Below are 44573 nucleotides of genomic sequence, written 5' to 3' on the forward strand. Positions count from 1 at the left end.
GCCGCCAGTCATGGGTGGAGAACAAAACCAAAGACCATCTGAGCGAAACCGTCACCGAACAATCCGATAATGCCTTTTCCGGCAAAATTGGACTTGGATATCTGTTCGATAATGGCCTGACACCCTATGTCAGCTATTCCGAATCCTTCGTACCGGTCCTTGGTAAAGGCCGCAGTCAGCAATCATTCAAACCCTCGGAAGGCAAGCAGTATGAAGCAGGCGTGAAATATGAACCGGACTTTTTCCCGGGATCGGTGACAGCATCAATCTTCGAAATCACCAAGACCAATGTTCTCACACCGGACGGTGCGATCTATCAGGTGCAGACGGGAGAAGTGCGCCATCGCGGATTCGAGGTGGAGGCCACAGCGGATCTGTTCCATGGCATCAGTCTGACCGGCAGCTATACTTATGTTAATGCCGAGATAACGTCGAGCAATATTGGAGGTGAGGTTGGCAAACGGCCAGCGATCGTACCGGAACATCAAGCAGCTCTCTGGGCCAAGTACAGCTTTGAATCCGGCATGTTCGAGGGGCTGAATATCGGCTCCGGTGTGCGCTATGTCGGCAGCTCCTACGGCGACAATGCCAACCGTATCAAGGTTGCGGACTACACTCTTGTCGATGCGGCGATCAGCTATGAAAAAAACGGCTGGAAGGGGTCGCTCAAAGCCAGCAACATATTTGACAAGGACTATTATTCGACCTGCAGCAACGACGGCGGCGGCAGCCCGATGTGCATCTATGGAGAGGGCCGCGTTATCAAGGCAACGCTCTCAGCAAAGTTTTGAATAGCTGCTCGCTGACCCGATCATTTTTTTGCAAGCTGAGCCCATGACTGTCATCCGAAGACGTGATTTTTTAGCTGGATCAGCATCGCTTGTTTCCTGGTTTATGCCAGGACAGGGCAGGGCATCTGCTCCAAGGGTCGTATCGCTGGACTATGGTCTGGCACAGACCCTCATCGAGCTTGGCGTTCCTCCGGTCGGCCTGATCGATACGCCAGGATGGGCGGATTGGACCGTAGAACCGCCACTGCCGGCAAGCACCGCAAACATCGGATCAGCCCATGAAGTTAGTATGGAGCTGTTGCAACTGCTGAAACCGGATTTGATCGTCTCAACCCCTTATCTCGCGTGGGTCAGGCCCCAACTGGAACAAATCGCCCCGGTCAAATCATTTCCGATCCATGCGCTCGGTTCTTCTCCCTATCCGCACATTGTCGATGCAACACTGGAACTGGGCCGCATACTTGACCGCCAAGGGCAAGCCGAAGCGCTGATAGAGCGTACGGAGAACCAACTGCGCACCGCGAAAGCTGCAACACGGCATTTGGGCAGACTGGCGATCGTCACTTTCATAGATGCACGGAATGTCCGCATTTATGGGCCGGGCGGTATTTTTCAGGATGTGTTCGACCGCCTTGATTTGCGAAACGGCTGGACAGAACGGACCAACGAATGGGGCTTTAACGACGTCGGGATGGCCGATCTTGCCAGTATCGGCGACAGCCGGCTTTTTTACATGGATCCGGTTCCTCCGGATGTGCTCGCAACCCTGGACGGCAGTCCGCTCTGGCAGAGCATGCCTTTTGTGAAAAAACAGCGTACTCAACGCATGGCGAGCGTCCTTATGTTCGGCACGCTGCCCGCAATCACACGTTTTGCCAGACTCCTCACCGAAACCCGCACATGACAAAACAGTTCTCCAATTCTTGGTTCTGGCTCGGTGCATTGTGGTGTGTTGCACTTGGCGCAACCGTGTTCAATCTCGGGCCGCTGATCAGGGATATCGGCTTCAATGCCGTGTTCTCGTCCCCCTTGCCGGGTGACAATCAGGCAGTGCTCATATATTACGGCCTGCTCCCACGGTTGGCCATATCGGGAATCTGCGGCTTTGCATTGGGATTGTCGGGTATGCTGTTTCAGCATGTTCTTCGCAACCCGCTCGCGTCTCCCTCAACCCTGGGTGTGGAGGCAGGTGCGCAGCTTGCGCTCGGTATTGTGATGCTATGGTTCCCGGCAATTCTCGGCTGGAGCCGTGACACGGCAGCAGCGTTCGGCGGGTTTTCTGTCACGGCCATCGTCTTTGCGGTCGCCTGGCGATTCAAATTCCAGCCCGTTGTGGTGATCCTGATCGGATTGGTTCTGGGTTTGTATTGCACGGCTATCGTAACCCTGTTCACGCTAACCAAAAATCATTACCTCTCAGGCCTATTCATCTGGGGTGGAGGGGCATTAAATCAGAATGACTGGCGCCCAGTTGCAGGACTTCTCCCCAAAGTACTCGGCTGCTCCATGTTGGCATTGCTCCTCATACGTCAGTTAAATGTACTGACATTGGGTGACGCAGCGCAAAATCTTGGCATTAAGCTGCAGTCAGTCCGTGCCGTGGCATTGTTCGCCGCGATTCTCCTGACTACCTTCACTGTCAGCGCGGTTGGCATCATCGGGTTCCTCGGCCTTGCGGCCCCCGCAGTCGCACGCGCTATGGGTGCCCGGCGGATCAAGACCCAGCTCGTTTTGGCGCCCCTTGTTGGAGCGGCATTGCTGGTTGTCATCGACCAATTGCTGCAAATTTATGCCGCAAAATCGGGCAATTCTCTGCCGACCGGTGCGATTACGGCTCTGATTGGCGTGCCGGTGTTGCTGATTGCAATGATGAGACGCGGTAGCACCTTGCAGGCTCCCGTTGAAGACCCGGCAATTATTGTTGCAGGTCGGCGACCCGTACGGCTGATCGCATCGCTCGCAATTCTACTAGTGACGATCGCGTTAGTCGCAGTTTTCGTCGGGCGGGATGTGGATGGATCCTGGGCAACTCAAACTGGTGCGACACTCAATTCGCTGCTGCCGTGGCGCTTGCCGCGGCTTGTAGCGGCAAGTTCCGCGGGTATCATGCTGGCACTGGCGGGAAGCTTGCTGCAGCGTCTGACGGGCAACTCCATGGCAAGCCCGGAGGTTTTGGGGGTGAGCGCCGGTACGGCCTTTGGATTGCTTTGTGTGTTGTTCGCAGTCGCTGAACCGTCCTTTGGCGACAGGCTGGTCGGCGGTTTTTCCGGTGCGGTGGCGGTGCTCGTCCTCCTCTTTATCATCGGACGCAAGGCGCAGTCCGGCAATCAGTTTCTTATTCTTGGCGTGTCTCTGGGTGCGTTTCTGACGGCATTGATTTCCGCGGTACTTGCATCCGGCGATCCGCGAGCACTGTCGCTCATCAGCTGGATGGCAGGCTCAACATATGGAATTGACAGTTCTGCAGCCTCGATAGCATTGGGTTTCTCTGCCGTCGGCGTCATTGTATCCGCATTGATCGTTCGTCCGCTACAGCAGCTGTCGCTCGGTGATGTATCAGCCCGCTCACGTGGCGTTGACATTGCCAGGTTCCGGCCGGCAATCCTTGGTTTTTCTGCTTTGCTGACAGCCGTCGCCACTTTAATAGTAGGGCCTTTAAGCTTTGTGGGTTTGATGGCACCGCATCTTGCGCAGCGTTTCGGGCTCGCCCGCGGATGGCACCATTTGATCGGCTCGGCGCTCTTCGGGGCGTTGTTGATGGCGACTGCCGACTTTATCGGGCGGACAATCTATTTCCCGTGGCAATTGCCGACGGGCCTTGTCGCGACTTTACTCGGCGGTCCGGTTTTTGCGGTACTGCTTGTTCATGGACGGCGTCACGCCGTCCGCCATTGAGATTTGCTGGCAGGTTCGGTGTGCATCCTTGATCATGAAATTGACCAGCGTCCTCGATACGCCCAGTTCCTCGGCAATGTCCTTTTGCGAAACACCATCAATACGATGGCGTACAAAGGCGTCCCGCGTACGTTTTGGCAAATTTTCCAGTGCGTAGAGCACTTCATCCAGAGCCTCTGCGGACAGCATGCAATCAAGCGCGCTGACGCCTCGTGCGGGAACAGAATCTATTCCTCCTGCCGGTATCGTATGGAGCTTTTCATGAGATTGTTTACGGGCAGCATCAAGGGCGAGATTGTAGACCATACGGCAGGCATATCCGACCGGACAATGAATACAGCTGGATTGCACACTGCATGCCTTGACGACGGCATCGTGAAATATATCTTCTGACTGTGCATGGGAGCGCAGGACTCTCTCTGCAATTTTTACAAGTTTCGGCTTGGACTGAATGAGCGTTCTGACAAGAACGTTGCCATCGTGGGGGTTTTGTCCTGTTTCCATTTTAAGTATACTGTTGCCTTCTTCTCCAGGGTGGGAACAAAGTTAGCGACTCTCGCTTAATTTAATTCAAGATTGCAAGTAATTCCAATCATACCCTATCTACCGATATTTATATTTTAACATGATAAAACGAGTCAAGTTATTAGAAATGATTCATCACTGGCTGATCCGAGAAGCGGATTGGCAATGCAGGTTGCAGCGACAAGCATTAGAAGTTCGCTCGATAAATTTCCGGAGTTGTCTTCGTCTATATACCTGAAGAGCCCGCCGCCCAATTCCAGCCGGTGTCTGTCAGTTCAGCGTCATGAGGGGAAAGATGAAATGATATATGAAGTTCAACTTGCCGGGGACAAGACCCGTCTATGCAGAGAAATCATGAACGAGCTGCCAGAATGGTTCGAAGCCGCGGAAGGGATAATTGCCTGTTCGGAGGCGGTCAAAGTCATGCCTATGTTCGCAGCATCCGTTAATGGGCAAATGGCAGCTTTCGTTGCACTTAAGAGCCATCCTCCTGTAGCCATGGAGATTTTTGTAATTGCTGTGCGCAGGAAGTTTCATGGCCAGGGAACGGGGCGCGCATTGTTGCAAGCTGCTGAAGCCTATGCTTTGCGCAAGAAATGCCGCCTTCTTACTGTTAAAACACTTGCCGCGCGAGATCGGGACGAACCTCACTTCGACGGGACTCGTGCATTTTATCGGAGCAATGATTTCTTGCCCGCCGAGACATTCCAGACGCTATGGGCCGAAGGCCATCCCTGCCTCTTTCTGGTCAAGCCCTTGTAAGAAGTGTTCACATTTCAGACTGCTTGCTTGTCTCCGATAATCGATCTCGGTTTTTTCGCGATCCGAGGTCAACTGCAAAGCGAAATCCTCAGAGGTCACGATGACTAGGCGATGCGTAATCGCGATGATCGTCTCAGAACCGGCGATCTTGCGCAAATCGGAAACGATCTGTTGTTCCGTCAACTCATCCAGCCGGTCGCCCGGATTAACGCGTTTTTCGAGCACGATACAGCCCGCACCGATGACAACATCCCCGCAGACCGTCGCGTCCTGCGCGACCCAGGCATCCGGATCGATCGAGGGTGATTGTTCTTCGTATGAAATAATCAAGGTTTATTCTCTCCTGCCTCGATTTCGGTTGCTCGACGGCCAATCGGACAAATATTGGCACCACAAAGATCATGTTCGCAAAGCCGACACGTCGTTCTTGCGAAGGCGCGCGATGTCGTTGCAGCGGCCAGCACTACATCAAGCAGGGACACGAAGAGCTGCTGCTCGTCCGGTTGCAACGCACCCAGCAATCCATCGAGAACGGCAAGTCGGCGCGCCTGCAATGCTTTCGCCGCGAGGTGGCCGGCTTCCATCAATCAACCGCACTGCGGTCGGCTGGCTGACGCCAACGACTATGGCGAGTTCGCTTGTCGTCAGTCCCGGCTTGAAATGGAGCATCGACAGGACGGCCGCGGCACCGGGTGAAAAATCACCTAATGCCCCCTCGATCTGGTCGCGTATCAGAGTGCCGAATGCACCAATAGCCTGCGGTCTAACTCCCGCCGTCGCTGCTCGTGGCGTGCCGGAATGCGCACGTGAACTGCTGACGCTATCCTCTTTGTAGCCGGTGTTTAGCCACCACGTTTTGTTGGACTTCCTGATCTGTCATGAAAGGCATGAATGGATAGACGGAGTTTCTCCATGGAGCCTCGCATGGAGTTTCTCAAATCTGGTTAGAGTAGGCGCGAGGATCATCGCCACTGGCGATTGGGCAAGCCTTAAGGAATGACCACCACTGGTAAGTCTCGCGGAGCAACGATGGATAAGCTTTCCTCCAAAAAAATCTAATGAGCAGACCGGCGCTGCAAGTTCGTTGACGTTCAAGAGCATTGGGCTGGTCCTCCCACACGATTGTCCGGTCCATTCAAACTTCGTCTGACCCCATCAACCCACGGCCTATGTTACCACGTCGATGTGTGATGGCGGATCGCGCGAGCTACCTGATATCGCTCGCGCAAATACATATATGGACCGGCGAATGGACCTTTCGAAGATAGAAACATTGATAGCTTTTGTCGGAAGGTCCAATATCACCGAGCTGACCGTCAGAGAGAAGGGCACTACCGTCCGGATATTCCGCGATAGACGCCAGGAAGCTCCTCTGCTCGCGTGCGAGAATGTAAGCCTGCCCGGTGAGTCGCTTCATCTAGCTGATCTATCTGACTCGGGCTTTATTGTGGCCGCTCCAATCTTCGGCCTGTTGCATGTGGCCCCGGCTCCTGGTGATCCGCCGTTTGTTGCTGTCGGTGATGACGTCGTCGAGGGCCAGACGCTCTTTATCATCGAGGCGATGAAGGCATTCAACAGGATTGCTGCACCGCGCTCCGGAAGGATCACGCGCCTAACGCACGTCAATAGCGCTGAAGTCGAGTCTGGTGACATGTTGGCGGAGATCTCGTGATGCAGTTATCACAACGTTTCGACAAGGTTCTGATCGCCAATCGCGGCGAAGTCGCATCGCGCGTCATCCGCGCCTGCCGCGGGATGGGGCTCAGGACGGTCGTCATTTGTTCCGAGGCCGATCGTGATTCCGCTTATGCCGGACATGCGGACCAGTCGCTCTGCATCGGTCCGGCTGCAGCATCGAAAAGCTATCTGAATCAGAACGCAATCCTGCTCGCAGCCCGTCTGTCTGGAGCTGGTGCAGTTCACCCCGGCTACGGGTTTCTGTCAGAGAACGCGCGGTTTTCGGCTGCGGTTGAAGAGGCGGGTCTGACGTTCATCGGCCCAGACGCCAGTGCCATCGCGACGATGGGTGACAAGATCGCGGCCAAGAGCGCCATGATTGCCGCTGGCGTTCCTTGTGTACCGGGGCCAGACGGGGAGCTGCCGGCAGATCCGGAGGCTATCCGGACGACTGCGGCGGAGATCGGTTATCCTGTTATCGTCAAGGCTGCCGGCGGTGGCGGCGGGCGTGGCATGCGCGTCGTGCTGGATGAGGCCGAACTGCTGGAAGCGGTGGCGCTGACGCGCGAAGAAGCGCGCAAAGCTTTCGGAACGCCGGCCCTGTACATGGAGAAATTCCTCCAGCACCCGCGTCATATCGAAATTCAGGTTTTGTGCGACAGCCAGGGTCATGGCGTTTGGCTCGGCCATCGTGATTGCTCCATGCAGCGACGCCACCAGAAAGTCATCGAGGAAGCACCGGCGCCCCGCATTTCCGATGCATTGATTGCCCCTGTCGGAGCCGCCTGTGTCGAGGCTTGCCTGCGGACCGGTTATCGCGGCGTCGGCACGTTCGAGTTCCTTTATGAAGAAGGTGCCTTCTATTTCATCGAGATGAACACCCGCCTTCAGGTCGAACACCCGGTGACCGAGGAAACCAGTGGCGTCGATATCGTCCAGCAGCAGCTGCGTGTTGCGCAAGGCGAGCCGTTGACGATGAGCCAGCCTGATGTGACCTGCAAGGGTCATGCTATCGAATGCCGCATCAATGCCGAGGACCCGGTGACATTCATGCCGTCTGCCGGCGTCATCACGGCGCTTGAATTGCCGCAAGGCGAGGGCGTTCGTGTCGATACTCATGTAGAGGCCGGCTACAAGGTTTCTCCTTATTACGACTCGCTGATTGCCAAGCTGATTGTACATGGCTGCGACCGAGCCGACGCCATGCAGCGGACACGGTGGGCCCTGGCGTCCTTCAAGCTGGAAGGCATCGCCAGCAATCTTCCGCTGCTTCGCGACCTGTTCGAGGACGCGGAATTCGAGCGTGGCGAAACCGACATTCACTATCTGGAAAAATGGCTGAAAATGCGGGGGAGTGCATGAGCAAGCTGGATTTGAGCGATCCCGCCATCATTGAACGGCTGACTGCGGCCCTTGAAGCCGCCGGTGTCGAGGGTATTGAAATGACCCGTCCGGATCAGAGCCTGCTGATCCGTTTGTCGGGTTCGGCCATTATCTCGGGGCATCAGGTTCAATTCCGCAGAACAGAAGTTGCAGATGCCCCGGTGACCGTCAAGGCGCCGATGGCCGGTAAATTCTGGCCGTCGGATTTCTCCCGCACAGGTACGCCCGGTGCACCGGTTGCGAGGAACGAGATCGGTTTCCTGCAGGTTGGCCCGATCCTGTTGCCCGTAACGGCAGGCCCATCGAAGCGCCTGCGCCATCATCTCGTTCAACCGGGAACGATCGTCGGTTTCGGCGATCCGATAGCAGAAGTCGAGGCGCAGGAATGAGTGCTTCGCTTGTCAAAATCACCCCGCCTGCGGAAACGCCAGCGCTGGATCGCAACGGCGCGCGCGTTTCACCGATCGGCTCCCGCGCCTTCCTTCTCGAAGCGACGGGCGAATTCGATCTGGCTGCGCAACGCCGCATCTGGGCCTTGTCGAAGGCGGTCGAACTGTGGAGCGAGACTGCCGAAATCGTGCCGGGCATGACCAATCTTCTCGTCGTGCTTGTGGCAACGCCGGGGGATCCCGAGGCGCTGGCCGTTCGTCTGCTCGAGGCCTGGGAGCATGCGGAAAGCATCGATCTTGCCGGCAGGACGATCGAGATCGCTGTTACCTATGGCGGTGAACACGCCACCGACCTTGCGGCACTCTGCGATCGTTCCGGCTTGCCGGATCGTGAGGTCGTGCGTATCCATTACGAGGGCAGCTATCGGGTTTTCGCACTAGGCAGCGCACCAGGCTTTGCTTACCTGCATGGGCTTGATCCGCGCATCTACATGCCGCGCAAGACTGTGCCTTCGCTCAACATGGCACGGGGCTGTGTGACCATTGGCGGCATGCAGACCGGCGTCGCCGTACTGACTGGCCCCAACGGCTGGAATTCGATCGGCTTTGCCGAATTGCAGATGTTCGACCCCATGTCGGCCACACCGGCGGTCATGGCACCGGGCGATACGGTGCGCTTCGTGCCTGCGAGCATAGAACTATGATAGAGATTGTTCAAACAGGACCGTTCAACACGGTACAGGACCTTGGTCGTCAAGGCTTCCGCAATGTCGGTGTGACGACCAGCGGCGCGATGGATCCGCTGGCGATGAAAGTGGGCAACAGCCTGCTCGGCAACGATACCGGTTGTGCCGTCATCGAGGTGCAGACCTACCCGTTCAAACTGCGTTTTTCGGAAAGAACGGCTTTTGTGGTGACCGGTGCGGATTGTGCAGCCGCGCTGGACGGGCGCACACTTCGACCGTGGTGTGCCCTTTCCGTCGAGGCGGGGCAGGTTCTGGAACTGGGCCAACCCCGGTTTGGAACACGCGCCTATATCTGCTTTGCCGGCGGAATCGATGTCGCTGTGGTGATGGGCTCGCGAAGCACATCGCTCAGAGGTGCATTTGGAGGCAATGACGGACGTTCGTTGGCTGCCGGCGACAGGTTGGATTTTGGTGAGGCTGACGCAACGCCGGAGCTGCCGGGTTCTGGTCTTGCCGTTGTCGATCCGGTCCATGCTTTGTCACATGTTTTTCCAGAGCATGAAGACGGAGTGCTGCAGGTGCGGGCCATTGCCGCCGGCGAGCACGAACTATTCGGAGGCGATGCCGAACGGTTCTGGTCGCAGATCTGGAAAATTTCCCCGCAAAGTGACCGCACCGGTTATCGCCTGAGCGGCGAACCGATCCGGTTGACGAAACCGGTGGAAATGCGCTCGCATGGCATTGTGTCCGGAGTGGTGCAGGTGCCGCCGGGCGGCGAGCCGATTATCCAGATGGCCGATGCCAATACCGCCGGCGGATATCCGAAAATCGCCGGTGTCATCGAAGCCGATCTGTGGCGGCTCGGCCAGGCCCGCATCGGCAGCAGGCTGCGCTTCGTCCGCGCGACGCACCAACAGGCCGCTGACATCGAGAAGGCCGTAGCCAGCTTTATCGATGATGTTGGCAGGACGGCACAGATGGTCCGGGACGCGCTTGGCGTTATAGGCTGAGACGAAGGAGGAATGAATGAAGATCGATCTGAATTCCGACATGGGCGAGGGTTTCGGGCCCTACAGCTTGTGCGACGATGAAGCGATGATGAAGGTGGTCTCCTCGGCCAATATCGCCTGCGGTTTCCATGGCGGCGATCCCGAGACGATGGCGCGTATGGTGCGGCTGGCCAAGGCAAACGGCGTCGGTATCGGTGCCCATCCCGGCCTGCCGGATCGCGCCGGTTTCGGCCGCCGCGAAATTCCCTATTCCGCCGACGAATTGCGTCAGCAGATGCTCTACCAACTTGGCGCTTTGAAGGCTATTTCGGCCAGCGAAGGCCAGCGCGTCGCTCATTTCAGTTTTCATGCGGCTATGGGCAACATGGTCAACCGCGACCCGAAGCTGGCAGATATGATGATGAATGCGATCTGCACTGTCGATCCACAGCTTATCATCTTCGCCACGCCGGGCAGCGAGATCGAAGCCGCCGCCAAGCGCGTCTCGCTTAAGACATTACTTTTGTTTCTCGCCGACCGGACTTATGATGCACAAGGCCGTCTGGTCGCCCGGGGACATCCGGGTGCGCTGGTGAAGGACGAGGACGCCGTGCGCGCCCGCGTTCGGCAGTTCCTGGTCGACCGAACCGTCGAGGCCATCGACGGGACGACCATAGCCATGCCGGCCAGGTCGATCCTCGTTCACAGTGATACGCCAGGTTCTCTTGAGCTGGCGCGGATCGTCCGCAGCGAGATCGAAGCCGCCGGTGGCGCGCTTGCGCCTGCATCGGATGTCGTCGGCTAACGCCGTCGGCTGGTTTCTTTTTCACCAAGATTGCAAACTGGAAGATCAGACCATGCCTGCCATTACCGATCGTTTGAAGAATGTCTCCATCTCCGCTTCCGCTGCGATGACGCAGCGTGCGCGTGAACTGGCCGCCCAAGGGATCAAGGTTGTCAGCCTGTCCTCCGGCGAGCCGGATTTCCCGACCCCACCCCATGCCATTAAAGCAGCCTACGCTTCGGCATTGGCGGGCGATACCAAATACCCCACCATGGACGGCACGCCAGCCATGAAAGCGGCCATCATCCGCAAGTTCAAGCGCGAGAACAATCTGAGCTACGAACCGGACCAGATCGTCGTCTCGGGCGGGGGCAAGCAGGTCATCTTCAACGCCATGCTAGCCACCTGCAATCCGGGCGACGAAGTCGTCATCCCGGCGCCTTCCTGGGTCAGCTATGCGGATATTGTCAAATTCGCCGGTGGCGTGCCGGTCTCGGTGCCTTGCCCGGAAAACGCCGGTTTCAAGCTACGCGCCGAAGATCTGGATGCAGCCATCACGCCGCGTACCAAGTGGCTGCTCCTGAATTTCCCGAACAATCCCACAGGTGCTGCCTGCTCGCGCACCGAAATGGCGGCAGTCGCCGAAATCATGCTGCGCCATCCGCATGTTTGGATCCTGACCGACGACATTTACGAACACCTCGTCTATGACGATTTCGAGTTTTGCACGATCGCCGAAGTCGAGCCGCGTCTTTATGATCGTGTGCTGACAATGAACGGTGTTTCCAAGGCCTATGCCATGACCGGCTGGCGGCTCGGCTATTGTGGCGGGCCGAAGGATCTCATTGCAGCGATCAGCAACGTTAACGGCCAGAACAGTGGCGGTACCTCTACGCTGACACAGGCAGCAGCTGTTGCAGCTCTGGATGGCCCGCAGGATCTGCTGCAGGAACGTTCGTCCATCTATAAAACGCGCCGGGATTACGTGCTTGGCCGTTTGGCCGAAATCGATGGCCTGCGCGCCCACAAGCCGGAAGGCGCGTTCTACATTTTCCCGAACATGTCCGAACTGATCGGCAAGACCACCAAGGGTGGCCGCAAGATCGAAACCGATGTCGATTTCGTCATGGGTCTAGTAGAGGAACACCATGTTGCGACCGTACAGGGTGCGGCATACGGCATGAGCCCGTATTTCCGCATCTCCTACGCAACGAGCATGGAAATGCTGGAAGAGGGCTGCAACCGCATCGCCCAGTACTGCAAAGAGATGAAGTAACCGTTTTCCAACCGGTTCTGACGGTCAGGGCTTCAGCCTGGCCGTCAGCTCAATGAGAATGTCTTTGACCGCAATCGCCGGTTCCGACAGCGGCGTCTGGTCGGAAACGCAAAGTGACAAGGTCTCTTCGATACGCGGGGAGACGAGGCGGCAGATCAGCTTCTCGCTGGATTCGGCAATCAGCCGATCGGCAATCGCCTTGGGCATGATCGTGGCCCCCAGCGCCCTGTCGACCGATCGGCCGAGTGTCCGGACGATTTCGACTTCCGCAACCACTTTCAAATTAATCTTGCTGCGCGAAAACGCGGTATCGACCGCACGGCGTACGAAATTATAGGCGGGCGGCATCAGAAATGGCAGGCCGTCGAGTGCCGTTGCGGGAACCGGCGCATCGCTTGCCTCGACAGCAAAGTCCGGATGGGCGACGAGAAAGAACTCTTCCTTCAGCAGCGGCTCGAAGCGAACGCCCTTGATCGGACCGACACCGTGGATAAGCGCCATTTCCAGACGACCGTTCATGATCATCTGGCTGTAGGTCTGGCCGACGCTTTCGGTTAGATGCAGCAATATCCCCGGATGCCGCTTTCGTGTTTCTGCCAAGAGTTCAACCGACAGTGTCGCCGCGCTGCTGAAGGGAACGAGACCGACGGAAACGCGTCCGGCCAGGGATTGGCTGGCGGTGGCGACATCGAACTGTGCCTGTTCCATCTGCCGCAAGATGATCTGCGCGTGGCGATAGACCGCCTGACCGGCATCGGTCATCGTCACACCCTGCTGGCTGCGGAGCAGAAGCTTTTGTCCAAAATGATCCTCAAGCGCTGCAAGCTGCTGGCTCAGCGCCGGCTGAGCAAGATGCAGGATGTCGGCAGCACGTGTGATGCTGCCGCTGTCGACTATGACGATGAAGGATTTGAGGCGCCGGATATCCATTCTGGTCGATGTTGCCTTTGCTGGATCACATGATTGAAGCGCCCACAATGCTTATGCAATCTGCCGTGCAGTCGTTGGCAAAAAACCTTAGCTGATTGATTTGTAACGTGCAAATCGCTTCGGCCGCAAAGCAGCACGCGCGCCATAACGCTTCCTTATTAGCCCAAAACTAATCGGTCTTAGGCAAGTCAACAAAGCTTCGCTAGTCTCATCTCAACAAAGGGGATCTTAATGCCATTTTCCGATTACAAGACTGCTCTGGTGACTGGTGCCTCATCGGGAATAGGCGCTGCCGTCGTGGAAAGGCTTTGCCGCGAAGGGCTGGAAGTCCATGCAGTAGCCCGTAGCGCTGAACCACTTCGCAAGCTCTCCGAACGTACTGGCTGTATCGCCCATGCAATCGACGTCACCAACAGGGAAGCGCTGGCCGAATTGACCGGCCGTGTGGCATTTGACGTCCTTATCAACAACGCCGGTGTCGATCGTCCTAAGAAATTTCTGGAATCCGAAGATGGCGATATCGATCTGCTGATCGACGTCAACCTGCGCGCGGTTCTGCATCTCTGCCGCATGGTCGTACCGGGCATGGCTGAACGTGATCGCGGTCACGTAGTCAATATTTCCTCCATCGCAGGCAACTATAATTTCGGCGGCAATTCGATCTACCATGCCGTCAAGGCCGGTGTTGCCATGCTGTCGAACCAGTTGCGCATTGACACGTTCGGCAAACGGGTCCGGGTCACCGAAATCTGCCCCGGCCGTGTCGCGACCGATATCTTCAATCATGTCCATGGCAACGATCCCTCGATACGTGAGCGGTTCATTGATGGTTTTGAGCTGCCGCAGGCTTCCGACATCGCCGATGCGATCGCTTTCGCAATTGCCGCGCCAGTCGCAATGAATATCGGGCATATGGAAATCACGCCGACGCTTCAGGTCATGGGCGGTTTGCAAACGGCTAAACCGCAGACGCCTCCTGCCGGTTCCGAAGGTTCCAAGCGGTGAGCGGGTTTGATCTTTCGGCAATCCTGACCAATCGGGAATATATCTCGATGCTTGTGCATGGCGTCGAGATGACCTTCATCATCTATATCGGTTCCTGGCTGTTGGCGATGACGCTGGCCATCTTGCTTCTGACCCTGCGCCTCTCCCCGCTGCGCATCGGTGAACCGATCGTCGCAGCCTATGTTTCCTACCACCGCAATGTGCCGACGCTGGTGCAGCTGATGCTCTGGTATTTCGGCATCTTCACGCTGATGCCGCAGGGTCTTTCCGACTGGCTGGCAAACAACAATGCGGAGGCGATTTTTGCGGTGATTGGTCTGGGTCTTTGCCAGGCTGCCTATTTCAGCGAAGACCTTCGCTCGGGTCTGCGCTCGATCAGCCCCGGCCAGATGGAGGCGGCACAGGCATTGGGCCACCGCTACGCCTCCGCCATGCGCTTCGTAATCATGCCGCAGGGCGTACGAAATGCGCTGCCACCGTTGATCAACCACAGCGTCTCGCTATTCAAGAACAGCAGTCTTGCGATTGTCATCGGTGCGCCTGAACTGACCCATGCGGTCAAGGAAATCGAGAACATCAGTTTCCGGACCTTCGAGATCTACATGATCGGCACGGTCACTTACCTGTTCTTCTCGCTCATCATCATGGGGATTGGTGCCTACATCGCCATGCGAGCCGATCCGGCGCGGAGGGCACGCGCATGATCCATGATTTCATCACCATCATTCAGGATTACTGGTTACTGCTTCTGATCGGCCAGTACCCGAACGGCGCGCTCGGAGGCCTAGCCAACACGCTGATTCTGTCGGCACTCGCGATCGCTTTTGCTTTTCCAGTCAGCATCCTTATGGCGCTTGCCCGTCTCTCGAAGTGGTGGTTCTTGCGCTGGCCAGTGACTGCTCTCGTGTATGTCACCCGCGGCGTGCCGCTTCTGATGCTCATCCTGTGGTGCTATTTCGTCATACCGCTGTGGACCGGCGCCGACGTGCCGAGCTTCCTGATCATGCTGGTGACGCTGGTCATCTACCAGGGCGCTTTTCTTAGCGAAGTCGTCCGCGCCGGCATCTTATCGCTGGGGCAAGGGCAGATGGATGCGGCAAGGGCACTCGGTCACGGCTACATGAGCGCCATGGGCTTCGTTATTCTGCCGCAGGCTCTCTACAACATGATCCCGAGCATGATTTCTACCTTCGTGTCTACGATCAAGGATACGACGCTCGGGTACGTCATCAACGTGCCCGACCTGACGTTTGCTGCAAGCCAGGTAAACAATCAGCTTCTGACACAGCCTTTCCAGGTCTTCCTCATTCTTGCAGCGGTCTACTACATCCTCTGCTGGAGCCTGACTTATGTCGCTAACAGCGTCGAGCGGCGGATTACGTGCCGGCGTGCCGGGCCGCGCAATGTCCGCTTTCCGGTCGAGGCCGTGTCTCTCAAGACCATTACGGAGCAGCTATGAACACCTCAGTGTCCGAACCGCAGATTGCCCAGGCGATCCGCATTGCCGATGTTTTCAAGAGCTATGGTGACTATCCGGTGCTGAAAAATATCAACGCCGAGGTGGCCCGCGGCGAAGTGGTCGTCATCTGCGGTCCGTCCGGTTCTGGCAAGTCAACTCTGATCCGTACCGTCAATCGGCTGGAAGAGATCAGCAGCGGCAGCATCAGCTTCGAGGGCCAGAATATCCATGCGCCGATGCGCAGCAGCGAACTAAACAAGCTGCGTAGTCGTATTGGTTTCGTGTTCCAGAGTTTTAACCTGTTCCCGCATCTCTCGGTCGTTGAAAACGTGTCGATGTCGCCGATCCGGGTGAAGGGTGTGTCGGCAGATATTGCTCACGACAAGGCGCTCAAACTGCTCGACCGAGTTGGGCTGGCCGACAAGGCGAATTCCTATCCCGGCCAGCTTTCTGGTGGCCAGCAGCAGCGCGTGGCCATTGCCCGCGCGCTTGCCATGGAGCCACCGGTCATGCTGTTTGATGAACCGACCAGCGCGCTCGATCCGGAAATGGTCGGTGAAGTGCTGAGTGTGATGAAAAGCCTGGCGGCCGACGGCATGACGATGCTGTGCGTGACCCACGAAATGGGCTTTGCCCGCGACGTCGCTGATCGGATCTGGTTTATCGACGCGGGCGAAATCCTCGAAACTGCGCATCCCGAAGACTTCTTCAAAAATCCACGACATCCGCGCGCTCAGCGTTTTCTTGCTGATCTGCGGCACTGACTGCCTGCCATATAAAATAACAATGGAGAACAGCAAATGAACTGGAAATTAGCAACTCTCGCAGCGCTCGTCGCCAGCACCGCTGCCGTCGCGACCGCCAAAGCCGACCAGCTTGCCGACATCCTGTCGGTCAAGAAGCTGCGCTGCGCAACTTTCGCTGACGTGCCGCCATTCTCGGCGCCGGATCCGAAGACCCGTGAAATGGCCGGTTTCGACGTCGACCTGTGCAACGCAATCGCCAAGGAACTTGGTGTGACGGCGGAAGTGAAGCCGGTTTCGGTCGAAGCCCGCGTACCAGAAGTCAAGCTCGGCCGCGTCGATATCGCAGTCGCCAACCTTGCCTATACGCAGAGCCGCGCTGAGCAGATCCAGTTCAGTGATCCCTATTATCTCGCCAAGGAAATGCTGATCGTTCCGACTACCGACGAGGGCAACGCCAAGGCTGATTTCGTCGGCAAGCGTATTGCCTCGGCCAAGGGGTCCACCTCGGAAATGTCGATCAAGCTCAACAAGTCCGAGCCGCTGACGTTCCAGGATACCGCTTCCGCTTATCTTGCCGTGCAGCAGGGCAAGGCGCGCGGCATGGTCGCCAACACGATGACGACGACCAAGTTCGTCAACGAGTCAAAGACCCGCGGCAAGGAAATGCGCATGATCGAAGAGCCGATGCTGTATCAGCCGATCGGTATCGGCATGCAGAAGGACCAGCCCGCGCTGACCGCCAAGGTTAACGAAATCCTGCGCAAGCTGGATGCCGATGGAGAGATCAACAAGATCTGGGACAAGTGGCTCGGCCAGGGCACCGAATACAAGATGACCCGCACCGACAAGGTCGTTCCGCTCTCCGAGCTGAAGTTCGATCCGATTCCGTAATGTGGCGGCGCACAGCGCCTTCTGTTTTCAATTCAACCGCAATCGAAAATTACCGGCAGCGGCCTTGCCGCCGTGTGGTTTGCCTATGGCCCGAGGAGAATTCAATGACCCACATTAAAGATATTCCCGAACGTCCCTCCAAGGAGGATTTGGCGGCAATTGCGAAGTTCTCGCCCGCCACCATTCACGAGGCACAAGGCCGTCGAGGCGCATTGTCATCGCAGCTGAAGCCCGTCGACTACCGCATGAAACTGTGCGGCCCGGCCTTCACGGTGAAATCCTCGCCGCGCGACAACATCATGCTGCAGCTGGCGATCAACTATGCCAAGCCGGGCGATATCATCGTCGTTTCCGCAGGCGAATACGAAGAAGCCGGCTCGTTCGGCGACGTTCTTGCCAATGCCTGCCTTGCCAAGGGCATCGGCGGTCTGGTCACGGACACCGGCGTGCGCGACACGCTGCAACTGCGCGATCTGGGCTTCCCGGTCTTTTCGCTGAGCGTCTGCATCAAGGGTACCGTCAAGGAGACCCTCGGCACGACCAATGATTCCATCATTGTCGGCGGTGAGGTTATCAATCCAGGCGACATCATCGTTGGTGATGCCGATGGTCTCGTCGTCGTGCGCCGCAACGAAGTCGCCGAAGTGGCAAAGCTGTCGCAAGCGCGCGAAGATGCTGAGGCTGGCTTCATCAAGGCTTACAAAGCTGGAACGTCGGTCATCGAAGTCAGCAAGCTGGAGCCGGTGCTGAAAGCCAAGGGCCTTATCGTTGATATATAAAACAAAGGAGGGGGCTTTCCTCAGCGTGATCAAAGCCCACTCAGTTGGCAGCGCAAGCAAAATGGCGGCCATGCGGGTCGCCCTTTTGCTTTAAGCCGTTGCGGGGCCGTTCTTTAGCCCGCCGATCGCCAGACCGGTAATCATTTCCGGCGTATTGTTGATATCGACAACCACGACACCCACTTCCTCATCCGGCCTCTCCAGCGTCGAGAACTGGCTTTCCAGAAGACTGATCGGCATGAAATGGCCTTCGCGATTGCCCATGCGCCGGATGAGCAATGATCTGTCGCCATCCAGAAAAACGAAAGCCAGGTCCTCGCCGGCTGCTGCGCGCAGTCGGTCGCGATAGGCCCTCTTCAGTGCCGAGCATGTCAGAACGATACCTGTCGAAGCGTGCGCTGCCAGAATTTCGCCGATGCGGTCGAGCCAGGGCCAACGATCCTCGTCATCGAGCGGTGTACCTTTCGACATCTTGGCGATGTTTGTCTGCGGATGGAGATCGTCACCCTCCTGATAAGGCAGGCCGAGTGCCTCGGCGAGGCGTGTACCGACCGAACTCTTGCCGCAGCCGGCAACGCCCATCACCACGATGGGACGTCGGGCGACATTTGCCTCAGAGACTGATGGTGATGCCGCCATCGACATAAAGGGTGTGTCCGTTCACGAAAGAGGAGCCCTTGCTGGACAGGAAAACAGCAGCGCCGACGAGTTCATCAACATTGCCCCAACGGGCGGCCGGCGTCCGCTTTTCCAGCCATGCGGAAAATTCCGGATTGTCGACCAGCGCTTGGTTGAGCGGGGTCTTGAAATAGCCGGGTGCGATGGCATTGATCTGCAGGCCGTGCTTGGCCCAGTCGGTGGACATGCCCTTGGTGAGGTTTTTGACAGCGCCCTTGGTGGCTGTATAGGGCGCGATGCCCGGACGGGCGAGTTCGCTCTGCACCGAGGCGATGTTGATGATCTTGCCCCGGCCCCGTGCAATCATGTGGCGGGCAGCGGCTTGGCCGACATAGAACACGCTGGAAATATTGCTGGTCAGAAGCTGCTGCCATTTGTCGATCGGAAAATCCTCCAGCGGCGAGCGGTGCTGCATACCAGCATTATTGATGAGGATGTCGATCGGGTCGATCTCGGCCTCAACCCGGTCGATGCCGGCGGCAACCGAAGCGGGATCCGTGGCGTCAAAGGCAACGGTATGCGCCGTAAAGCCGTCATCGATAAGCTGCTTGAGAGCGGTATTCAACTTGGTCTCGTCGCGGCCGTTGAGAATGACGGTGGCACCATGCTCGGCAAGCCCGCGCGCCAGGGCCTGGCCAATGCCTTGGCTCGATCCGGTGATCAGCGCGGTTTTACCCGTCAGATCGAACAGCGGAAATGACATCAGAAAATCCTCCCGGTCCATAAGGTCGTTTCTCATTGACATAGATGTTATCGATAACATAAGCAATCAAAAACACAACTCAGGAGAGAGAAATGAAACCGCAGATCCTCGTCATCGGTCTTTATCCGGAATGGGACATGGTGGAGCTCGAAAAGAGCTACGCCGTGAGCAAGCTCTATGAGGCGAGCGACCGCGATGCCTTCATCGAAAGCGAGGCGAAGCAGGTAACGGCAATCGCAACGCGCGGCGAACTCGGCGCCTCGGCCGAACTGATCGCCAGATTGCCCAATCTGCAGATCGTTGCGGTCTACGGCGTCGGTTACGACGCGGTCAATCTGGATGCTTGCCGCACCCGTGGCATTCGCGTCACCAATACGCCTGATGTGCTGACCAACGACGTTGCGGACCTGGGCGTCGCCATGATGCTCTGCCAGTCGCGCGGCATGATCGGCGCGGAGCAGTGGGTCAAGGATGGAAGCTGGGTCGCCAAGGGGCTATATCCCCTGCAGCGCAAGGTCTGGGGCCGCAAGGCAGGCATTCTCGGTCTCGGCCGTATCGGTTTCGAAGTCGCAAAGCGCCTGGGTGGCTTCGATATGGACATCGCCTATAGCGACGTATCAGAAAAGCCCTATGCCGAGGGCATGAAGTTCATTGCGGATCCTGTTGCTCTTGCCGTACATTCCGACTTCCTGTTCGTGACACTGGCCGCCTCTGCCGCGACCCATCACATCGTCTCGCAAAGCGTCATCGAGGCACTTGGCCCGGAAGGCATGCTGATCAACATTTCGCGCGCTTCCAATATCGATGAAGCGGCACTGCTCGACGCGCTCGAAAACGGCACGCTCGGCTCCGCAGCGCTTGATGTATTCCAGGGCGAGCCCAAACTGGATCCGCGCTTTCTGACGCTCGAAAACGTGCTGCTCCAGCCGCACCACGCATCGGGCACGATCGAGACGCGCAAGGCGATGGGGAAGCTTGTCCGTGATAATCTGGCCGCCCATTTTGCCGGTCAACCGCTTCCCACCCCGGTCATTTGAGGTCGCGTCATGAAAGCCGTCGTCATTCATTCCGCCAAGGACCTGCGGGTCGAGGAGCGCGAAGCCGAAACAGCCGGCCCCGGCCAGGTGGATATCGCCATCGAGGCCGGTGGCATCTGCGGTTCGGACCTGCATTATTATCATCACGGCGGTTTCGGTACCGTGCGGGTGCGCGAGCCGATGATCCTCGGACATGAGGTCGCCGGCCGCGTCGTGGCACTTGGAAATGGCGTCTCCCATCTCGCCGTCGGCGACCGTGTCGCCGTCTCGCCGAGCCGTCCGTGCAATAGCTGCGACTACTGCCTCAAGGGCCAGCAGACCCATTGCCTCCACATGCGCTTTTACGGCAGCGCCATGCCGATGCCGCATATTCAGGGTGCGTTCCGCCAGCGTCTGGTCGCAGAAGCGTGGCAGTGCCAAAAGGTGAACCAGGGCATTTCCATCAACGAGGCGGCGTTCGCCGAGCCCTTCGCTGTGACGCTGCATGCGGTCTCCCGCGCCGGTTCGCTACAGGGCAAGCGGGTGCTGGTTACCGGCTGCGGTCCGATCGGTATCCTGTCAATCATTGCCACGCGTCTGCATGGCGCATGCGAAGTCGTCGCAACGGACGTGATGGATGCTGTTTTGGAAAAAGCACGGGTTATAGGCGCCGACCGCACCATCAATGTCGCATCCGAGCCAGAAACGCTAAACGCCTATACGGCTAACAAGGGCTATTTCGACGTTCATTTTGAGGCGTCTGGCAATGAACGCGCTGTGCTCTCGGGCCTGGAAGTGCTCAAACCGTGTGGCATTCTCGTGCAACTCGGCCTCGCTGGCAATGTCTCGCTGCCGCAGAACACGATCGTTGCCAAGGAAATCGAAGTGAAGGGTACTTTCCGTTTCCACGAGGAATTCGGACAGGCCGTCGATCTCATCAACCAGAAGCGCGTCGACTTCTCGCCGCTGCTGTCCGAGATTTATCCGGTTGCCGATGCGGTGAAAGCCTTCGACGTTGCGGGCGACCGCAGCCGCTCGATGAAGGTTCAGCTCAGCTTCTGATCCAAATAAAAACTATGACGTGCTGCCGCGAAGCAGCACGTCATAGTTCGTTTTAATGGTCGCCGCAGCGCTGCGATTTTCCAACATTGCAATCATCTGCCCGGCGGCTTGTGCACCGATCCCGTAACTGTCGACATTGACCGTGGTGATGCCTGGTTCAGATACTGAGGCGATTTCGTAATCGCCGAAGCCGGCGATAGCGATATCGCGCGGCACGACCAGCCCCATTCTCCGGCATTCCATGATCGCACCGAAGGCTGGAAGGTCCGATACGCAGACCGCGACATCCGTATCGGGAAAACGCACCAGCAACTGCCGGATCGCTTCCCCTCCATGCGACATTCGGATGGGTACAGCTTCGATGTCAACTATCCGCGAATTATCGAGACCGTGCCTGGCAAGCGTTTGCTCGAAACCCATCCGCCGCTGATAGCCGCGGGTATCGGCCTGTTCCGAGCCGCCGATGAAGCCGAGCTTGGAATATCCCCTTTCGATGAGACTGCCGACAAGTGCTTCCATTGCAGCCGCGTTGGAAAAACCGACGACCGTATCGACAGGATCCTCCGGCATGTCCCATGTCTCGATGACCGGAATGCTGGCATTCGAGAGCATGCTCCTCGCTTTCGGTGTATGTTTGCCGCCGGTCAGGATGATGCCTTCGGGACGTCGCCGCAGCATGGACTCGATCAGCTCTTCCTCGCGTTCGACCGAATAGTTCGTATAGCCAAGTAGCAGTTGCATGCTTGTCTGCGCCAGCGTGTCAGTGATACCGCGCGCGGTATCGGCGAAGTTCGAATTGTCGATCGTCGGGACGATGGTGGCGATGAAGCCGCTGCGGCCCGACGACAGGCTGCCGGCCGACTGGTCGAGGACGTAGCCGAGCCGGTTTACCGCTGCCCGGATGCGTTCCAGCGTATCCTTGGCGATATAGGAATTGCCCTTGAGTGCGCGCGATACCGTCATTGCGGATACGCCGGCAATTCGTCCGACATCCGCCATGGTTGGGGGGGCATTGTTGCCTTCGCTGCGCCGCTGCTCCTGCTCGGTCGGCATCTCTTGTCTTGTCACGGAATGCTCCACGCCAACTCGTCAAGTGCTATATCGGTTTGTCGGAGTTATTGATAGTCTACTGATGCAAAACTCACGCAGATTGTCCGAAAACTCAGAGCGCGAATTTCGGGTGTAAATTTCGTGGCGCTGAAGCGACATCAAATAAATGAAACGGGATCCAGCTTATGCTTGCGTTCATTTCATAAACCGTGTCTGAACGCGATGACGGAAGGACGGTCACGACATAGCGTCATATCGACACCTGCCGGATCATCTAGCCGCGCGTTTAGCTTGCATTGATGCAAGAGTGCTGGTCACGACCGGATCGATCCACCTGTCCGGTGGTGATGCCGAGACTCGCGAAAACCACAATTCCTACAGATTCGAGGGCACCACCGTTCAACCGCTCCGATGTTCTCAGTACCTCCAGGCCATTTTCCTCGAACAAAGCAATTCCTTGGTAGGTGACGTCGGGGAGGTCATAAAAGGCTTCAATCTCGCTGAACTGATCATGTGCATACCTTACTATCGGCGCACGGCTTCTTCTAATCTCAGTCAGGCTTCCGCTTCGAAGACGTTTCCTTGTCCTCTCAGGGGTGCCGAAAATGGCTCCAACCTCCGCGACGCTCATACCGGAGCGGATGGAATCCCATGCAATCAAACGATTTTATCTGCCAGCTCATATGTTCCATGGGTTCAAAGCACTTCTCGCAAAACACCAGCAGAGCTTCCGAACACCCCCGCCGGATTCCGCATAGTAGTCACTCGTGGTAGAATTTTCCATGGCACATCTTGCCGCCAAGCTCTGGGAAGAACACCGGCCGTACGAGCGACGAGACTTCACCACCATTGATGAATATCCCTCGCGCCTCTCCATGCTGGAAGGCTTTGTCGGGCATGCCGAGCAAGCCAATATCCGCGTGTGCCGGTATGGGGGGACGGAAGGTGCCTTACGGGACCGGAAGGGCGCCGGAAATCTGAACGGTAGTTGCAGAACTATCCTGTCGCGCGAAAGGATGGTAAATCGCTGGAGTTTTCAGTGGATCAGCCAATCGTGCACGGCTTCATGCCAACATCCCAAGAAGAGTTCTGCAACAGCTGAGCCATAATTAAAGCGTCTCAATTCACATGAGCATTCAAACTAGCCCCTGACAGTTGCCAAACGACGACCTCCAAGTTTCATTGACATTTCTCTATGGCCTTCAAGGCGGCAGATGATCCGGCCAACGAATAATTGTACCGCGTTTTCGTTCCGTGCGTCGATACGGCGTTCACTGTCATCTGTTGGGCGGAACGAAGCAGGGTCAGCAGTAGCTTCCTGTCCTTGACATCAGCCAACCAGGCACGATCGCCCTTCGTTATCATCGAAAAACTCCGATCACCAACGGTGACTACCACCTTGTCCGATCGCAGCTGGCAACTTTTAGTTCGGGTTGCAAAATGCCTGGGTGAAGTTGATTGCCGACCATGAAAAAATTGTCGCCATGATCTACGTTCGATGGCTGACTTGCGCTACATCAATTGGCCAGGGGGTTGTTTAAATACGCCTGGAAAACCAATACCGCTCATGAGAGCTTACGATATCGCACCGCTCTTGTTCCGACCCCGGTCTGCTAACTTGGAGTGAAGTCCGGCGCTAATTCGACCACTTCCCGCTTGAATGGCACTTCGTCATTCTGCGCTTCTGGCTCACCTAGCGTGCGCGAGAAACGATGTCCGGACCACACGGCCTGCGCAATCGTGTCGGGGCTGTAGCAATCACCGATGCGGGCGACCTTTTTTAAACCATGCCGATGCCAATCTGCTTTGCGGCCGACCAGGTCGAAATAGAGCGCATCATCTGGAAGAGGGGTCGTGACCAGAACGACAGATACGGCCTCAATTTGTCGCTCAATCCCGGTGTACTCATAGGAAAGGGTGACATTGTCCGAACCTATCGCCTTCAACGAGTGAAGCGGTACGATTTCAACACCGATCCCATGGAGGCGCATTTGGATACGACCTTGCTCCAGATTCCACTCGGTCCATGAAGAAGCTACGGGCATGGTGGTAACAAGTGTCACCGGCAGACCTTTTGCTCGGAGGGCCTCCGCAATGACACCGCCCATATAGTAGTGATCGGTGTCATAGACGACGACGGGACCCTTGATCTCCACCCCTGCCATAATGTCGTCGGGCGTATAGACGTTGCCGCGATCCCAGCCGGGAACAGGCTCGTATTGCCCGCGGCCTACACCGTCTCTGCGCCAAGTTGCACCCGTCGCAATGGCCACAATGGAAGACTCCATATCCAAGATCAGGCCTGCATCCATTCTGCTCTCCCGAAACACCTGGACGTTGCTCATCTGAGACAATTGATAGGCGCGATAATCGCGGACACGTCCCCAGCTTGCCAGCCCCGGCAACCTGCACTCGCGGGCAACGCGGCCGCCCAGTTCCGAAGAAGCCTCGGCCAGGACGACTTCGTATCCACGCTTGCCCAACGACATCGCGGCTTCCAGGCCAGCAGGACCAGCCCCGATGATAAGGACCCGATCGTCCGAATCTCGCGACGGGATGTATTCTGGGTGCCAGCCACGCCTATACTCCTCGCCGGCAGTGGGGTTTTGGGTACAGCGCATCGGTACAGGAATGCTGGAATATGCGACGCAGATGTTGCAGCCTATACACTCGCGAATGTCTTCCACACGCCCCTGCCGGATCTTCTCCGGCAAAAACGGGTCGGCAATCGAGGGGCGTGCGGCGCCGATCATGTCGAGGATGCCACGCTTGACCAGCGAAAGCATCCGGTCGGGAGAAGTGTACCGACCAACAGAGACCACCGGTTTTGTGGTGATGCTCTTGACGAAGGACACGTACGGTTCCTGAAATCCTTCCTCGGCGAAACGCGCAGTAATCGAGTCGTTCTCCCATTTACTGCAGTTGACATCCCAAAGATCCGGCAATTCCGCGAGCAGAGATATGATTTCCTGCCCTTCCTGGTCATGAACGATACCCGCTTCGCCAAGCATTTCATCGACCGCGAGGCGAACGATCACTCCGCAGGTGTCGCCGATCGCTTCCTTCGTATCCTCGATGAGCTCGCGCAAGAGCCGCGTCCGATTCTCTAGCGAGCCGCCATATTCGTCGGTGCGGTGATTGTGACGGCGCGACAGAAAATGCTGTGCGATCGAAAGATCGTGGCCGGCGTAGACGATCACGCAATCATAGCCGGCCTTCTTTGCCCGAAGCGCCGCGTTGCGATGCCATCGACGGAGATCTCGAATATCCCCCTTATCCATAGCACGCGCGTAACCTGGATGGATCGTTTGGCCCGCCTGTCCGGAAGGCGACATCATGGGCTCCCGGCTGTAGGAATTGCCATAGTTGCCCATATGAACGAGTTCAATGGCAGCGAGGGATTGGTGCTCATGCACCTGATCGACCATGCGTGCGAGGTACGGGATATCGCGATCGTCCCAAAGCCGGATCTCTCCGCTCACATCGCTGGTCCAATGGATGTCGCATTGCTCGGTACAGACGACCGCCCAGCCACCCTCCGCCTTGACGCCGCGCATTCTCGCCATCGAACTTGGGTAATTGCGCCCCATGCCATTGCAATGCGGCACCTGGTAGAAGCGATTGCGCGCGAGCTTGGGGCCGATCTTCAAGGGCTCGAAAAGCAAGGCATATGGGTTATCGCTATTTATCATGGTTAACTCTCTCGCTCACCTTCGGCGCGCTCGCAATCGCACCGTTTACTTGCACCGCGGCAGGCTGGATTTTCGATTGTGCGTGCCGTCCTCAGGCGACGCTGGCTAGTGCTCGACCCACGCTCGGAAACCTCTGCGTTGCACATTTCGACGCATTGTGCGCGGTGGACCGCGGCGGCGTCCCGCGCGCAGATGAACATCAGATATGATCTAAAAAATCACGTATGCTTTCCGTACCTTCGTTACGTTTTCCCAAGTGACGGTAAAATCCTTTGGGATCACGAATGTATCGCCGGCACTGAAGGTTTTTGCCGCGCCTGCCGTATCGATCAGACGAAGGGAACCTTCTATGAGATGGCAAAGTTCATCCTGTGTGCTGGTATATGTCTCCGCTCCGGGATCACTCTCCCACATACCCGCAGAAGCACCACTTTCTTTATTTGAAAAGTGCTTCCAGGTTTTGGTGCGGTAAGGCGCAGACAGAACGTTGGGGTTGTCGACCAACTCTTCGCTTGGGGCGATTTGGTCGGGCTCAAACAAGATTACAGAATCGATGGAAGTCATTGGTCACCTGTGAGAATTGAAGCCGTTGATGATTTCCGGTATTCGCGTACAATTATCTCCCTCAGCGGCGATTCTGGGATCGAATGTCGCGTAGGGACCGGCACAGCCACAACTTGTCGGACATCAAAACCCGGCCTTGATCTTCGCCCACTCCTCGTTGATCTTCGCCGATTCCGCTAATGTGAAAGACGCAGCAAATTGCCCTGTCTCCAAGATCGGCCTGGGGTCCTTCGCCATACCGACCGCAGCGAGCTGCTTCTCGGAGATGTTCGCGAACGACCTTACGTTGGAATGGCCGTAGCCGAAGCTGTTAATCAGGTGGTCACCTGCCGCGGGCGATAGCATGCCGTCGATCAGGTCGTACGCCTTGTCCAGATGCGTGACCTTCGTTGACAGAACCAGCCCGCACGAAAACACTTGAACCCCCTCTTTCGGGCTCGCATAGCGCACGGGAATGCCCTGATCGATCAGGAGCTTCGGGACATCCGCCCACGTCACAGCTGCCACGACCTCGCCCGAGGCCATAGCTTGAGCGAGAGTGGTCGTATCGGCTGAGATCAGTCGCACGTTTGGACGGAGTTCTCTAAGAGCTGCGGCGACTTTCGCTATCGATTCATCATCCGTGCCCTCCGTTCCGGCATAGAGCATCGCGCTCTTCCAGATGTCAAAAACGTTATCGACAAGAGCGATTTTTCCTTTGTACTGCGGATCCCACAAGATCTTCCACGTTTCCCCCTCGGAGCCAAGATTCACGAGATCGGTCCGGTAGGTGAATGAGGTCACGCCCCAATCGAAGGGAGCGAAATAGTGTTTTCCTTCATGAACCCCCGTAGGGATGTTTTTCAACTGCGTCATAACGTCAGGCCAATTCTTGAGACGAGCTACATCAAGCGGCTGGATGATCCCGGCTTCACGCCATCTCGGGATATCGTCATTGCAGCGATATGCGACATCGAATTTGAAGCCGGCTCGGATCTTCTGGAAAGCTTCCTCACCGTCATTGACCGGCATCATGACCGGATCGCTACCATACTTCGCTTTGTAGGCCGTCTGGAGCTCGGGGATGCAATACCCTCCATAGCCCAAGAAGACGGCTTCGTCAGACGCAAAGGCTGTCCTGGGCAATGTCGAGGACACCGCGATGCCAACGCCAGCTGCACTCAATCTTGCGAGCAGCTGGCGTCGGGTAAAATCGGCAGCTGAACCGTGGAATCGTCTGGTACTATACCTCATGGTCACCCTCCCAAAGGCGCTTGCATTGTACTTGTCCCCTCGCGCCGACATACCGCTTCTGGTTTCAGCTTGCGACGTGTAACTGAGCACAGACTTTCCGATCCTGCATTCCGGCAGGTCCGCAAGCTGGGCCCGGTTCGGACAAGCTGCACGGAATATCCACGCTGAACAATCTACCTCGCGCCAGCTGTATTCACCGCATTTGCTGCAGGCGCATCCATGACCGTTCCTCACCATTAGTTCCATTTACAATGCGTCGGTTGCGTGACACCGGTCATATGTAAATGCTACAAGCACTAGAGTTCCGTTGGTATCCAAGACTAGCCCAGCACTCAACGTCCTGCAAGAGGGAATTTTCACTTGTCCAAACTACTTCACAAAAAGAGCCCGCCGATTGAGCCGTCTGCCAAAAGTGTCCCATTGTTTGACGTGGGCTTGACCGCTGCGACAGCAGTGGCACGCCTCGGCACATGACTGCGGTTTATGCAGTCCGAGGTGGCGGAGCAATCGTCTCGAACTGGAAAGCCGCCAAGTGATCTGTTCATGGAACTGCGCTACAAGCTCGATCTCACCTATCTTTTTGTCAGCCACGACCTCGGTGTCGTTGAACACATTTCAGACCGCGTAGCTATCATGTACCTCGGTCGCATTGTGGAAGAAGCTCCAGTCGACGAGATCTTCCGACGTCCTAACCATCCCTACACGCAAGCTTTGCTGGCTGAAGTGCCCCACATTGAGTCTACAAAAAGGAGGTTTCAGGTGGTCAAAGGAGAGCTGCCCAGTCCCCTTAACACTCCGCAAGGCTGCCATTTCCATCCGCGCTGTCCATTCGCAATGGATAGAGGTCACACGGAAGTGCCCGTAAGGCGAGAAATCGCATCGGGCCATATGTCCGCGTGCCACTTAAATGGCTGACGCCTGTGACAGATGGACGGCGGCGCAGCCCGTTGCCCTACCAACATGCTTCAAATGAGAAAAGAGTTGGGGCCGTTTGGAACACCGACTGAGCGCCATATTCGCTGCTGACATTGTTGGCTATGGTCGTCTGATGGGAGACGATGGGGCGGGGACGCTTGATAGCTTAAAACGTCATCGTTGCGAGCTTATAGATCCATTGATCAGTGAGGATCAGGGCAGGATATTCAATTCCGTAGCTGACATCGGTTGCGGTGTTGGACATTGGAGTGCACTGATCTACGCGCGTCTCACACCAAATGCACACATCACTGGCATCGACCGCGAGGAGACCTATCTTTCCCAGTATGTGAATCGTTTGCTGGCTGTTGGGGCCTCACCTGCAACAGTTCAGGCCTTCCAAGGTGACGCGACTAAAGTGCCTTTGGCTGACTCGTGTGTGGACATGGCTACTCGTCACACCTTGCTGCTCCATCTGAATGAGCCAATGGCGGCAAGTCAGGAAATGGTACGAATTACGTGCCCGGGCGGGCTCGTTGTCTGTGTCGAGCAAATGCAGTGGCTCGTTGCCATTGAACGGAATGCTCGCCAAGCAGTCGCTGAGCGCGTTGTTCGACTTTCAGAAATGGCGTGGCGGTTTGCCATCGGACGGCCACGTCGGGGCAAGGGATCGGAGTTTATTAGGGCACAGCTTCCCGGTATGGTTGCCGAGCAGAACCTGGTCGTGTGGTTGTCAGACAAGGCTGCGTACAGTGTGCCGCCATATGGCAGGGACGAGGAGCGTACCGCCGCCAATACGGATGATCGATGGCGCGATGAGCAAATCGGCCCGTTTGATAGGGACGATATGCGAAAAAGTGTGCTCGCCGGCGGTGGGAGCGAAGAATTTTTTAATATGGCTTGGAGGAACTTTCTAGCGGCGGAGCGTTTTTCTACATCGTAGCAGGGCGGGTCCCAAATGGCATCAAACTATGATGAGCACGAGCACCACGAGGATGCGGCCGAGATAGAGCTTGAACAGCGCAAGCACGCGGTGTCAAGACACATGGTGCGTCATTTGTCATCTCCGGCCAAACAGCGGACCTCCTCCGACGGCCAGGCGCAGGAAGAACGCCGCGATGAAAAGGATAGCGGCTGCCACGCCGATAACGGCCACGAATGCCTCGTCGAAGGCGGAGCGTGCGAGCGCACGCAGGCTGTCGGCATCCGGGCCTTGCAGCCGCTCGGCCACGATCAGCGCCTGGTCGAGCCCATCATAGGCGATGTCGGGCGTCCCGAGAGGCAAAAACAGCGACGCGGCATAAACAGCTGACATCAGACTCCCGAGGATGGCGATTCCGAGAGTTGCGCCCAACTCGTAGGAGACCTCCTCGACCGAGGCCGCCATCCCCGCGCGATCGGCCGGCGCAGAGAACATGATCATGCTCGAGGCCGCCGTCATTGCGGCGCCCGCGCCCAGGCCCAGCCCGGCGAGACTCACGATCTGGTAGATTCTTGCGCCGTCGAGCAGCAGAAGATATCCGCCGAGCCCGATCGCGGCCAAGAGCAGTGCGCTCCACAGGATGACCTCCCCGCCCCATCGCGGCAGGGCGATGCCCGTCAGCGGACCACCTATGAAGGCGGCGATCGGAATGGGCAGGATGAACAATCCCGCCTCCAGCGGCGACAGGCCAAGAACCAGCTGAAGCCGTTGGCTGACCACCAGCTCGACACCGACCACGGCAAGAGAAGCGATCAATGCCGTTGCCACGCCGGACGAAAAACGGGCATCGCGGAAGAGCGAGAAATCGATCAATGGATGAGTGGAGCGGTTCTGCCGCCGCACGAACAGGAGCAGCGCCACAACACCGATGAAGCTGGCGGCCGCGACGCTTTCATGGGACGGTGCTGGCTTGGAGAACTCCTTGATCGCATAAACGACGCCGACGAGACCGGTCAGGATTTGTAACGAGGCGATCAGATCCCACGGACGATCGCTCTGCTTCAGCCCTGTCGGGATAACGAATACCCCTAGAGCCAAGGCGACGAGCACGATGGGCACGTTGATCAGGAAAACCGAGCCCCACCAGAAATATTCGAGGAGGACACCGCCCACAATCGGACCGAAGGCAGCGCCGCCCGAGGCGACGGCCGCCCAGATCCCGATCGCCATCGATCGCTCGCGCTCGTCGAAGAAGGTAAGGCGGATGATGGAGAGTGTCGCCGGCATCATCATTGCCGCGCCGATGGCCAGGAGGACCCGCGCCGCGATCAGGATGGACGGCGTAGAGGCGAAGGCAGCGGCCACGGAGGCAACACCGAAGACGACGAGACCGCCGATGAAGAGCTTCTTGTGCCCCAGCCGATCGCCCAGTGTTCCCAATCCGGGCACTAGGCCAGCAACCACGAGCGGGTAGGCATTGACGATCCAGAGTTTCTCGGCACCAGTCGCGCCAAGATCGTGCGTCAGGCTCGGCAATGCAATATAGAGCACCGTCATGTCGATGACGATGAGTAATAGTGCGGTGGATACGATGGCCAGTACTAGCCACCGGTTTACGGAAGTCATAATGATCACCGATGTTCGTGAGCGGGCCAACTCAGCCCGCTTGCTATTTTGAAAGACATGTATAGATACGATCGTATTGAAACTCAAGGGGCATTGATCGGGTCGACCGCAACAAGCTTCTTGATGCCGCCGAGGCGGTCGTCAGCGAGGTCGGTGCCGCAACCTTTCAATCGATGCGGTTGCCAAGGCCGCCGGCATCACCAAGAGTGAAGTCCAACACTGCTTCGGAACCAGGCAGCACTGATCGACGGATGTTCGTCATCAAGGAGGATATCTACTCTTGAGGCGGCAAATACGCTGGCGTCGTGGTTGATCGCGTGCCCCTTCGGATCAATGTTGACACTCTCCCAATAAAACACCGGCGCTGAGCTTGATTGCCCAAGCTCCTTCGCGTCCTGCGGTGAGGGCTGGCGGCGCGAGATGCGCGTTAACTTGCGGAGCACACCGACGCTGCTCCCCCAAGCTTATGGTTGCGTCCCCGTCCGGTTGCATTGGCCAAAGAAAATGGCGAATCGTCAGGTGATACGATCATCCCAGTAGCTTAAGATCGCGTGTGATCAAAAAAGGTAATGTCAAAACGTTCATCTATGTCACGACCGACGACTATGCTGAGCGCTGCCACGCCGAAGACGGTAGCCGTTCGCTTGAATGTTACAACTTTTCGGAGAGTATCAAGGGCAAGGGGTGAGGGTGAACATTCGCGACTGTCGTGACGGTATGTGGCGCAGACGGATGATTTAGAAATTCTGCCTGCCTGCGGAGATGTATAGTGCCAAGGTGGCACGACGAGGCAGTTGTTCTGAAGTGTTTTGGGTGGGTTGATGCAGAAGTGTTTTCATGCAGTCAAACAGAAATTTGACAGTTTCATTGGCGTCGAAAAAGGCGAGAGGAACAAACCGGGGCTGTTTTGCCTGTTTCTTTTTGCTGCCGGGCTCACCATCCTCATATTCGGTATCGCTATCATATGGAGCAAAAGCGCCGGCCAGCTGGGGCCGGTCGGCGACTTCATCGGTGGCACCCTTAACCCGCTGCTGACCTTCCTCACGTTCATGGGCCTCTTGGTGACCCGTTCTCCAGCAGACGGAACTGAAAGATACGCGGGTTGAGCTGGAGCGGTCGGCAACCGCCTTGGAAAACCAACTTCAGGCGACCGACCGGCAGAACTTCGAGTCTACGTTCTTTCAGATGCTCACGCTCCACAATACTATCGTTAACTCGATCGACCTTTACTACAGTGGCCGAGAGCGGGCGGCGGGCCTCGATATTGATAAGGGCCCGCGCGTAACGAGAGGGCGCGACTGCTTCAGCCAGTTCTTCAACAATTTCAAGGTCGAATATGAGGAAGCCAAGGGCCATCCGGATCGCCTACGATGCATTCTGGAAGTACCGACAGCAGGATCTCGCCCACTACTACCGTTACCTCTACAATGTCCTGAGGTTCGTTCATGAGGCGAAAGGGATCAAGGACAGAGGACCGTATGTAAAGCTGCTGAGGGCGCAGCTGTCGGACTATGAACTGGTGATGCTGTTTTATACGGCCCTGAACAAACACGGCATCAACTATTGGCTCTACATTCACGAGTATCAACTCTTCGACAATCTGCGGGAAGGGATGCTTATCGACCCAAACCACGCGGCGGACTATTCCGAGCAGTCTTTCGGTGAACCAAAGCGACAACGGCCAGCTGAATGGCCACTGCAATTCTGGCTCTGCACTATGACGCCGCACAGAAAAAGATGAAGCAGAGGTTGGCTTGCAGGTCTTCCGGAGGTGGAGGAGCCAACCCTTGACGATATCCTGAACGCAGAGTGATTGACGGGGAAGACCGTCGGGAAGATGACCGCATCCGCCACCGTTGGGCGCAATTTCCATTTGGCAATTGAATAGTTCCAATATTCTTTGAAACCCGACCGGTGAAACTGGGGGAATAATGCGGCGTTGGTCGCATTGAAAGATTTGAAAAGGTATTGCCACCGATGGCGGTACGTCACTTACCGCCCTCGTGCTCTTCAGAGAATGCCAAGCTTCGAAGCTTGGCAAAACTGTAGGGTTCGACATCAGGATCCTGTGACCGTTCGATCTGCTTTTTCAGTGCATTGCGCAGGCCGAGGGCTGCGATTGACAACGGCATCGCCTCCAGTCGCGCCAGTCCAAAACGCTGCGTCGAGCGTGGCACAAATGGACGCTGCACGATCGGCAAATCGCGGAAGAGATTGGCGTAGAAGCTGCTGATGATCGCCACACCCAGCCCGCAGGCGACATACGAGCAGGCCGAACTGCTGGTGTGGGTTTCAATCTTGACGAACGGCCGGACGCCGCTTTGGACGAACATCTGGTCGAGCGCCACACGATTTGGTCTCTGCCGGCCGATGAGAATGAGCGGAACGTTGGCAAGATCGGCCGGCGTCACTTGCTTATGAGCACTCAAAGGATGTCCGACAGGAATGACGCAAACATTCTCGCCGGTTGCAACTTCGTCCACAATGATCCCGGGACCACAGTCCCCCTCGATGCGCGTGAGTCCGAAATCGACCAAGCGATGCTCTACGAGCCTCGATATCGCACTTGCGGTATCGAAAAAGGTCTCAATCCTGACGCCCGGATATTTTTGTGTGAACTCCGAGAGCATGGCCGGCGCGAAATGTTCCCACATGCTGATCGGCAGAGCAACTCGGACGATTTCGGACCCTGTGTTTCCTTTTCGCAGATCTTCGGCCCGTGCCGACATCCGCTCCAGCCCGAGCAGGATCTCCTGCGCGTCCTTTGCCAATATGGCGGCTTCCGGCGTCGGAACCAGGCGGCCCTTTTCGCGAAGGAATAACGTCATCGAAACATCCGCCTCAAGCTGCTGGAGCAAACGGCTGACGCCTGATTGACTGAGCCCAGTCGCTTTTGCCGTGGCGATCGTTGAGCCCGTCATCATCAGCGCCCTGAGAATTTCAAGCTGATTAAGATTCATGAGTTTCCTTACCAAACGAGAATGAGGTTGAGAGTTAAGGTATGAAGATATTCATACTATTGCACCTATCCGCACAATTTGTCATAGTCTAATCAATAATGCTGTGCGGGCAATCCTTAGACAGCGAGGGAACTCTATGACACGTTTCATTTTAGGCCGGCTATTGATGGCGCTGCCTACTATCGCTCTCGTTTCGATAGCCTTATTCGCGTTGATCCGCTTTATTCCGGCGATCTTGCCGCTGGTGATGTCCCGCTTCATGGTCAGCGCGCAGATCGTCGTCGTCGCGGTTTTGCTCGCCAGCCTGATCGCGGTGCCGGCCGGTGTGATTGCAGCATGGCGGCAGAACGGCCCGACTGATGTGATGCTCGTCGGCACGCCGACGGTGCTTCTCTCCATCCCGACCTTCTAGCTCGGTCTGCTACTTTTGCTGTTCTTCGGCCTCAAGCTCAGTTGGCTGCCCGTTCTCGGCTATGTTTCCATCAGAGACGACCTTGTCGGCGGTATGCTCTACCTTGTGCTGCCGCCGGAACGGTCCTCTGATTCGCACAGGACCGGCCGTTTGACGACACCTTTGTAACCGGACGCGCGGCACTTTCATGGAAGTGGAACGAGGAGATGCTGAGTTATGCATCTGTTGCGCGCGGCTATTCTTCAGGCGGGTTCGAGCGCTATACTTCGGATGCATATGCGGGGTTGCGGCAAATCCATTCAAGGCTGCCACCGTGTGGACATACGAAATCGGCACAAGGCAAAGCTGTTCGACGATCGACTCGACCTGAATGCCAGCGTTTTCTACAATGACGTAAAAAACGGACAGGTGGCCACATTCGATCCGGCAAGCTTCCGGTTCCTGTTAGCCAATCAGGATTTGCGCAGCTACGGCTTCGAGGTCGAAGCAAAACTGGTGCTTGATGAGTACTGGAAATTCACAGGCGGTATTGGCGTAACGAAGTCGGAACTCGTCAATGTTCCAGCCAATGCGTCGACAGGTGCGAGGGATGGCTATGACGCTCCCAACGCGCCGGAACTCACGGCGAATCTGGGTATAGAATATTCACGTCCTCATTCAAGCTGGACGCTTATCAGCTGGTGAATGCGCAAGTCGGCTTCGAGGCAAACAAGGCTCTATCGCCGGGGCAAAAAGATGATCTGACGACGCGAAAACCTACGTTTCCCGGTAGCTCAATGACTGAGGATTGGAATCTGTCAGAAAACAAATCGGCACCCTCGGCCCGGGCAAATGTCTGGCAGTAAAATGAACAGGGCCGTGAATATCGGCTATCACACCCCCCTGCGGCTGTTTTTGCGGCTGGTTGCAAGATGAGCGGTCACCACACCAACCGCGGCGATTGCGGCAATGCCGAAGATAACATAGCGTGCGGAGATTAGTCGATCATCACCTGCCAAAGTCATGAATCCGCCCGCCAGTGCGGAGGTTACCGCAAAAGCCATGGTTTGGATCATAGCCAGCCCGGCAGCTGCCTTGCGTCCCTCGCTCGGATCGCTGACGCTATTCATCGCCGCCACCGCCAGGAACGGATAGGACATGCCGATGCCTATCCCTGCAAGGAACAGAGTCGCCAGCCATAGGGCAACCAGCAACATCGAGGCGTCGTTGGCCTGAAGCAGGGCATAGGCGCTCAGCGCCGCCGCCAGCAGAAGCGATCCGGCACGAACCGCCAGACGCTGCTTGGCCTCGTCTTCGACGGAGACGATGAGAATTTGGGCCACGACCCAGCCCGTGGAAAGCACCGCGCCCAGAACTCCGCCCCAAAGCGGACTCAGCCCGCCGAGGTCCTGCGCGAAAAGCGGGACGAAGTTCTCGATCATCACGCCGGCGCATAAAAGCCCGGCTGTAAGATAGGTCCATTTGAGCGGGTTCCCCACCTGGTATGTCCCCGCGGCCAGAATGGTGTTCGGCCCCCGCCGATCGATCATGACGAAAAGAACGAGAATCGCCAGACCCGACCCGACGGCCAGGAGCATCGGCCACCCGGTGGGAACGAGGGAACTGAGGCCGATCGTCGCCGCCGCGAGAATCAGCACTGTCAGCGAGACGATTGGGATAGGCTGACGGTGCTCCCTGACGACCAGGCTGTTGCGCAGGGCATGCAGGGCCATCAGCGCCAGTAAGGCTGCCGCGGCGGCGATGGTGCCATAGGCCCAGCGCCATGCGCCGAACTCGCCGAACAGCCCGCCGAGCAGGGGGCCGAATAAGGCGCCAAAACCCCATGTGGACGCCGTCATCCCGGCTGCCCGCGCCCACAGCCGCCGAGGCAGGACGGAACGGATCACCGCATAGCCGAGACCTGCAAGGAATCCGCCGGCCAGCCCCTGCGCTGCGCGTGCGGCAAGCAGCAACTCGATCACCGGACTGAGCGCATTGGCGGCCGCTCCGGCTCCAAACAAGACGAAAGCGGCGACAAAGCAGGTCCGGGCTCCGTAAAGGCCGAGAGTACGGTCGACCAGCATGGTGCCGGAAATCGCGGCCAGCACATAGATCGTAGTTACCCACGCATAATAATGCATGCCGCCAATGTCGCCGACGATGGTCGGCATCAGCGCCGCCGTGAAATACATGTTCATAGCATAAAGAAGGGTGCCGCCGGCTATGACGGCCACGACGGCGAGCCGGCCCTCTGCGAACAGGTCCGCCCAGCTTCCCGGCCGCGCCTGGAACGGTTCTGGGGGCTCTTCCTCGCGGGTCGCTTCATCTGGGCCGGCATTGCTCATCTGCGTGCTCCTCCTTTGTCGGCAGCAGGCGTCCGCATGTAGCGCGTTGCTGGAGGGCGCGGGGTATGCTGTGCAGGAGTGGAAAGAACGGTTGGATGCACCGCATTTGCTTCGGCTACAATCGAAAAATTGGCGTCTCCTGCCATCTTGAATCCCCAGCCTGCGAGATCTCACCAAATCCATGGCCTTGACCTATTCTAGTGGTCTGCCCCTCCAGGCATTGCGAGCGCGCAGGATCAGCCATGCTTGGCTGACGAAGCAAAGCGACACTACGACCGCTATTGCAAGAAGCCCCAACGTTTGCAGGAGGACGCCATCCATTCCCGATTCTCCCCAGAGGGCGATTTGCGACAACGATCCGAAGCCTATCGCGAGGCCGAACAAGAGCAAGAAACCAAATGTCGGTCCGGCCAAGGTGATGCACAGGAGAACCAATAGGATGACGATCCCGGCCATCATGTTGCTACGGGTGAACCCTCCTATGAGGAGAGCCAATAATCCGCAACCGCCGCCCATGATCGACAAGAGCCCCCACTTCGGCTCAAAGCTTAAAAGCCTAAAAGCAAGCACGGAAATACAAGCCAGAAGCAAGAGCAGAGCGGTGGTCTTGAAAAGAGCAGAACGGTGCAAGTTTGAACTCCCATTTGACGAGGTATAAACAAACCCGAACAAGTCGCTTTTCTGGTGACCGATGCTCCTTTGGATCTGGCCGTCCGGCCAGATCATCGCCTCTCCATAGCATCGCTCAAGGGTCCAGGGCCATTGGTATAAGGACTGTCAGATGCCACTTTCTTCTGCTGGCTTCAATGCGTTGCGCTTACCAAGCCTGCACAGGCGCCACCGAGAACAAGCAATCACTCATAGTTGCGGCGCTCGACCACTCGTCCCTTGACCAACACGATGATCTGGTCGGCCTGCGCTAGATGTTTGGCCCGTCCATAGCCTTGCTCGTCCATGCCCAGTGTCTGGGCGCTGCGCAGCCGCATTAAACTGCTCACACTGATGAGAGCTATATTGCGCGAAATCACTGTCCGGTTGTAAGTCTGGTCCAGGCCCGGGTGATGATCCGCTGTTGCCTCTGGTCCGGTGGCTGTACAGTGAAGAGCGTTGCCATGGTCGCCTTGTCAGGATAGATCGCCGGATTCTGGCGAATGGCTTCATCGACTTTGTCCTGGGACGCCAACACGCCGTTGGCGAATTTTACGAAGTTGGTGTTCCGTGCAGCGATGTCCGGACGCAGCATGAAGTTAATGAAGGCGTAGGCCTCCTCCGGGTGCGGTGCATCTTTCGGGATGGCCATGGTATCGAGCGACATAAGCGTGCCTTCCTTTGGGATGACATAGTTGATGTTGACCAGCGGCTTGTCCGGCGAGGTCTGATGCGCTTCCAACGCGCGATCTCGTGCCTGGAAGGTGTCACCTGACCAGCCAACCGCCAGACATACGTCACCGTTTGCCAACGCGTTGATATATTCGGAAGAATGAAATTTTCTGATGTATTTACGGACCTTCCCCAGCAACTCTGCAGCTTTCTCAATATCAGCTGGATTCTTTGAGTAGTCTGGATCGAGTTTGAGATAGCGCAGCGCTGCGGGAATCAAATCTTCCGGTGAATCGAGCACATAGACACCACAATCTTCGAGCTTCGAGATCGTCTCCGGATTGAAGATCACACCCCAGCTATTGACTGGCGTATCGCCGAGCCGCTCCTTCACCTTGTCAATATTGTAGCCGATACCAGTCGTGAACCATGTATAGCTGGCCCCGTGGCTGTTGCCTGGATCGTAGACTGCAAGCCGCTTGTAAACGTCCTCCCATGCATATTGCAGGTTTGGCAGTTTCGCCTTGTCGAGTTCCTGTATGGCGCCCGCCTTGATCTCACGCTGCAGGAAGGTCGCTGAAGGCACGATCACATCATAGCCGGAGCCACCTGCATAAAGTTTGGTTTCGATCATCTCGTTCGAATCGGTTGTGTCGAATTCCAGTTTGATGCCCGTCTCTTTGGTGAAATCAATCAACACGGTCGGATCAACATAGTCAGACCAATGAAGGACATTAAGCGTCTTCTCCCGAGCGTCAGCAGGCTGTGATAAAATGATGGTGAATCCTACCAACGCGGATCGCGCAACGTAAGAAGCCAGCATGCGGTGCTTCATAAACTTCATCGGACTGCTCCCATTGCGTGCGCACAAGCCTTCGTATCGCCTGTCAACAAGGGATGGCTCCTGTGCGCAGGTTGATAACGGCGTATTTTCGATCTTATCGGCACGAATAAAACATCTTCATATTCGCACGTCAAGAGTTTCGATACAGACGTATCTAAAAGCGGGAGCCTTGTGAAAGCTCGTCCTAGCAAAGGGTTTGCCTGGGAGCCAAGCGTGCCGGATGCTCCGTTCCCCATGTGGATTCCGGCGTGTGGCAAGGACGCAAGAATGACGTCGATCCAAGCGCCTGTCTCCGCTAGGAAATCCGCGATATTTCCCCGCGGTGTCACGCTCGTCGGCGGACGCCCTTTCCATCTCCGTGCCGGCGGAGGGCCTGACTCAAGCGCTGGCGTGGAACGATCACCGAAAAGAGAGCATCCAAAGGCCTCGCTTTGCGTTGACGTGCCTTCGGTCAATCGGTGCTCGGCCGTGCTTTCTTGCCATTCTGCAAGCGAATGGATAGATACGAATCGTATCGAAACTCAAGAGAGTAGATAATGGGCCGACCGCGAACAATTGATCGTGACAAAGTGCTGAATGCCGCCGAGGCCGTGGTGAGCCAGGTCGGCGCGGCCGGCCTCTCGATCGACGCGGTCGCGAAGGCGGCAGGTGTCTCCAAGAGCGGAGTGCAGCATTGTTTCGGAACGAAGCACCAACTGATCGACGCCATGTTCGATCGCTGGGAGACCGAATTCGATGAGGAGGTCGTGAAGCTGGTCGGGATCGACACTGATCCGATCAATCATATTCGCGCCGACATAGAGGCGACCCTGCGAACCGATGAGGTCAACAACGCCCGATCCGCGGTGATGATGGCGGCGCTCGTCCAGACGCCGGAGCAACGCCAAAGAGCGCAGAGATGGTATCGCAGCCGCATGGAAAAGCTCGACGTTGCGACGGAGATCGGACGGCGTACACGTCTTGCGTTCCTGGCTTCGGAAGGCATTTTCATGCTGCGGAGCTTTGGCCTCATGGAGGTCTCCGAATCTGATTGGACGTCGATCTTCACCGATATCCTCGCGCTGCAGTCGGGCCGTTTGGGGATCGACCGCTGATCGACTGAGAAACAGATCGGCGTTGCTGTCACAATGGCGGCTCTGCACGGGGCGCCGCCTGGATGATCCGATGCCGCGCGGCGAAACCGTTGGCAATGCGGTCGATTTAGGCTGCGTAGCAATCGCCTAGGCTCCGAAACTGGACTGTCTGTCGTGCAATTCCTGAAACCTACATCACGTTCGCAGCGGCCCGGATTCCGGGCCGCGAAGTGTCGCAAATGTCCGTCGCTAAACTTTCACTTTTGCACGCGACTTTTGCGATGGAAATTCCCCTGAAAAATCAATGCTGGCGCTTTTGTTGCGAAGGTCAGGAATGGCGCGACTGACTTTGTGAGTTGTGACAAGCGGCATGGCCAAAATTGGCGTGGACTCGTTTGATTCGACGGTCGTAAATATTTGCGCAATCTGGCATTCTTTGGGTCACAATATGATTGACCGGAGGATAAAGACGATGAGCGATCACCAAGAACACAATCAATTTGACGGCCCTCAGATGCAGGGAACGCATTACAAGCGGGCTAATATGTCAGGCGCTAATTTCGATGGCGTAAACCTTGCAGATGCACAGTTTTACGCCGTGTTGACCAAGGCAAGGTTCACCGACACTAATTTAAGCGAAGCGGTTTTTGACGATATCACCCTTGCAGATGCGCGCTTTAATAACGTCAATCTGTCTGGAGCCGCCATCACGAATGCCAATCTATCGCGATTGACCATAAGTGGCGTCACGTTGGCAGATTCGGACATCAAAGATGCCGATTTGACTGGGATGAGGATCAATGGCGTTCTCGTAACCGATCTATTCATGGCCTATGAACAGGCAAAAACCTGAAAGACGTCGCAATAATGACCGAACCTGCGACACGTCGGAATCCGCAGGCCTCGGCATTCTTGATCTGTTCCGCAACGTAGAGAAGGTCGCGCGTCGATCGGGTGAGGCGGTCTAGCGTCGTGACCGTCACCCGTCGCCAAGTGCCACTGGTCGAGGTCCTGGCCTTGAGTGGAAACGTTGTCCGAATATCTCAACTTCGACTCGTCTCGGAAAGGCGACCTGGATCGCCTAGATGATCTGATCCAGAGATCGGCCCCTACACTCAAACGCTATTTTCACAAAGGAACCCCAGCGGGTGACGCCGGCATGCGAATGAAAATGATAGGCTATCGGAAGTTCCGGTATTCAATAAAATCAGGCAAATCTACGGATTGGCCGATCGTCGGCGTCGCTCTCCAGAAGAGCTATATCAGCGTCTATTTCTCAGTCACAGTCGATGACCAGCCAATCTTAGATCGCTACAAGGGAAGCCTCAGGGAAAAAAGAGCGGGTCGAAACAACGTCAGCTTTGTAAGATTTGACGATGTTAGGGAGGAAGCATTTTCCAATCTGATTGTCGAAACGGCAGCAACAGTTCGGTCAGATCCCGATAACCCAATTCGCTATTGCGAAGGCCCATAGACGTCTGGTTTCCACCATCTCGGACGTAGGATGTCGGGTAAATCCCAAATTTTGCTTCCGATGATATGCCGACATCTGTGACGTATTAAAACCTAGGAATTTCCCGACAAATTTAGCGATTGGCCGCTTGCTCGACACGCCGCGCGCGGGACTTTGCTTTTTTGGCTCCGGTCACGGCCTCTACATATTCTTTTTGATGCGAATAGCTCAACGCATCCCAATTCTTTCGACCGGCCGCGGTCAGGGCCTTTTCAAGATCGGATGGAATCGTGATGGTCCGTTCATCAGTATCGAGTTCAATCGTCACGTCCAAAACTTCTCTCCCTTCAAGGCCCGCCGCCTCCCGATTTCTGCATCAGGTTATACGCCAACTTTTGCGACACAGCAAAGGTCAGGATTTCCGCGACAAATTCAGTGGGATCATGTGTTGATCTGCCGTTTGATACCGATTAAGTTAAATGTACGTTGCTAGTTATCATGGGAGCGTATGGCCGGCGCTGACCGACGCGAGAAAATTCTAAACATCGCCGCGATGGAGTGCGCAGAATATAGCCTGCACGGAGTTTCGGTAGAGGCGATCGCGCGCACGGCCGGCGGGATGCTCTGACGCAAGCAATCTGCACGTTTCGGCAAGGCCGCATTATCGAACGCAGCCATGAGGCGCAGCAGTATCGTGCGTCCGGCCTTACTCTCGTCATCGCAGCAATTGTTTACTGGAACTTCACCTATATGGCCGACACGCTTGCGTATCCACGTTCGGGCCGGCAATGTCGTGGACGATGCTCTTATGGACCACACGTCGCCGTCGGATGGAGGATATCGCGTTCTCCGGCGGTTCCTCTGGCAGCAGACCGCGAAAACAGATCACGGAAAATGCTGGTACTCCCGGAAGAGCACTGGCGGCCTGACTGTTCTTTCCCTGTTCACGCCAACCGTTGTTCAGCGGGAAGCCATGCGATGCTCTCTGCAACCGGACTGATGATCGATCACTTGCCGAAAGAAATATCCTGGCAGATTGGCACGTTCAGACGGAAGCAGATGGCTTATCTAAAGTGCCGCTTCTCGGTTGTATGCTGCGCTCAACAGTGACACGTTCCGCCCGATTAGGGCAACTGCCACGGCCACAGTGCTGCGGAAAGATGAAACGCATGCAAGTAAAGATGAAAACAAAATCATATTTTGCCAGTGCAAAGGCTTGATCCGCGATAGGTGAGACGATAACGGTACTGTTCAATTTATCGGGAGGATTTATCGTGGCAACAGGCACCGTGAAATGGTTCAACGCAACCAAGGGTTTTGGTTTTATTCAACCGGACGACGGCAGCGCGGATGTTTTTGTCCACATTTCTGCCGTCGAGCGCGCCGGAATGCGCAGTTTGAGCGACGGACAGAAGATCAATTACGAGATTGCGCGCGATAATAAATCCGGCAAAATGTCCGCCGACCAGTTGAGCGCAGGTTAAGCAGCCACAGCAAATTCGGGTCAAAACGAAGGCGGAATTTTGTCCCGCCTTTGTTCTTGCGCCTCGGCAAACGGTACGGTCTGGAAGCAAGAAATCCATATGCCATCGATCAATTCAATGATCCCTCACCTGATGAGGTTCAACCCCGTCTGCCTAAGTTAAAATGAGAAGATAAGCAGGTCTCAGGACAGCGTCCGGGAACTCGGCAAACCATCGATTGCAAGCAAGACGGATAGGAAGGCTACGCTTCCGCTGGATGTCCCGTCACTGCCAAAACCGTAAGCTTGTGCAGTCGCCCATCCCGTGCAACCCAATCCATCATCTGACCCGGGGCCAGGCCGAGGAGAGCAGTTCCAATGGGAGTAAAGATGGATATCTTTCCTTCAGAAATATCCGCGTCTCCGGGGAACACAAGCGTCACTTTTCGCATGTTTCCCGTATCCGTCTCATACTCCACAGTCGATCCCATGCGCACGACGTTGCCAGGTACCGAGGCGTCAGTTACCACACGTGCACGTTCCAGCTCGAGCGAAAGGCCATCGGAGGTCTCTGGAAAACGATCGGCTGCTGCCAGCGCAAGGTTGCTCAAACGCTCGTGATCAGTCTTGCCAATCACGATTAACGGCTTTCGCGTGTTCTTGATGCGGTTCTTCATGGTCTTGCTTTCATTCCGGCCCTGCCACAGCCACCCGAGCGTGTTCGAGGGCCGTTCAAAATAGTCGATACGTGCGATATGCCTTTCGCTGTGCTTTTCCCCCGCGATCGGAGCTGATTTGCCGCCGAGCCGGGGGTCAGTCTCCCGCTATGGGACAAACCCTGAAAATTATTGTTTCGCAATGGTTGGAAACCAAAAACATTTGCAGACCATATCCACTTCAATCGAAATGCGTAACATTGTACTTCAGTCTGATAGTTGGGGGTTACTCCTTGAAAGTCAAGGTGCCGTCCATGCTGACGCTTTAGTTATAATTTCGACGGTTTTACTATCGCTGAGCTGCAGGTTACATGCGTTTCATTTTATGCATTAGAAATGACATGTTGAGTTATTACTGTTTCGCTTCAAAAACAGAAAGGTTCCTCACCCGCAGGAGGCAAACAGGACTTTGATGAGCTTCAGAAAATAGCTTTCAACGCCGGTGACCCTGAAGGAATGCCTCCCGGCGGGGGCTCAGCCGGCATCGGTCCTGTCAAGCGCCCGCCGCGCTCTTGAGAACCGCCAAATGTTCGCTGCAGATGGTTTCGACAAGATCGTGCAGGATCCTGGTCCGCTGACCG

At 56.6% G+C, this 44573-nt stretch carries 46 protein-coding genes and 3 pseudogenes (1 of these 49 only partly in view); 30 read left to right on the top strand and 19 right to left on the bottom strand.

Going from position 1 to position 44573, the window contains the following annotated elements; genetic code table 11:
- The 3 genes in view from AC6CHM_RS22940 to fhuB are tightly spaced (at most 43 nt apart) and all read left to right on the top strand, a layout consistent with a single transcriptional unit that may run on beyond the window.
- On the top strand, positions 1-791 hold the 3' end of the coding sequence (locus AC6CHM_RS22940; protein WP_498175234.1) for a TonB-dependent siderophore receptor. The gene continues 1393 nt to the left of window position 1, outside the view; 791 of the gene's 2184 nt are visible here — the last part of the coding sequence; its start codon lies off the left edge, out of view; the stop codon is at positions 789-791.
- 43 nt (positions 792-834) lie between these two features.
- Positions 835-1695, top strand: coding sequence for an ABC transporter substrate-binding protein (locus AC6CHM_RS22945; protein WP_498175237.1), 861 nt, complete (start codon positions 835-837; stop codon positions 1693-1695).
- Positions 1692-3686, top strand: coding sequence for a Fe(3+)-hydroxamate ABC transporter permease FhuB (gene fhuB, locus AC6CHM_RS22950; protein ID WP_498175239.1), 1995 nt, complete (start codon positions 1692-1694; stop codon positions 3684-3686). Before AC6CHM_RS22945 ends, fhuB begins: the two co-directional genes overlap by 4 nt.
- On the opposite strand, the gene AC6CHM_RS22955 is transcribed toward fhuB, so the two are convergent.
- Positions 3621-4190 (bottom strand): sigma-70 family RNA polymerase sigma factor, encoded by a 570-nt coding sequence (locus AC6CHM_RS22955; RefSeq protein WP_498175241.1) that lies wholly within the window; start codon positions 4188-4190, stop codon positions 3621-3623. The two genes, fhuB and AC6CHM_RS22955, sit on opposite strands and share 66 nt — an antisense overlap.
- A gap of 321 nt (positions 4191-4511) precedes the next feature.
- Here AC6CHM_RS22955 and AC6CHM_RS22960 point away from each other — a divergent pair, with 321 nt between their 5' ends.
- On the top strand, positions 4512-4973 hold the full coding sequence (locus tag AC6CHM_RS22960) for a GNAT family N-acetyltransferase (RefSeq protein WP_498175243.1): 462 nt from the start codon (positions 4512-4514) through the stop codon (positions 4971-4973).
- Here the strand turns inward: AC6CHM_RS22960 and AC6CHM_RS22965 are convergent.
- Together AC6CHM_RS22965 and AC6CHM_RS22970 are read right to left on the bottom strand one after the other, a co-directional pair.
- Positions 4926-5303, bottom strand: a complete 378-nt coding sequence (locus AC6CHM_RS22965) for a hypothetical protein (protein WP_498175245.1) — start codon at positions 5301-5303, stop codon at positions 4926-4928. The two genes, AC6CHM_RS22960 and AC6CHM_RS22965, sit on opposite strands and share 48 nt — an antisense overlap.
- The gene (locus AC6CHM_RS22970; RefSeq protein ID WP_498175247.1) at positions 5300-5557 is read right to left on the bottom strand and encodes a hypothetical protein; all 258 of its coding nucleotides are present in this window, start codon (positions 5555-5557) and stop codon (positions 5300-5302) included. Before AC6CHM_RS22970 ends, AC6CHM_RS22965 begins: the two co-directional genes overlap by 4 nt.
- A 665-nt stretch (positions 5558-6222) precedes the next feature.
- Between AC6CHM_RS22970 and AC6CHM_RS22975 the strand changes: the two genes are divergently transcribed.
- From AC6CHM_RS22975 to AC6CHM_RS23005, 7 genes are read left to right on the top strand one after another with little or no spacing between them, the layout of a single operon-like run.
- Positions 6223-6645 (top strand): acetyl-CoA carboxylase biotin carboxyl carrier protein, encoded by a 423-nt coding sequence (locus tag AC6CHM_RS22975; protein ID WP_498175249.1) that lies wholly within the window; start codon positions 6223-6225, stop codon positions 6643-6645.
- Positions 6645-8012: an acetyl-CoA carboxylase biotin carboxylase subunit gene (locus tag AC6CHM_RS22980; RefSeq protein WP_498175251.1), complete on the top strand. Its 1368-nt coding sequence runs from the start codon at positions 6645-6647 to the stop codon at positions 8010-8012. The genes AC6CHM_RS22975 and AC6CHM_RS22980 overlap by 1 nt, the downstream gene beginning before the upstream one ends.
- Positions 8009-8422, top strand: a complete 414-nt coding sequence (locus AC6CHM_RS22985; protein WP_498175254.1) for an acetyl-CoA carboxylase — start codon at positions 8009-8011, stop codon at positions 8420-8422. The genes AC6CHM_RS22980 and AC6CHM_RS22985 overlap by 4 nt, the downstream gene beginning before the upstream one ends.
- Positions 8419-9126, top strand: coding sequence for a 5-oxoprolinase subunit PxpB (gene pxpB / locus AC6CHM_RS22990; protein ID WP_498175256.1), 708 nt, complete (start codon positions 8419-8421; stop codon positions 9124-9126). The genes AC6CHM_RS22985 and pxpB overlap by 4 nt, the downstream gene beginning before the upstream one ends.
- A complete protein-coding gene (locus AC6CHM_RS22995) occupies positions 9123-10118 on the top strand; it encodes a 5-oxoprolinase subunit C family protein (protein ID WP_498175258.1) in 996 nt (331 codons plus the stop codon). Before pxpB ends, AC6CHM_RS22995 begins: the two co-directional genes overlap by 4 nt.
- A 16-nt stretch (positions 10119-10134) precedes the next feature.
- Positions 10135-10902 (top strand): 5-oxoprolinase subunit PxpA, encoded by a 768-nt coding sequence (locus tag AC6CHM_RS23000; RefSeq protein ID WP_498175260.1) that lies wholly within the window; start codon positions 10135-10137, stop codon positions 10900-10902.
- Positions 10903-10954: 52 nt separating this feature from the next.
- Positions 10955-12157: a pyridoxal phosphate-dependent aminotransferase gene (locus AC6CHM_RS23005; protein ID WP_498175340.1), complete on the top strand. Its 1203-nt coding sequence runs from the start codon at positions 10955-10957 to the stop codon at positions 12155-12157.
- A gap of 24 nt (positions 12158-12181) precedes the next feature.
- On the opposite strand, the gene nac is transcribed toward AC6CHM_RS23005, so the two are convergent.
- Positions 12182-13087, bottom strand: a complete 906-nt coding sequence (gene nac, locus AC6CHM_RS23010; RefSeq protein WP_498175263.1) for a nitrogen assimilation transcriptional regulator NAC — start codon at positions 13085-13087, stop codon at positions 12182-12184.
- A 231-nt stretch (positions 13088-13318) separates the two neighbouring features.
- Between nac and AC6CHM_RS23015 the strand changes: the two genes are divergently transcribed.
- The 6 genes from AC6CHM_RS23015 to AC6CHM_RS23040 all read left to right on the top strand — a co-directional run bounded on the left by AC6CHM_RS23015 (position 13319) and on the right by AC6CHM_RS23040 (position 17967).
- Complete coding sequence (locus AC6CHM_RS23015; RefSeq protein WP_498175265.1) at positions 13319-14092, top strand: SDR family oxidoreductase; 774 nt, start codon at positions 13319-13321, stop codon at positions 14090-14092.
- Complete coding sequence (locus tag AC6CHM_RS23020; RefSeq protein ID WP_498175268.1) at positions 14089-14796, top strand: amino acid ABC transporter permease; 708 nt, start codon at positions 14089-14091, stop codon at positions 14794-14796. Before AC6CHM_RS23015 ends, AC6CHM_RS23020 begins: the two co-directional genes overlap by 4 nt.
- Entirely contained in the window at positions 14793-15551 is a 759-nt protein-coding gene (locus tag AC6CHM_RS23025; RefSeq protein ID WP_498175269.1) for an amino acid ABC transporter permease, read from the top strand. The genes AC6CHM_RS23020 and AC6CHM_RS23025 overlap by 4 nt, the downstream gene beginning before the upstream one ends.
- Positions 15548-16315 (top strand): amino acid ABC transporter ATP-binding protein, encoded by a 768-nt coding sequence (locus AC6CHM_RS23030; protein ID WP_498175271.1) that lies wholly within the window; start codon positions 15548-15550, stop codon positions 16313-16315. The genes AC6CHM_RS23025 and AC6CHM_RS23030 overlap by 4 nt, the downstream gene beginning before the upstream one ends.
- A 36-nt stretch (positions 16316-16351) precedes the next feature.
- Positions 16352-17188, top strand: coding sequence for an ABC transporter substrate-binding protein (locus AC6CHM_RS23035; RefSeq protein ID WP_498175273.1), 837 nt, complete (start codon positions 16352-16354; stop codon positions 17186-17188).
- Between the two features lie 104 nt (positions 17189-17292).
- The gene (locus tag AC6CHM_RS23040; RefSeq protein WP_498175275.1) at positions 17293-17967 is read left to right on the top strand and encodes a 4-carboxy-4-hydroxy-2-oxoadipate aldolase/oxaloacetate decarboxylase; all 675 of its coding nucleotides are present in this window, start codon (positions 17293-17295) and stop codon (positions 17965-17967) included.
- Positions 17968-18057: 90 nt separating this feature from the next.
- Here AC6CHM_RS23040 and AC6CHM_RS23045 read toward each other — a convergent pair whose 3' ends face one another.
- A complete protein-coding gene (locus AC6CHM_RS23045; protein WP_498175277.1) occupies positions 18058-18612 on the bottom strand; it encodes a gluconokinase in 555 nt (184 codons plus the stop codon).
- Positions 18581-19348, bottom strand: coding sequence for an SDR family oxidoreductase (locus tag AC6CHM_RS23050; RefSeq protein WP_498175279.1), 768 nt, complete (start codon positions 19346-19348; stop codon positions 18581-18583). The genes AC6CHM_RS23045 and AC6CHM_RS23050 overlap by 32 nt, the downstream gene beginning before the upstream one ends.
- A gap of 92 nt (positions 19349-19440) precedes the next feature.
- Between AC6CHM_RS23050 and AC6CHM_RS23055 the strand changes: the two genes are divergently transcribed.
- Complete coding sequence (locus AC6CHM_RS23055; RefSeq protein ID WP_498175281.1) at positions 19441-20385, top strand: 2-hydroxyacid dehydrogenase; 945 nt, start codon at positions 19441-19443, stop codon at positions 20383-20385.
- A 9-nt stretch (positions 20386-20394) separates the two neighbouring features.
- Positions 20395-21426 (top strand): L-idonate 5-dehydrogenase, encoded by a 1032-nt coding sequence (locus AC6CHM_RS23060; RefSeq protein WP_498175283.1) that lies wholly within the window; start codon positions 20395-20397, stop codon positions 21424-21426.
- Positions 21427-21438: 12 nt separating this feature from the next.
- On the opposite strand, the gene AC6CHM_RS23065 is transcribed toward AC6CHM_RS23060, so the two are convergent.
- The 5 genes from AC6CHM_RS23065 to AC6CHM_RS23085 form a co-directional block, all read right to left on the bottom strand.
- The gene (locus tag AC6CHM_RS23065; RefSeq protein ID WP_498175342.1) at positions 21439-22479 is read right to left on the bottom strand and encodes a LacI family DNA-binding transcriptional regulator; all 1041 of its coding nucleotides are present in this window, start codon (positions 22477-22479) and stop codon (positions 21439-21441) included.
- Between the two features lie 758 nt (positions 22480-23237).
- Positions 23238-23375: a hypothetical protein gene (locus tag AC6CHM_RS23070; RefSeq protein ID WP_498175285.1), complete on the bottom strand. Its 138-nt coding sequence runs from the start codon at positions 23373-23375 to the stop codon at positions 23238-23240.
- Positions 23376-24089: 714 nt separating this feature from the next.
- Positions 24090-26168 (bottom strand): oxidoreductase, encoded by a 2079-nt coding sequence (locus AC6CHM_RS23075; protein WP_498175287.1) that lies wholly within the window; start codon positions 26166-26168, stop codon positions 24090-24092.
- A gap of 210 nt (positions 26169-26378) precedes the next feature.
- The gene (locus AC6CHM_RS23080) at positions 26379-26732 is read right to left on the bottom strand and encodes a cupin domain-containing protein (RefSeq protein WP_498175289.1); all 354 of its coding nucleotides are present in this window, start codon (positions 26730-26732) and stop codon (positions 26379-26381) included.
- 123 nt (positions 26733-26855) lie between these two features.
- Positions 26856-27746, bottom strand: coding sequence for an ABC transporter substrate-binding protein (locus tag AC6CHM_RS23085; RefSeq protein WP_498175291.1), 891 nt, complete (start codon positions 27744-27746; stop codon positions 26856-26858).
- Positions 27747-28499: 753 nt separating this feature from the next.
- Here AC6CHM_RS23085 and AC6CHM_RS23090 point away from each other — a divergent pair.
- Both AC6CHM_RS23090 and AC6CHM_RS23095 read left to right on the top strand, forming a co-directional pair.
- Positions 28500-28880 (top strand): annotated as a pseudogene (locus AC6CHM_RS23090) (oligopeptide/dipeptide ABC transporter ATP-binding protein); the annotation flags it as partial.
- Positions 28881-29013: 133 nt separating this feature from the next.
- Complete coding sequence (locus AC6CHM_RS23095; protein ID WP_498175344.1) at positions 29014-29823, top strand: class I SAM-dependent methyltransferase; 810 nt, start codon at positions 29014-29016, stop codon at positions 29821-29823.
- A gap of 117 nt (positions 29824-29940) precedes the next feature.
- On the opposite strand, the gene AC6CHM_RS23100 is transcribed toward AC6CHM_RS23095, so the two are convergent.
- Positions 29941-31428 carry an MFS transporter gene (locus AC6CHM_RS23100; protein WP_498175293.1) on the bottom strand — a complete coding sequence of 496 codons (1488 nt, stop codon included), beginning with the start codon at positions 31426-31428 and terminating at the stop codon, positions 29941-29943.
- Between the two features lie 821 nt (positions 31429-32249).
- Between AC6CHM_RS23100 and AC6CHM_RS23105 the strand changes: the two genes are divergently transcribed.
- Positions 32250-32534 carry a hypothetical protein gene (locus AC6CHM_RS23105; RefSeq protein ID WP_498175295.1) on the top strand — a complete coding sequence of 95 codons (285 nt, stop codon included), beginning with the start codon at positions 32250-32252 and terminating at the stop codon, positions 32532-32534.
- Positions 32535-32764: 230 nt separating this feature from the next.
- Positions 32765-33169 (top strand): putative phage abortive infection protein, encoded by a 405-nt coding sequence (locus AC6CHM_RS23110; protein ID WP_498175297.1) that lies wholly within the window; start codon positions 32765-32767, stop codon positions 33167-33169.
- A 322-nt stretch (positions 33170-33491) separates the two neighbouring features.
- On the opposite strand, the pseudogene AC6CHM_RS23115 reads toward AC6CHM_RS23110, so the two are convergent.
- A pseudogene (locus AC6CHM_RS23115) lies at positions 33492-34388 on the bottom strand (LysR family transcriptional regulator); the annotation flags it as partial.
- 136 nt (positions 34389-34524) lie between these two features.
- On the opposite strand from AC6CHM_RS23115, the pseudogene AC6CHM_RS23120 reads away from it, so the two are divergent.
- Both AC6CHM_RS23120 and AC6CHM_RS23125 read left to right on the top strand, forming a co-directional pair.
- Positions 34525-34914: pseudogene (locus AC6CHM_RS23120) on the top strand (ABC transporter permease family protein); the annotation flags it as partial.
- A gap of 102 nt (positions 34915-35016) precedes the next feature.
- A complete protein-coding gene (locus AC6CHM_RS23125; protein WP_498175300.1) occupies positions 35017-35484 on the top strand; it encodes a TonB-dependent receptor domain-containing protein in 468 nt (155 codons plus the stop codon).
- A gap of 188 nt (positions 35485-35672) precedes the next feature.
- Here the strand turns inward: AC6CHM_RS23125 and AC6CHM_RS23130 are convergent, their stop codons facing one another.
- From AC6CHM_RS23130 to AC6CHM_RS23145, 4 genes are all read right to left on the bottom strand, one after another.
- Positions 35673-37124: an MFS transporter gene (locus tag AC6CHM_RS23130; RefSeq protein ID WP_498175302.1), complete on the bottom strand. Its 1452-nt coding sequence runs from the start codon at positions 37122-37124 to the stop codon at positions 35673-35675.
- A gap of 192 nt (positions 37125-37316) precedes the next feature.
- Positions 37317-37754 (bottom strand): hypothetical protein, encoded by a 438-nt coding sequence (locus tag AC6CHM_RS23135; protein ID WP_498175304.1) that lies wholly within the window; start codon positions 37752-37754, stop codon positions 37317-37319.
- Between the two features lie 224 nt (positions 37755-37978).
- Complete coding sequence (locus AC6CHM_RS23140; protein ID WP_498175306.1) at positions 37979-38122, bottom strand: hypothetical protein; 144 nt, start codon at positions 38120-38122, stop codon at positions 37979-37981.
- Between the two features lie 26 nt (positions 38123-38148).
- A complete protein-coding gene (locus tag AC6CHM_RS23145; RefSeq protein ID WP_498175347.1) occupies positions 38149-39279 on the bottom strand; it encodes a polyamine ABC transporter substrate-binding protein in 1131 nt (376 codons plus the stop codon).
- A gap of 545 nt (positions 39280-39824) precedes the next feature.
- Here AC6CHM_RS23145 and AC6CHM_RS23150 point away from each other — a divergent pair.
- The 3 genes from AC6CHM_RS23150 to AC6CHM_RS23160 all read left to right on the top strand — a co-directional run bounded on the left by AC6CHM_RS23150 (position 39825) and on the right by AC6CHM_RS23160 (position 41835).
- Positions 39825-40382, top strand: coding sequence for a TetR/AcrR family transcriptional regulator (locus AC6CHM_RS23150; protein ID WP_498175308.1), 558 nt, complete (start codon positions 39825-39827; stop codon positions 40380-40382).
- A gap of 451 nt (positions 40383-40833) precedes the next feature.
- Positions 40834-41214 (top strand): pentapeptide repeat-containing protein, encoded by a 381-nt coding sequence (locus tag AC6CHM_RS23155; protein ID WP_498175310.1) that lies wholly within the window; start codon positions 40834-40836, stop codon positions 41212-41214.
- A gap of 177 nt (positions 41215-41391) precedes the next feature.
- Positions 41392-41835 (top strand): hypothetical protein, encoded by a 444-nt coding sequence (locus AC6CHM_RS23160; protein WP_498175312.1) that lies wholly within the window; start codon positions 41392-41394, stop codon positions 41833-41835.
- Positions 41836-41947: 112 nt separating this feature from the next.
- Here AC6CHM_RS23160 and AC6CHM_RS23165 read toward each other — a convergent pair whose 3' ends face one another.
- Positions 41948-42142: a YdeI/OmpD-associated family protein gene (locus AC6CHM_RS23165; RefSeq protein WP_498175349.1), complete on the bottom strand. Its 195-nt coding sequence runs from the start codon at positions 42140-42142 to the stop codon at positions 41948-41950.
- A 296-nt stretch (positions 42143-42438) separates the two neighbouring features.
- Between AC6CHM_RS23165 and AC6CHM_RS23170 the strand changes: the two genes are divergently transcribed.
- Together AC6CHM_RS23170 and AC6CHM_RS23175 are read left to right on the top strand one after the other, a co-directional pair.
- Positions 42439-42924 (top strand): Tn3 family transposase, encoded by a 486-nt coding sequence (locus tag AC6CHM_RS23170; RefSeq protein WP_498175351.1) that lies wholly within the window; start codon positions 42439-42441, stop codon positions 42922-42924.
- A 164-nt stretch (positions 42925-43088) separates the two neighbouring features.
- Positions 43089-43298 carry a cold-shock protein gene (locus AC6CHM_RS23175; RefSeq protein WP_498175314.1) on the top strand — a complete coding sequence of 70 codons (210 nt, stop codon included), beginning with the start codon at positions 43089-43091 and terminating at the stop codon, positions 43296-43298.
- A 241-nt stretch (positions 43299-43539) separates the two neighbouring features.
- On the opposite strand, the gene rnk is transcribed toward AC6CHM_RS23175, so the two are convergent.
- Positions 43540-43953, bottom strand: coding sequence for a nucleoside diphosphate kinase regulator (rnk, locus tag AC6CHM_RS23180; protein ID WP_498175316.1), 414 nt, complete (start codon positions 43951-43953; stop codon positions 43540-43542).
- Positions 43954-44573: the final 620 nt, after the last annotated feature.

The organism is Phyllobacterium sp. GQ127 (assembly GCF_059758635.1).

Coding starts and splice junctions, on each gene's coding strand:
- AC6CHM_RS22945 (WP_498175237.1), top strand. CDS start 835: ATGACTGTCATCCGAAGACGTGATTTTTTAGCTGGATCAGCATCGCTT.
- fhuB (WP_498175239.1), top strand. CDS start 1,692: ATGACAAAACAGTTCTCCAATTCTTGGTTCTGGCTCGGTGCATTGTGG.
- AC6CHM_RS22955 (WP_498175241.1), bottom strand. CDS start 4,190: ATGGAAACAGGACAAAACCCCCACGATGGCAACGTTCTTGTCAGAACG.
- AC6CHM_RS22960 (WP_498175243.1), top strand. CDS start 4,512: ATGATATATGAAGTTCAACTTGCCGGGGACAAGACCCGTCTATGCAGA.
- AC6CHM_RS22970 (WP_498175247.1), bottom strand. CDS start 5,557: ATGGAAGCCGGCCACCTCGCGGCGAAAGCATTGCAGGCGCGCCGACTT.
- AC6CHM_RS22975 (WP_498175249.1), top strand. CDS start 6,223: ATGGACCTTTCGAAGATAGAAACATTGATAGCTTTTGTCGGAAGGTCC.
- AC6CHM_RS22980 (WP_498175251.1), top strand. CDS start 6,645: ATGCAGTTATCACAACGTTTCGACAAGGTTCTGATCGCCAATCGCGGC.
- AC6CHM_RS22985 (WP_498175254.1), top strand. CDS start 8,009: ATGAGCAAGCTGGATTTGAGCGATCCCGCCATCATTGAACGGCTGACT.
- pxpB (WP_498175256.1), top strand. CDS start 8,419: ATGAGTGCTTCGCTTGTCAAAATCACCCCGCCTGCGGAAACGCCAGCG.
- AC6CHM_RS22995 (WP_498175258.1), top strand. CDS start 9,123: ATGATAGAGATTGTTCAAACAGGACCGTTCAACACGGTACAGGACCTT.
- AC6CHM_RS23000 (WP_498175260.1), top strand. CDS start 10,135: ATGAAGATCGATCTGAATTCCGACATGGGCGAGGGTTTCGGGCCCTAC.
- AC6CHM_RS23005 (WP_498175340.1), top strand. CDS start 10,955: ATGCCTGCCATTACCGATCGTTTGAAGAATGTCTCCATCTCCGCTTCC.
- nac (WP_498175263.1), bottom strand. CDS start 13,087: ATGGATATCCGGCGCCTCAAATCCTTCATCGTCATAGTCGACAGCGGC.
- AC6CHM_RS23015 (WP_498175265.1), top strand. CDS start 13,319: ATGCCATTTTCCGATTACAAGACTGCTCTGGTGACTGGTGCCTCATCG.
- AC6CHM_RS23025 (WP_498175269.1), top strand. CDS start 14,793: ATGATCCATGATTTCATCACCATCATTCAGGATTACTGGTTACTGCTT.
- AC6CHM_RS23030 (WP_498175271.1), top strand. CDS start 15,548: ATGAACACCTCAGTGTCCGAACCGCAGATTGCCCAGGCGATCCGCATT.
- AC6CHM_RS23035 (WP_498175273.1), top strand. CDS start 16,352: ATGAACTGGAAATTAGCAACTCTCGCAGCGCTCGTCGCCAGCACCGCT.
- AC6CHM_RS23040 (WP_498175275.1), top strand. CDS start 17,293: ATGACCCACATTAAAGATATTCCCGAACGTCCCTCCAAGGAGGATTTG.
- AC6CHM_RS23045 (WP_498175277.1), bottom strand. CDS start 18,612: ATGTCGATGGCGGCATCACCATCAGTCTCTGAGGCAAATGTCGCCCGA.
- AC6CHM_RS23050 (WP_498175279.1), bottom strand. CDS start 19,348: ATGTCATTTCCGCTGTTCGATCTGACGGGTAAAACCGCGCTGATCACC.
- AC6CHM_RS23055 (WP_498175281.1), top strand. CDS start 19,441: ATGAAACCGCAGATCCTCGTCATCGGTCTTTATCCGGAATGGGACATG.
- AC6CHM_RS23060 (WP_498175283.1), top strand. CDS start 20,395: ATGAAAGCCGTCGTCATTCATTCCGCCAAGGACCTGCGGGTCGAGGAG.
- AC6CHM_RS23065 (WP_498175342.1), bottom strand. CDS start 22,479: ATGCCGACCGAGCAGGAGCAGCGGCGCAGCGAAGGCAACAATGCCCCC.
- AC6CHM_RS23070 (WP_498175285.1), bottom strand. CDS start 23,375: ATGCCCGACAAAGCCTTCCAGCATGGAGAGGCGCGAGGGATATTCATC.
- AC6CHM_RS23075 (WP_498175287.1), bottom strand. CDS start 26,168: ATGATAAATAGCGATAACCCATATGCCTTGCTTTTCGAGCCCTTGAAG.
- AC6CHM_RS23080 (WP_498175289.1), bottom strand. CDS start 26,732: ATGACTTCCATCGATTCTGTAATCTTGTTTGAGCCCGACCAAATCGCC.
- AC6CHM_RS23085 (WP_498175291.1), bottom strand. CDS start 27,746: ATGATGCCGGTCAATGACGGTGAGGAAGCTTTCCAGAAGATCCGAGCC.
- AC6CHM_RS23095 (WP_498175344.1), top strand. CDS start 29,014: ATGGGAGACGATGGGGCGGGGACGCTTGATAGCTTAAAACGTCATCGT.
- AC6CHM_RS23100 (WP_498175293.1), bottom strand. CDS start 31,428: ATGACTTCCGTAAACCGGTGGCTAGTACTGGCCATCGTATCCACCGCA.
- AC6CHM_RS23105 (WP_498175295.1), top strand. CDS start 32,250: ATGCAGAAGTGTTTTCATGCAGTCAAACAGAAATTTGACAGTTTCATT.
- AC6CHM_RS23110 (WP_498175297.1), top strand. CDS start 32,765: ATGAGGAAGCCAAGGGCCATCCGGATCGCCTACGATGCATTCTGGAAG.
- AC6CHM_RS23125 (WP_498175300.1), top strand. CDS start 35,017: ATGCATCTGTTGCGCGCGGCTATTCTTCAGGCGGGTTCGAGCGCTATA.
- AC6CHM_RS23130 (WP_498175302.1), bottom strand. CDS start 37,124: ATGAGCAATGCCGGCCCAGATGAAGCGACCCGCGAGGAAGAGCCCCCA.
- AC6CHM_RS23145 (WP_498175347.1), bottom strand. CDS start 39,279: ATGAAGCACCGCATGCTGGCTTCTTACGTTGCGCGATCCGCGTTGGTA.
- AC6CHM_RS23150 (WP_498175308.1), top strand. CDS start 39,825: ATGGGCCGACCGCGAACAATTGATCGTGACAAAGTGCTGAATGCCGCC.
- AC6CHM_RS23155 (WP_498175310.1), top strand. CDS start 40,834: ATGAGCGATCACCAAGAACACAATCAATTTGACGGCCCTCAGATGCAG.
- rnk (WP_498175316.1), bottom strand. CDS start 43,953: ATGAAGAACCGCATCAAGAACACGCGAAAGCCGTTAATCGTGATTGGC.